This window comes from Arthrobacter sp. KNU40, assembly GCF_051515115.1.
Taxonomy (GTDB): domain Bacteria; phylum Actinomycetota; class Actinomycetes; order Actinomycetales; family Micrococcaceae; genus Arthrobacter.
In genome coordinates, this window is sequence record NZ_CP195850.1 from 5067174 (window position 1) to 5122454 (window position 55281).

Below are 55281 nucleotides of genomic sequence, written 5' to 3' on the forward strand. Positions count from 1 at the left end.
ATCGAGAGTGCGACAGCAACGGTGAGCGCAATGGCCGGGTTGCCGAAGAACACCAGCGCATCGCGGAATCCACCAGCGGAGAGGAAGATGTTGCCGAAGGTGGCGCCTAGGATCAGGAGCATCGGCAGGCCGATGGCAAGGGCAACGACGCTCATGCGCGGTTCGTGGCCCACAGCTTCCTCTGCCTCCGGGATCACGCGGTCCTCCGGAACGGCAACTTGCACGCGCTTGCCGATCCACTGGCCCCAGAGAATGCCGGAAGCGAACCAGGCAGGGATGCCGCAGGCCAGACCCATGATGATGATCCAGCCCAGTTCAACGTGGAACAGTCCGGCCGCGGCTACGGGACCTGGGTGCGGCGGCAGGAAGGCGTGGGTCACGGAGAGGCCGGCGAGAAGCGGCAAGGCGTACAAAATGAGGGATTTCCCGCCGCGCACCGCCGCCACATAGACGAGGGGTGCGAGCACGAAAATGCCGATGTCGAAGAAGACCGGAATGCCGAGGACAAACCCGGTGACGCCCATGGCCAGCGGCGTTCCCTTTTCGCCGAAGATCTTCACGAGCCTGCCCAGCAGGACCTCCGCGCCGCCGGATCGCTCCAGGATGGCGCCCAGGACAGTGCCCAGGCCGATGATCAGGGTGATGTGTCCGAGGATCCCGGCGAAGCCCTTCTCGATGAGGGCGTCGCCGCTCTTGATGGGCGAGCCGACAAGGGCATCGATGCTCACGCCGCCCGCCAGCGCGACGAGCACGCTGGTCCCCACCAAGGCAATGAACGGTTCTACCTTGACTTTGATGATCAGAAACAACAGGAGGGCAATGCCGGCGCCTGCCAGGATAAGCAGGCCGGCCGTATCGTGCCGCAGCCAGTTCAGGAATTCATTCATGGGGGTTACTTTCTGGGGATTCCTACGCGAGGGTGGCGGTGAAGGCAGCGGCCCTGGCCGAAATGTCTGCCCAGTCGCCTGCAGCCACGGCGGCGGGAGGGACCACGCTGGTTCCACAGCAGACCGCTGCGGCGCCGGCGTCGAGATAGCTCTTGGCGTTTGACGCGTCGATCCCGCCGGAGGGCAGTAGGCGGATACCGGGGTAGGGACCCTGGAGATCCTTGAGGTACGCGGGACCGAGCTGCCTGGCCGGGAAGATCTTGACTGCGGCGGAACCCAGGTCAAGCGCCTGCGCCACCTCGGTAGGTGTCATGGCCCCCAGACTGAAGGGGATACCGGCGGCCGCAGCCACCGCCGCAACCTCAGGGCGGAGGCCGGGCGTCACCAGGAACCGGGCACCGGAGTCGATGGCTGCCTTTGCCTGCTCGGCCGTCATCACGGTACCGATTCCGACGGAGGCGCCGTGCTGCGCTGCGGTTTCCGCAGCTCGCCGCACGTGCTTCAGCACGTCCGGTGTGGTGAACGTCAGTTCGACGCTGCGGATGCCGCCGTCGGCCAGTGCGCGGCAGAGCTCGGCGGCGTCGGGGATCAACGGCGCCCGGACGACGGCGAGGGTGCGGTCGGCTTCAAGCTGTTCGACAAATTCTTCAGGAGTCATGCGATTTCGGTACTTCCTGCTCGGGTGCGTCCGTCCGGGCCGCGGCGCAGTGCGCGGCCGGCACGGGCGCCGGTGGGCTTCCCGCCGTCGATCGCTGCCGTCCCGTTGACGAACACGTAATGGATGCCAGTGGCTGGCTTGCGGGGGTTTTCAAAGGTGGCTTCGTCACGGACGGTGCGCGGGTCGAAGAGGACGACGTCGGCCGCGTAGCCTTCGCGGACCAGCCCGCGGAGGTCGAGCTTGAGCCGCTCGGCCGGGCGGCCGCTCAAGTGGTGGACCATTTCCTCCAGGGTCAGTAAGCCCAGATCGCGGCTGTAGTGGCCTAGGTATCGGGGGAACGTTCCCCAGGCACGCGGGTGCGGTTTCGCTCCGACCAAGAGGCCGTCGCTGCCGCCGGTGTGGGTGCGGTGGACCATGATGGCCTGCACGTTTTCCTCGTGGCCGACGTGCTGCAGGATCCCGGTGCCCAGGCGGTCCTCCTGGAGGATCTGAGCGAACACGGCGAACGGCTCAGCGTTGGTTTCAGCGGCGATTGTGGCGATGGTCTTGCCCACGTAACCGGCGAGTGCCGGGTTCTGGACGCCGCTGATCTCCAGTGTGTGCCACTCGGCAACCACTCCGTGGCAGCCGTCGGAGCCGTAGATCTCCACATTTTCGCGGATTCTCGCCAGAGTTGCCGGGTCGGCCAGCCGCGCGAGCGTGGCCTCGGTACCGCCGGAGGACGACCAGCTGGGCAGGATCGCCGCGAGCGTGGTGGCGCCGGGGAGGTAAGGGTAGGTGTCGAGCGTAATGTCGGCGCCGTCGTCGAGCGCTGCATCGATGAGCTCAAGGAGCTCGCCCGCCCGGCCCTTGTTCTCGGCGAAGTTCATGGTGGCGTGGGAAAGGTGCAGCGCGCAGCCAGTGTCCCGGCTCAGCCCGATCATCTCCGCGTAGGCTCCGAGCGCGCCCTTCCCGTAGGAGCGGTGGTGCGGAGCGTAAAAACCACCCAGTTCCCCCACGGTCCGGCAAAGTCCAGCAAGTTCCTCGGTCCGGGCGTACATGCCTGGGGTGTAGGTCAGCCCGGAGGACATGCCCACGGCGCCCTCCTCCATGGCGGTGCGCACGATGTCCTGCATCCGCTCCTGCTGCTCAGGTGTCGGGTCCCCTTCGGCGAAGCCCATCACGAAGGCCCGGACGGTTCCCTGCGGGACGAGGTACGCGGCGTTGGTGGCGATCCTCTTGCCGTTTTCGGACGCGTCGAGGCGGTCCAGGTACTGGCCCACGGTTCGCCAATTCCAGTCGAAATCCTGCGGGTTTTCGTTCCAGCCGGCGATCTTCTCGCGGACCCCGCTAAGGGTGGCATCGTCCACCGGAGCGTAGGACAGCCCGTCCTGGCCCAGAAGTTCGGTGGTGACGCCTTGGCTGAGCTTGGCGTAGTGGCCCTTGTTGACCAGCAGCTGCAAGTCCGAATGGGCGTGCATGTCGATGAATCCGGGGCTCAGGACGAATCCCGTCGCGTCGATAGTCCGCTCGGCGCCGGTTCCGCTCGCGGTGAGGGATCCGGCGTCGGCGACGACGGCGATCACCTCACCGTCCAGCAGGACGTCGGCGGGACGGCGGTCCGCCCCGGTTCCGTCCACCAAGACGGCGTTGCTGATGAGGGTCTTCATGGCGTGCGTCCTAGAAGAAGGTATGGATGAGGTCGACGACGGTGTGGTCACCGTCGGTATCCGCGAGCACAGGGATGAGCGTCCACTTGTCGAAGGCTGTGCACGGATGCGAAAGTCCCAGGCGCACGACGGCGCCGGGCCGCACAGCGGTGGTGCCGGCGTCGAACGTCATGAAGCAGTGCTGGTCGTTGACGGCAGTGATCTCGGCACCGACGAGGGGCACCATGGGACCGCCGAGTCCGGGCCCGATCAGCTGCGGACGTGGCAGGCCTTCGTCAACGGGCAAGTCGCGTTTGCCGGCGTCGAGGATGGCAAGGCCTGGTTCGGGCTGGGACACGACGCGCGCCCAGCCGTGCATGCCTGCCTTGAATGGCTGGCCGCCGTCGCGGGAAAACGGCGAGATGCCGCGGTAGAATCCGTCGTCGTGGATGATGTACGCACCGCTGCGGATCATGAGTTCGACGCGCGGACCGTCTTGCGTGCCGGCGTCGATGCACGGCGAAAGGACGTCGACGACATCGTCGAAGTAGGCGCTGCCGCCTGCCGTAAGGATGACGGCGTCGGATCCGTAGAGACCTTCCCCGAGGAGCCGCTGATGCAGCTCACCCATCTGGCCCAAGAAGCCGCGGACGGCGGCGAGACTGTCGGCGTCGGCAGTGTGGGCCAACGATCCTTCGTAGCCGCTGACGCCGACCAGCCTCAGGTGAGGTGAAGCGGCCACGAACCGGGCGACGCCGAGTGCAGCCTCCACGCCTCGCGCTCCGGTGCGGCCACCGGTTCCGCCAAGCTCAACAAGGACATCAAGGACGGCGCTGCTTCCAATGGTCTCCAAGGTGCGGCCAATGACATCCACGGTGACAGTGGAGTCGACCCAGGAAAGGATCGGCTGAACCGGACTCGCGGTCGCGGCGACCCACTCGATCGCGTGCGGATCGGTCAGGCTGTTGGCCAGTTGCAGGCGCCGCACACCGAATTCGCGGGCCACGCGGAGCTGGGCGAAGTTCGCCACAGTGATCCCCCAAGCGCCGCGGTTCAGCTGTTCCGCCCAGAGCTGTGGCGCCATGGTGGTCTTTCCGTGCGGGGCAAGCAAAACGCCGTGCTCCGCACACCATGAGGCCAAGCGATCGGCGTTGCCGCGGAGTGCCCCGGCATCAAGGGTCAGCAACGGCGTCTGGAGGTCGGCGAGCTTCGGGGCTGTTGAGAGGAACTTACGGTGGCTGGTGCCGCTGGCCGTGGCGGGCACGGCCTTGTGCCGCCAGTCGAGCCAGACATCGGCCAGGCGTGCCAAGGTGTCCGCTGCAATTGCCCCGGCTTCGGCTCCGGCGCCGGACGTGGAAGTGTTCACCAGTTCGATCCCTTCCCTGTGCGCGATTCACTGTGCGCATTCTGCCCGCAAATTCCGTTGCGTTGCGTATTTTGCAACGCAGGTTGCAAAGCTGTTGGTGATATGTCTAACATGGTGCAGGATTGGGAGTCAAGGCCGCGGCATGGCCCGGCAACCCATGATCAGGCCACGGAAATCCCTTCTTCATGGGGGTGTCGAGTGCCGCTGGAAGCGGCAGAGGGAGCGCGGGAGTTTCATGCTTTCAGCTGTATGTGTGGGTGAGACGATGGCCATGCTCACCCCGGTGAAGCCCGTCCCGCTGCACCAAGCCACGGAGCTGCATTGTGGAATCGGCGGCGCGGAATCGAACGTAGCCATGGGCCTGGCTGCCATGGGCCTGGACTCCCACTGGGTAGGCCGGGTGGGCCGGGATGGATTCGGCACCCGGATCCTGGAGGAGCTGAGCAGCCACGGCGTGGGGATTTCCGGCGTCGAGGTCGATCCCGGACGGCCCACAGGGCTTTACGTCAAGGTCCCCGCCCAGGAAACAGATCCCGACGGCGGCAGTTCAGTTTTGTACTACCGGCAGGGTTCCGCCGCATCAGCGATGAGCCTGGGCACCCTGGCGAATCCCGCCGTCGCGCACTTATTGGAGGAAGCCTCGCTCATCCACCTGAGCGGCATCACAGCGGCACTCTCACCGGAATGCCTTGAGCTGACGGAAGCCATCCTCGCCGCACCGAGGCACGGCCGCATCATCAGCTTCGACGTCAATTGGCGCGCCGCGCTCTGGGCCGGCCAGGACCGTTCCGCGCTGCGCCGCCTGGCCAATCTCGCCGACATCGTGCTGGTGGGCAAGGACGAAGCCGAGCACGCCTTCGGCACCACGGACGAAACTGAACTCCGGCGCCTCATGCCGGATCCCGCCGTCGTCGTCATCAAGAACGAAGCCATCAGCGCCATCGCCCTGGAACGGGACGGCACGCGGGCCGAAGTGTCCGCCTTGTCCGTGGAGGTGCTTGAGCCGGTGGGCGCGGGCGATTCGTTCGCGGCCGGGTACCTGAGCGGGGTGCTGTTCGGCCTCGAACAGAAGGCCAGCCTCCGTCGCGGTCACGTCGCTGCAGCCTGCACCCTTACCGTCCATGGCGATCGCGGCCCCCTTCCCGACTCCGCACTGCTTTCGGCCATCCTCGATTCCACCGACGCCCAATGGGCTGCGATCCACGTCGCCGGGGGGCACTTCAACAGCCGGAACCGGAGCGTTCAAGATCGGAGCACAGCACCATGAGCCAGAGCCTGATGCGGGCCATCGACCTGCTTGCCGAGCTTGCGGCCAAACCGGCCACCCTGGATGAGCTTGCCTCCAAGGCTTCAGTGCACAAGACCACCGTCATGCGCCTCCTGCACGCCATGGAGGAAAAACGCTTCGTTGTCCGCGATGAGGACCAACGATTCATGCTTGGCTCCAAGCTGTTCGAGCTGTCCTCGCTCGCGCTGGAACAGCGGGACATCCGCAAAGTGGCGCACCCGTACTTGGCCGAACTGAACGGAAAGACCGGGCACACCGTGCACCTCGCCGCGTTCGAGGGAAATGACGTGGTGTACATCGACAAATTCGAGTCGCACCATCCCGTGCGGATGTACTCCCGGATCGGCCTGACAGCGTCACTGCATTCGGCCGCCGTCGCAAAGGTCCTGCTTGCCGACATGCCGCGCAGCCGGCAGGAAAAGATCGCGGCGGGACTCGACTACACAAGAATTACCGACACCACCCTGACCTCGCCGGAGGCCCTTTTGGCCGAACTGGAGCAGGTCAGGGTCCAGGGCTGGGCCCACGACAACGCGGAGCACGAATCGTTCGTGCACTGCATCGCGACCCCCATTCGCGACGCGAGCGGCGCCGTCGTGGCCGCAGCCTCTTGTTCGGTACCGGTGGTGATGCTCAGCTATGAAGGACTGCTTGAGCTGCTGCCCGACCTCAAAGCCAGCACCGAGGCCATCTCCTGCGACCTCGGCTGGATCAGCCACGAAAGGAACTCGGCATGAGTGAAAAGACTGTAGTACTGACCGAAAATGCTCCGGCCCCGGCGCACGTATTCTCCCAAGGCATCCGGAAGGGCGGCATGTTCCAGGTGTCCGGCCAGGGCCCCATGGATCCCGCCACCAACCAGTACATCGGCGAAGGCGACGTCCGCGTCCAGACCCGCCGCACATTGGAGAACGTGAAGGCGATCCTCGAAGCCGGCGGTTCCTCGGTGGAAGACGTCATCATGTTCCGCGTCTACCTCACTACGCGCGACGACTTCGCCGCCATGAACGAGGTCTACGGCGAATTCATCACCGAGAACGTCCCCAGCGGCCAACTGCCCAGCCGCACCACCGTGTTCGTCAACCTCCCGCACGAAGTCATGCTCGTGGAAATCGACGCGCTGGCGGTTACGGCGTAATCCCCGGAGTCCGGCTTGGTGGCACTATTGGGTGATGCCCTTCATGCGCGTTCCCAGGCTTAAAAGGGCGTCTTCCCGAGAGCGACGCCAAGCGAACCGGCTGGCGTCGGCTTCTACCGGATGGTGGCTGCTGGTTGTCATATTCATCGAGGCTGCGGTTGCCTTGTCCATCCGCCTGCCGCTGGCCTTCGGGCTTCCGCCGTGGGTCGGCATCGATGGACCAACCGGATTCCCTGCTCTCCTGGCGCTGCTGATCGTGCCCCTAGTGGTGCTGGCGGCGTGGCGCCTCATGCGGCAGCAGCAGCGGGAACGAAGCCAAGCGTTCCGGACATCCCGCTTGATGGACACCGTGCTGCATACAAGCCTGGACTGGCTGTGGGCCACGGGGCCCGATGGGCGATTTACGTTCTGCAGCCCGGCCTGCAAGGACATCACGGGGTACGAACCTTCCGAACTGCTGGGAAGGCACATCACCCGCGTCATCGACCCCGGGGACCTGGCAGACGCACGCGTGGACTGGAAAGCCCGGGAAAGCGGTGACTCCTCGTGGTCACGCGTGGTCACCGTGTGCCGCCACCGGGACGGCAGCCGCGTCTTGATAGACGTTGCCGGAAGGCCAATTCGCGACAGGGATGGCAGGGACCGCGGTTTCGAAGGCACCTGCCGTGTCTTGAATCCCGAGACAGCACGTTCGCATGCCGAAGTCACCGCACGCATCCAGGAACTGCTCAATGACGGTTCGCTCATTACGGCATTCCAACCGATCCTGTGCCTGGAAACGGGCAACTTCGTTGGAGTGGAATCCTTGACAAGGTTCAGCGGATCCCAGGAATTGTCCCCGGAGGTGCGTTTCATGGAGGCTGCCTCGGTCGGGCTGGATATCGAGCTTGAAATCCTTGCGCTCCGGACCGCGCTGACCACTGCCGCCGGACTTCCAGCGGGACTGTACATCGCGGCAAACCTCTCACCCCGCGCGTGCCTTGACCCCCGCTTGGCAGCCGCGATTGTGCAGTCGGCCATCCCTCCACGACGCATCGTGCTTGAGGTCACCGAACGCCATGAGGTCGCCAACTATGAACCGCTCGCCGAAGTTCTGGCACCGTTGCGGCGCGCCGGACTCAGAATAGCTGTCGATGACGCCGGTGCCGGCTTTGCTTCCATGCGCCACATCCTGCAACTCAAGCCGGACCTCATCAAACTCGATCGCGAGATCATCGCCGGCATCGACACGGATCCGGCACAGCGGGCCCTGGGAGCTGCGATGGTCGGTTTTTCCTCTGAAATCGGAGCGGCCCTGGTAGCCGAAGGGATCGAGACCGAGGCCGAGTTGGCTGCGGTCACCAAGCTCGGCATGACCGCAGCCCAGGGCTACCTGCTCGGCCGCCCCTCACTCAGGCCTGAGGACTGGGCGGGATGGGGTTAGCGATGGCCGATACCCCTCGGGCTGATGCGCCGTGACCAGACCGTCGAAGTCCCGCGCGACAACACCCTCAGTTGTCTCCACCGGGAGCCCGTTCCGCGCCCAATACTCGATGCCGCCGATCATTTCGCGCACCGGGTACCCGAGCTCGGCGAATGCCAGGGCCGCGAAGGTGCTTCCGTTGCAGCCCGGTCCCCACGAATAGACCACTACTGAGCTCCCAGCAGGGATCAGTGCGGCCGCCCGCTCGGGTATCTCCGCGGTCGGAAGGTGCATGGCGCCGGGGATATGTCCGTGGTCCCACGACGACTGCCTGCGAGTATCCACGAGCACGAAACTGCCGGCAGCGGCATCCGCAACGTCCATGACGTCGATCTCGAACTGCAACTTCGCGCGGAAGTAGGCGCCTGCCGCACCGTCCGCCCCGACTCCAGCGCCGGCGTCGTTCATTGGCTTTTCCATCTGCCCTCCTAGGCCAGCTTCGCGAGTTTGGCGTTGGCACGCCGGGATCCCAGCTTTGCCGAGATGCGCAGGCTGGTTTCGGCGGCCATGGGACCTACTTCGCGGACGCGCTTGGCGGTCATGCGGGACGACAAGGAGGAGACGCTGAGGGCGGCAACCACGTGATCGTCGTGGCCGAAGATCGGGGCGGCGACGCACCGGACCTCGGGTTCGTTTTCGCGGTCGTCGATCGCATAGCCCCGGCGACGGATTGCGGCGAATTCAGCCCGCAGCTGCTCGGGGTCCGTGATCGTCCTATCGGTGATCGGCGCCAGCTCACCGGCCAGGATCGGCGCAACCACTTCTTCCGGGCTGAATGCCAACATGGCTTTGCCGACCGCGGTGCAGTACGCCGGCATGGTCGCCCCGACGCGCGATGCCATACGAACTGTTGCCTCGTCCTCCACTTTGTCGAGGTAGACCACATCATGGCCGGACAGGACAACGAGGTGGCACGTACTTTCCGTGGCCCTCATCAGCAGTCTGAGCTCGGCGTTGGCGACGCTGCGCAAATCGAGCCGGTCCAGGTATGACTGTCCCAAACGCAGGCAACCATGGCCCAGCCGGAAGCGGCCGCTCCCGGCGTCGCGCTCCAGCAGGTTTTCGTCCAACAAGGGCGCGGCCAGCCTTAGGACCGTGCTCTTGTTGAGCCCGGAGAGCTTGGTCAGCTCCACCAAGGCGAGTCCGTCCGCGCTCACCGGATGCTCCGCCACCACTGCCAGCAAAGCCAGCGCCTTACGCAACGAAGCCGAGGAGTTCCGGGCCTCCGTGCCTTCAGTACCCACGTGTGTCCTATCCAGCGGCGATGCGCTGCTCGGCGTCGTAATCGCGTTTCCAGCCAACCACGCCAGGCCTCAACTGCCAGGGATGTGGTCCGGACAGCGGCCGGTATTCCACCCCCATGGCCTCCAGGCGTTCCAGATGCGCGCCTTCGAGCCTGGCCAGGAAACCATCGTAGTCCCGGTTCTCCGGCTGCGACCAGAGCACCTCCGCGACGGCACTCAGCCGTGGAAACGCGGCGAAGTGGACCCGTCGCGGGGAATCGAGGTGTTCCGTCCAGATGTTGGCCTGGGCCCCGAGGAGCCTGCCCGGGAACGCCTCATCCGCACCCGCGGGCAGCGGTTCGAAGCCGTAGACATCCCGCAGGCTGGTGACAAAGCCCACGGGCACAGGTTCGTCGTCGCCGTCGGCCTGGCGGTGGTCCAGGTACAGCTTGTGCTCGGGGCACATGACCACGTCATAACCGCTTCTGAGCGCGCTTAGTCCGCCTTCATAGCCCCGCCAGGAAGCCACCAACGCACCATCCGGCAGCTCGCCGTCGCCGATTTCGTCCCACACGGAAGTCGCTCGCCCGTGCCCGTCAAGGTGCTTCGCCAACTGCCCCACAAACCAGCTGTGCAATCCCGAAACGTCCGGCAATCCGAGTTCGGCGGCTTTGGCCTGTGCCTGGGCGCTGGATTGCCACTGGGTGAGCGGAACTTCGTCACCGCCCAAGCTGATCCAGCGGGCGGGGAAGATCTCCACGACTTCATCGAGGACCTTGCGGTAGAACTCCAATGAGGTTTCCGAGACTTCCAGAACGGTCTCGTTGATTCCCCAGCGGGTCCAGACCTCTGTATCCGCGCCCGCACCCAGTTCCGGGTAGGCGGCGATGGCGGCCTGGCTGTGTCCCGGAACATCGATCTCCGGGATGACGGTGATGTGCCGCGCTGCAGCGAACGCGACCACTTCGCGGAGATCGTCCTGGCTGTAGAAACCGCCGTGCGGAAGCCCGTCGAAAACCCCTGCCCGCCAGGAACCAAGCGACGACTCCCGCCGCCACGCCCCGGTCTGGGTGAGTTTCGGGTATCGGTTGATCTGGATCCGCCAGCCTTGGTCGTCCGTGAGGTGCAGGTGGAGGACGTTGAGCTTGTGCATGGCCATCACCTCGATGAACCGCAGCAGGTTGTCCTTGGGCATGAAGTGCCGGGCCACGTCAAGCATGGCCCCGCGGTACCCGAAACGCGGCTGGTCCTGGATCGATACCTTGGGAACCGGCCATGTGCCATCCGTTTCCGGAACAGGCGCTTGCCTCAGCGCGGCAGGTCCCATCAGCTGTAGGAGGGTCTGGGCAGCATAGAAGGCTCCGGCCGGACCGCCCGCATGAATCACGACGGCGGTGCCCACCTGCAGGCGGTACGCCTCGGCGTCGAGCTCCTGGTCAAGCCGCAGGCTGATGCCCGCATCGGCTACCGTGTCCAGGGACAGGTCCCAGCCGGTGGCCGCGCCGAGGGTCCGGGCGAGCCAGCGGCGCGCGCTGTTCAGCTCCGGATCGGCGGCCAAGGTGGTGGCTGGGTCCAGTTCCAGGAAACCTCCGTGCGATTCCACCGAGCACGGCACGGGAACCAGCAAATGCGCGGCGCTCATCCCTTCACCGCCCCGGCCAGCCCGGATACGAGTTTTCGCTGCACTGCTATGAAGAAGATCAGCACCGGAATGGTCATGATCACGGAACCGGCCATGATGGCACCCCAATCGTTCTGGTCGGGCTTGAAGAAGGTCAACAATGCCATGGGCAGGGTCTGGTTCTCCTGGGCGGAAATGATGAATGTCTTGGCGAAGAGGAAGTCGTTCCACGTGGCGATGAACGAAAACACGGAGCACGCCACCACTCCGGGCGCCACAAGCGGGAAGAGGATCGAGCGGACAAACCGGAAACCACTGGCCCCGTCTATGCGCGCTGCCTCTTCGATCTCCACCGGGACCGCTGCGACGAAGCCACGAAGCATCCAGATCGCGAACGGGATACTGAAGCCTACATGGACCAGCACCAGGGAGCCGAGCTGATTCAGGCCCACGAGCGGTACGGCCTCCCCGGCGTTGCGGAGCAGGAAGAACAGCGGAATCGTGAGCGCTTCGACGGGCACCATCTGGGACACAAGCACCACGATCAGCAACTTGGTGCGCATCTTGAATTGGTAGCGGGTCAGTGCCACGGAGGCCAGAAACGCCAGCACGGTGGAGACGATAACGACGACGAGCGCCACGATCACGCTGTTGAGGAAGTACCTGCCGAAGTTGTTCACTGACAGGACCCGCATGAAGGAATCGAAGGACGGTTCCAGCGTGAACGGCGCCGCATCGCCGGCGTCGAGCGCTGTCTTCGGCTTGAGGGCCGAAAGCACCATCCAGAACAGCGGGAACGCGACGAGAAGCGCGATGGCGAGTCCCGCTGCATCGGCGCCGAACCGGCGTCGTCCGCCCTTGCGGAATTTTTGCGGCGACTCCGGCGCGGGCCGGTTCTTGCGGAGTGGAACGTCGACGGCGGTCACAAGACTTCTCCCGTTCTCTTGAGGATGCGGAGGTAGATCAGGGTGACGATCATCAGCAACGCGGTCATGATGACACCGAGGGCCGAGCCGAGGCCGTACAGGCTGGCCGCGAAGGCCTGCTGGTAGCCGTAGACATTCAGCACGAGGTTCTGCCCGGCAATACCGCCGCCGTTGGTCATGATGTAGATCTGCGAGAAGATCTTGAAGTTCCAGATGATGGACTGGATGGTCACCACCATCACGATGGGCCGCAGCATCGGAAGCATGATGCTGCGCGCGATCCGGGGCATGGAAGCACCGTCGAGCCGCGCCGCCTCAATCACTTCGGTGGAGATCGCCTGGATGCCAGCGTAGACCGTCACGAGCACGAACGGGAACGAACACCACACCACTTCGCTGGCTACGAGGCCGAAGGCGGACCATTTGTCGTAGGTCCAGGAGTAGCCGTTGAACTGCGTCAGGCCCACGGAGACAAGAGCCTTGTTGACCAGCCCCAGGGTGGGGTCGAAGAGGAACAACCAGACGGCGCTGCCGGTGACGGCCGGTGTGGCCCAAGCGCCCAGCGAGACTACGAACAATGCGGTGCGGACCCAGGGCCGGAGCCGCGTGGCCAGCACCGCCAACGACGTTCCCACGAGCAGCGTCAGTACAACGCAGGCCCCTGCGAACAGAACAGTGTTGCCCAGGACGGACCAGAACTCCGGATCGGCGAACAGTTTCTGGTAGTTCTCCAGGCCCGTGAACTGCAGTGGCGCCTTGCCGCTGACTTGGGCCTGGCGGTAGTCATACAAAGAGACGTTGATGAGCTGGAAGATCGGGTATCCCAGCAGCGCGATCAGGACAATGAAAGCTGGAGCCAGGTAGAGCCAAGGTTCCAGGCCGCGCTTGCCTAGGGCACGACGGCGGGACGTCCCCGCCGTCGTCGGCTTGCGGTCCTGCTTGCGGTTCCGCGTTCCGCTTGCGTCCGCCTTCGCGGACGCAAGCGCCGTCATGCCGCACCGCCTGGCACGGATCCAAGGTGCGTCACGAACCCTGTCATTTGGATCCGAACACCTTGTTCATGGCTGCTGCCGCGTCCGCAGTAGCCGTATTGACGTCAGCCTTGCCTGTGACGATCTTCTGGTACATGCCGGTGACGATGCCCTGGGCGTCGATCGTGGACCAGGTTTCCGTCACGGGGACAAAGTTGGTGCCGGCGGCAAGGGTCTTGATGAAGGGGTCGAGCTGCGGATTGGACGCCGCAACAGACTTCTGGACGTCGCTGAATGTCGGCAAGTTGCCCATGGCGTCGAACATTTTCTGCTGGTACTTCTTGCCCGCGAGCTGCTCGACGAACTCAGCTGCCAGGGTGTGGTGCTTGCTGCTGTTGAAGACGCCCAGGTTGTTGCCGCCGGCAAATGCGGGCGCGATCGAACCGGCCGTATTGCCCGGAACCGGAACCACAGCGAACTTGTCCTTGATGGCGCTGGCCGCGACGGCCTTGTAGTTGAAGTCGCCACCGATGGTCATGGCCGACTTTCCGGCGATGAATTGCTGGACGCTGGCGTTTCCGCCGAATTCGGCGCAGGTCTGGGGCGGGCAGATGTCGTTCTTGAGCAGCCGGGCATAAGCGGAGACACCGGCCCGGGATTCGGTCGAATCCAAACTGGAGACAAAGGTGTCACCCTTCTTCGTGGCAATGTTGCCGCCGTTGGCCCAGAGATAGGGCATAGCCGAGAACTGCGCGGCTCCACCAATCGAAATACCGAGCATGTCCGGGTTGGCTGCGCGGACGGCGCGGGCCACGGTTTCGACGTCGGCGAGGGTCTTGGGAGCCCCCAGTCCGAGCTTTTGCAGCAGATCGGTGCGGTAGTAGAGGGCCCGGACGCCGACGTACCACGGCACGCCGTAGTTCTTGCCTCCGACGTCCGTGGTGGCCAGGATCTTGCTGTCCAGGTCCTTGAACTCGCCCCAGGCCTTGATGTCTGCAGTCATGTCGGACAATCCGCCGGATGCAACGTAGCTGGCAAGGTCTGTGTTGCCGAACTCGGCGACGTCGGGAGCACTCGAGGGGTCGTTGAACGCGGCCTTGAACCGTTCCGCCCGGCTGTCGACTGGAATGTACTGGACATCGACCTTGACGCCGCTATGACTGGCTTCGAAATCGGAAACCGCGGCCTTGACTACCGCAGATTTGGGGTCTTGGTTGACTTCCGAGAAGAGCCACACGCGGATAGTGCCTGACTTCTCATCCGACGATGACGCGGCGTTGTTCGACGTGGGCGGGGCGCAGGCCGTCAACGCGAGGGCGGCGAGGGCAAAGGCAGCCGCAGTGCGTGCGATTTTCAATGGATCCTCCATGGAGAAAAGGGTTCGGTGCCCGGCGGTCCTCCGCTTCGGGTATGGAAGGAAACTTTACAAACATACTTCTGTGAGCGGAAGCACAAGTGGCAAAAGGTTTGCATTGCAAAACCAGAATTTGTAAACAGACGATCTCTCGCAAGATTGCCGATACCCCCTGGGGGTACTTGATTTTATACCCCCAGGGGGTATATCTTTACGGCATGAGCACGATCGACGTGGACCCCACAGATTTGAACCCGGTTGACTTGAACATTGGCCAACACGGCTACTCTTCCAACAAGGACGCGTACTTGCGGCGCCTCAAGCGGATCGAGGGCCAAGTACGCGGTATTGCGCGCATGGTGGAAGAGGACAAATACTGCATCGACATCCTCACTCAAGTCTCTGCAGTCACTAAAGCCCTGCATGCCGTGAGCCTCGGTCTCGTGGAGGAACACATCGGGCACTGCGTCGTCGGAGCCGCCTCCGAGTCCGATCCCGTCGTGCGCGCAGAGCAAATCGACATCAAGGTCAAAGAGGCAGCCGATGCCATCGGGCGCCTGCTGCGGTAACGCCTCAAACATTCACCACACCATTCAACTCACCACCAAGGAGCACGCCATGGGCCACACCGCCACCATCCAGACGAACGTCAGCGTTTCCGGCATGACCTGCGGGCACTGCGTTTCAGCCGTCAGCGAGGAAATCGAGTCCTTGGCAGGTGTCGAAAATGTCGAAATCGCTCTGAATGCCGGCGGAATCTCCACCGTCACCATCACCTCCACCCAGGAACTGTCTCCGTCCGAAATCGGCGAAGCCGTCGCCGAAGCCGGCTACCTGGTAGTCGCCAACGAGGCCTAGGGGTCAATGTGAGCAATCACGACATCCTCCATCAAACAGGCACCCGCATCATCGAACTCGACATCGAGGGTATGACGTGCGCATCATGCGTGGCGCGCGTGGAGCGGAAACTGGGCAAGCTCGACGGCGTGGAGGCTTCAGTCAACCTCCCCCTCGAATCGGCCCACGTAACAGTCCCGGATAACGTCACGGACCAACAAATCGTGGACACCGTGAACGCAACGGGCTACAAAGCCTGGATCCGCGAATCCCGCCCCAGCCCGTCCACCGTCCAAGCCCACTCCGCCGCCCAGACCCACGATCGCGAAACCGATATGCTCGGCGCGCTCGCTCCTCCGTCGCTTAGACGCGCGCTGCCGCATACCGGCCCCGCGATCGAGTCCAGCACCGAAGGCATCACCGGTGACGACGGCACAACTGAACATAACCACAGCGACGGTGACGACAGCGCACCGGAACATGACCACAGCGACGACGCGGGTGGCATGCGGCAGCATGCGTCTAAGCGAGGCACGAGCGAGCATGCAGAGCATGGCGCCGGTGGCGGCGCGCAAGGCGACCGCGATGCACGCGCCCACGAAGACCACATGCACCACGGCCCTGCGTCCCGCCAGCTAAAGCCGAGACTGATCGCCGCGGCCATACTGACTGTCCCGGTGTTCGCCATCTCGATGATTCCGGCTCTGCAGTTCCCGCAATGGGGTTGGGTCGCCGCATTGCTGGCCCTTCCCGTGGTGACGTGGGCTGCCTGGCCCTTCCACCGGGCCGCCGCCATCAACGCGCGCCACTTCGCCTCGACCATGGACACGCTCGTGTCCATCGGCGTCCTGGCCGCATACCTCTACTCGGCGTGGCAGCTCTTTGCCAACCCCATGATGACTGAACACCCCGGCATGGAGTCCACGGGAGGCATGGGCGGCGGGCTGTACTTCGAAGTTGCGGCGGTAGTCACCACGTTCCTGCTTCTGGGCCGCTATCTCGAGGCCAACGCCAAAGCGAAGGCCGGCGATGCCCTTAAGGCCCTGCTGAACCTGGGGGCCAAGGACGCAACGGTGCTGCGCGACGGCGTCGAGCACAAGATCCCGGCCGAGCAACTCGTAGCCGGGGACATTTTCGTGGTCCGCCCGGGAGAGAAGATCGCCACTGACGGCCTGGTGACGAGCGGTTCGTCCGCCGTGGATGCCTCGTTGGTCACCGGTGAATCCGTGCCCGTGGAGGTCGGACCGGGGAGCCAGGTCACGGGCGCCACCATCAACACTTCGGGCCGTTTGCTGGTCCGCGCGACGCGCGTCGGTTCCGAGACGACGCTGGCGCAAATGGGGCGGTTGGTCAGCCAGGCGCAGACGGGCAAAGCCCCGATCGCACGGCTCGCCGATCGTATCAGCGCCGTCTTCGTGCCGGTCGTACTGGTCATCGCCGTGGTTACTTTCGTCGTCTGGCTCGCCCTGAGCGGGGACCTCAATGCCTCGTTCACGGCTGCCGTGGCGGTGCTCGTGATTGCCTGCCCGTGTGCGCTTGGGCTCGCGACTCCCGTTGGCCTCCTGACCGGGACCGGCCGGGGCGCGCAACTCGGCATCCTCATCAAGGGTCCACAGGTGCTGGAAGATACGCGTACGGTGGACGCCATCCTTTTGGACAAGACGGGTACCGTCACGAGCGGCAAGCTGGCCGTTGGACACACGCTGGCCTTGAACGGCCACTCCCCCGCCGACGTCCTGTCTCTCGCCGGCGCCGTCGAGGCAGCGTCGGAGCACCCCATCGCCCACGCCATCGCCGCTGCCGCCAAGTCCGCAATGCCCGACGCCGGCCCGCTCCCCGCTGTGAAGGACTTCAGTTCCGCCCCGGGCGGCGGAGTCCGGGGGATGGTTGCGCTGAACGGAGCCGGAAACAGAGCCGAGCGAACGGTCGTTGCCGGCAGGACCGGCTGGCTGGAAGACAACGGCATTTTCCCTGACGACGCACAGCGCGAGGCACTGGCCGCTGAGGAAGCCGGCGGCGCTACCGCCATCTGGGTTGCTGTGGACGGGAAGCCCGCTGGAATAGTCACGCTAAGGGACACCGTCAAACCCGGTTCGGCTGCAGCCATCTCGAAGCTCAAGGAACTCGGGATTCGCCCTCTGCTGCTGACAGGAGACAACGCCGCCGTCGCCGCCCAAGTGGCCACCGCCGTCGGGATCGCCCCGGAAGATGTATTCGCGGGGGTCCTGCCGGAAGGCAAAGTGGACGCGGTGCGGAAGCTTCAGTCCCAGGGGTCCACTGTGGCCATGGCCGGGGACGGAGTCAACGACGCCGCAGCGCTGGCGCAAGCCGACCTTGGCATAGCCATGGGATCGGGTACGGATGTCGCCATCGAGGCCTCGGATCTGACCGTTATGGGCAGCGACCTCGGGCAGCTGGTGCAAGCCATCGAGCTGTCCCGGAAGACGCTCTCCACCATTAAGACAAACCTGTTCTGGGCATTCTTCTATAACGCCATCGGTATCCCGGTGGCAGCCCTTGGTTTGCTCAACCCGATGATCGCCGGCGCGGCCATGGCTGCGAGCTCGGTCCTGGTGGTCGCAAATTCGCTACGGTTGCGCTCGTTCGCAAAGTAGTCCCGCCCCACCCAACCGCCGCCCCACCCAACCGCCGTCCCACCCAACTAACTCGCAGTTGTTGTCGTTATGCGGCGTCAAAACGACAACAACTTCGAGTTAGTTTGCGGAGGCTAGGCCGTTCCGAAACGAACGGCCGCCCGGGCCCTGGCTTTCGCCGCCTCCTCGTCGCGGTTGCGCGCCGGCGCATGGGTGACGAGGGAATCGAGCAAATGCTGTGTGATATGCGCGATCTCATGGACAGCCTCGGAGAAGGCTTCCTCGTTTACCTTGGACGGCTTGGTGGTGCCACTGATCTTGCGCACGTATTGCAGGGCTGCGGCTTCCACCTCCGCGGAGGTGGCTCGTGGCTCAAAATTGTGGAGGGTGTGGATGTTCCGGCACATATCAACATGCTAGGCCCCGGTCCCCTGTCAGGGGTCGTTTTTAGAGGACTCTCTCGGAAGGAACCGGCTCGACGTCGTTCGCGTGGTCAAGCTCCAGCGAGGCGTGGTCTTCGCCGTGCTCCACGGCGTCACGCTTGTCCGCGCGCAGCTCGTCGATCCGCACCAAGACCACTCCGCACACGATGAGTGCCCCGCCCACCAGCTGGACGGCTCCGGGCAATTCGGCCAGCAACAGCCAGGCCCACACCACGGCGAACAACACTTCGGTAAGGGAGACAAAGGATGCCACCTTGGACCCAAGGCTTCGTGCTGCCATGATCCCCGTGACGTAGGACAGCACGGTGGAGAGGATGACGAGGCCGGCGATCGAGACCCACCACGGCGTGGTCCACGGCCCGAGGTGCGTATCCGCGGTGGCGAAAGTCATGGATACCAAACCGGTCCCGCCGGCAATCCAGATAAGGATTGAGCCTGCCATGAGACCGCCGGAAGCCAGCACGATGGGCGGCAGCGTGTCGTTCTGCTTGGCTGTGATGAAGAAGTAGATGACCAGGCAGACGGCCGCGGCCATCCCCCACAGCACGCCGACGAAGTCCACCTTGACGGCGCCGGTGAGATCGAGCACCAGGACGAGTCCGCCGAGGGATAGCAGCGTACCGATGGCTGTGAGGGCCCGGGGTCGGCGTCGGCTCGCGGCCCACAGCCACAGGACGATCATGGTTGGTGCGAGGTATTCGAGCAGGAGGGCGACCCCCACGGACAGCCTCGACACCGCGTTGAAGTAGAAAAGCTGGCACCCCGCAACACCAATCACGCCGAACAACAGGATGGTGAGCCAGTTGTCCTTGAGCTGGTGCCAACGGCCGCGGAGAGCGACGACGGCCGGGATCACCAAGATGAGTGCAGCACCGCTCAATCGGATGGCAACTGCGGCGCCGGGGGTCCACCCGGTTTCCAGGAGGGACTTGGCAAACGAGCCGGACAAGCCGAAGACAGCTGAGGAAAAGAGCGCGAGCCCCAGGCCCGACGCCATGAAGCCCGCAGCACCAGCCCGGTTTGTTGCAGCTGACACAGCAGCCTCCTGTCAGGAGTAAAATGGGTTACGCTGCTGACACTACTACCGAGAGATGTAAGGAGTCAAAGTGCTTTTTGCACCTGACACTGAAGTGGCGCTTCGAAGCGTGGTCAATTTGATCAATTCGGCCGCCAACGGCACCGAATCCCTCACGAGTGTCGCCGAACTCCGCGCCTTCCTCGATACGGAAGAATTCACGGGGAGCAGGGACGGAACCGAGGCCGAGTTAGTCAGCGTAAAGCGACTGCGGAGCCAGCTGGCTTCCCTGTGGACGGCCGATGAAGATGCGGCCGCAAAGGCCGTCAACCAGCTCCTCACCGACGCACGCGCACTCCCCCAATTGGTCAAGCACGATCATTGGGATTGGCACTTGCACGCCACCACCCCCGAGGCGCCCCTCGCGGAACGCATGGGCACGGAAGCCGCCATGGCACTCGTGGACGTCATCCGCAGCAAGGAAATGGATCGCCTGCGGGTATGCGCGGCGGACGATTGCGACGCTGTCGTGTTGGACCTGAGCCGAAACCGATCCAAGCTCTATTGCGATACAGGCAACTGCGCCAACCGAACGCACGTGGCCGCTTACCGGGCCCGGAAGGCCTCGGGGGCCGAATAGGGAAGGCGTCACGCCGTGCATCTTTTGAGGGCGCACGACGGCGGCCTGCCGCGAGTTTCCGGGTTTGCTGCACTGACCAGCCGGCAAAAAGTTGCGTGGCGTGACACGAAAAAGGACTAGGACGGCCTAGTCGGCGTCGGGCGTTTCCGTTTCGCTGCCCGCATGGGGGGCCGCTGAACCGTGACTCTGGCCCGGCTTCCTGGAACTTAGGTTGACGCCCGAGCCCTTGCCGAGGTGCTCGGCGTTTTCCTTGTGGCTCATGGAAAGCATGGCAGCGATAACGAGGCTCACGATGAAGGCGATGCCGGCACCGGTAAAGGCGAGGTCAAAGCGCGGAGTGCGGGCGCTGCCGCCGGAGGCGAAGATCAGCACAGCGAAGAAGATCACGACGCCCCAGAACGCGGAGAACATCAGCGGTCCCTTAACCGAGGTCCGCATCTTGCGCGGCTCTCCTGGTTTCTGGTCAGCCAAGGTCATTCCTCCAATGTGGGTGCTGGCGCCGTCCGCGCCTCGAGAGTTCTACGCAGGGTAGAACGTACGACTACTAGTTTACGGCCTCAGCAGAGGGGGTTCGCCCATCGTGCCGCAGGCTCAGCCCGGACAGCACCCACAAGACTCCCGAGATGATGGCGCCGCCGCCGGCAACACCGAGGAGCGCGTGCGCTCCAAGGCTGATGAAGAACGGCAAAGCAACGGCGGTGCCGATGCCCACCACACCGGAAATGATCCAGTCGCGGGCAAGCACGTGGCGTCCGCGCTGCCGGAATCCCCGGACCAGTTCAAACGCCCCGAGCACCAGCAATCCTACGAGCGCGGAAACGCCGACGCCCGTATCGGACTGCGTAATCAAGGCACCCACCCCTGCCAGGCCGACGACGACCGCCGCGGCCGCCGGAACACTCGCAGCAAGGAACGCGGCGCCTGCGGTTGCGAGCATGTAGAGCCCGGTAGCCCAGGCCAGAACGTGAACGGATGGCGAGCCCCAGAAGACGGTCACGGCTCCAAACACCAGCGCAGCACCGGCGCGGAGAAGTACGGGCTTCCAGAGCGCGGCTGCTGTGGGCGTGGATGAAGTCGCTGAAGAGGTGGGGAGAGTCACCAGTCCAGTTTAGTGCGAACCGAGGACCATCCATTTGTCAGAGCGGGCCCGCAGCCCCAGAGTGACTGCGCGGGCCAGCATGTAGCCCAGCGCGAACGTGACCCAGAGCCACACGAGCCCCGCCGCGCCGTCGGGCCTGGTCACGTGGACTGCCGCCAAAAGCGGCAGATATACCGCGAGGTTCACGACGCCGGCAATCGCCAGGTAGCGGGCATCGCCAGCGCCGATCAGGACGCCGTCCAGGACGAAGACGTAACCCGCGAGGGGCTGCCCGACGGCGAGTACCCAGAGTGCCGCTGTGAGCGCGGACTGAACGCCGGCGTCGGAGGTAAAGAGGAAGCCTGCCCAGGGCGCCGCTACCGCGAGGAGCACGCCGGTCACCACACCGAAACCCACACCCCAGCGGATCATGGTGCGGGTGAGCTCGCGCGCCCTCGCCGCATGTGAGGCTCCGAGTTCCTTGCCGATGAGGGCCTGCGCGGCAATCGCCAAGGCGTCCAGGGCGAAGGCGAGGAAGGAGAAGATGGTCATCGCGAGCTGGTGGGCGGCGAGGTTCACAGACCCTTGGGCAGTGACTATCAGGACGGTTGCCAGGATAGCCAGGCGCAGGCTGAGGGTGCGGAGCATGAGCCATGAACCCACGGTGGTCATCGTGCGGATTCCACGCCAGTGCGGGCGCAGCGAAACGCCGTGGCGCCGGGCATTCCGTCCCACCATGACCAAATAGACGGCGGCCATGGCCCATTGAGCAATGCTGGTGCCGATGGCTGAACCCGCCACGGACAAATGCAGGCCGTAGACAAGGAACCAGTTCAGGGCGATGTTGATAGCGAACCCCGCCGTTGCGACCACCAACGGCGTGCGGGTGTCCTGCAGTCCGCGCAAGACGCCGGTGCCAGCGAAGATCAAAAGCATGGCGACGAGTCCCGGCATGGACCAGCGCAGATAGTCGACGGCGTATGCCCGCACCTCGCCGCTGGCTCCAAGCAACCCGACCAGCGGCTCAGCCGCGAAGAAGCCGGCCACGGCGAGGACGGTGCCCAGCAGCAAGGCCAGCCAGACGCCGTCGCGCCCTGCGGCCAGCGCCTTGGCGAGCTTTCCGTGCCCGATGGCCCGCGCCACAGCGGGAGTTGTCGAATATGCCAGAAACACCATAAGTCCGACGGCGGTGTACAGCAGGGTGGAGGCCAGCCCCACCCCCGCCAGTTGAGGGACGCCAAGGTGCCCCACAATGGCGGAGTCAGCCAAGAGGAAGAGGGGCTCGGCAATGAGCGCCCCAAAGGCTGGGACAGCCAAGCGCAGGATCTCGCGGGCAGTGGAGGGCGTGGTGGGACGGGTCACTGTTTGGGGCACTTTCCCAGCCTAGCGGGGCACCGGCATGTAGCTTGGTGAGGTGTCGCTCGAGCATCCCATCACCGTTTCCGTCGCCCGCACCATCACTCCCGGTTACACCCGCCAAGCCAACGCATGGGCCCACGCTGGCCAGGAACTCGCCCGGGAATGGCCCGGCTACCTGGGTTCAGGGTGGGTGCGCACGGCGGCCGATTCCGATGAATGGCACATGCTTTACCGCTTCGCGGACGCTGAAACCCTGCAGGCTTGGGAGGAATCCGAAGAGCGCCGATGGTGGATTGAAAGCGCCACCGAGCTCATGGAGGTCACCCGGGTGGAGCGCCGTTCCGGGATCGAGGGATGGTTTTCCCAACCCGGCGACGTGAACCTCGTTGTCCCGGAGACCGCAGTGCCGCCACGGTGGAAGCAGGCCGTCAGCATCTTCCTGCCGTTCTTTCCTTTGAGCCTGCTGGCCAATTTCCTGCTGCACCCCTTGGTCCTGGGCTGGCCGCTGGTCCTACAGGTTCTGTTGAACATCTGTATCCTGACGCCACTCATGGTCTACATTTTCCTGCCGGTCACCACGCGGCTCCTGAAGCCCTGGTTGGAAGCAAAGCGGAAGGGCCAGTCGTGAACCGCTACCTGCTCTCCACAGACAAAGCCCGGATCGACCGTGACTGGCTGTGGGCCGAACTTTCAACCAAGGTCTATTGGAGCCGGTGGCGGACCCGCGCAGACGTGGAGGCCCAACTGGACAATGCTTGGCGCATAGTGGGCGCCTTCGACGCTCAAACCGGCGCCATGGTGGGTTTTGCGCGGGCGTTTTCCGCGCGAGGTCAAGCGTTGGGCAAGGCGATGGTAGCGGAAATGGTCGACGGCGGTCCGGGAGCCAACTTCCGCTGGATGCTGCACACCACGGATGCCCATGGACTGTACCGCCAGTTCGGTTTTGAGGAACCTGATGCGAGGTATCTGGAAAGGCGCGAGCAAAGGTAGCACCGGGCCACGGTTGTTTGACACTTTCAGCAAAGTTCGAAAGGCTTGAGTTGAAGCTTCAACAAATTGAGCCTTATCCTTGGGAGCTTCACGACAGCCACCCGCTACCCGAAAAACGGTGCAAAAACATGAACCAGTCCACCCTGACCAACACAGCCCTTACCGTCCTGCGCGTCATCGTCGGCTTCATCTTCGCCGCGCATGGCTGGCAGAAATTCACCGAGTTCACTATCGCCGGCACACAGGCCGCCTTTGGCAAGATGGGCGTACCCGCCGCCGACGTCGTGGCCCCGATCGTGGCAACCATCGAACTTGTCGGGGGCATCGCCCTCATCGCGGGCGTGCTGACCCGAGTCTTCGGCGCCCTCCTTGCACTGGACATGCTCGGCGCCCTGTTCCTGGTCCACGCTCCGGCTGGCCTGTTTGCCGACAAGGGTGGGTACGAACTTGTCCTGGCCCTCGCCGCTGCAGCGGCAGCCGTGGCCCTAACCGGCGCCGGACGGATCTCCATCGACGCCGCCGTCTTCGGCCGGCAGGGTTCCAAGCTGGGCATCCTCGCCTAGGATCACGTGCGCGGCAGCACTGGCGACACCCAGTGCGCTGCCGACATCCGAACGGGCTGGCGACACCGGAATTCCGAATTACGGCGTCGCTGGTTCGTTTGCGCGTCGCTGGTCCGATTCGGCGTCGCCAGCCCGTCATACAGCGCATCAGTATCCGCGCCGTCGATACACTCACGTCATGAGCGAGCTCCCCTCACACTCCGTCACGCTGCGGTTCCTGGCCTCCCCCACCGACGTCGGGCACAGCGGGTCCGTCGACGCCGGCACTGTCCTTGAGTGGGTGGACAAGGCCGCTTACGCGGCTGCTGTTGGCTGGTCAAAGTCCTATTGCGTCACGGCATATGTCGGCAACATCCATTTCGCCGACCCCGTGAACAGCGGAGACATGGTCGAGGTCGAAGCGACCATCGTCTACACGGGCCGCTCTTCCATGCACATCCGGACCATCGTGTCCTCCGGCGATCCCAAGGGCGGGCCGGCCACGATGCGCAGCCAGTGCCTGGTGATCTTCGTTGCGGTCGGTCCCGACGGCCGCCCGGTTCCAGTCCCCCAGTTCGAGCCTTCGACGCCTGAGGAAATCGAGCAGCGAGACAACGCCCTCGCGCGGATCGCCGTGCGGGAAAAGATCGTCGAAGCCATGAACGCACAGGAATATACCGACGCCGGCACGGCCGAGCGCGTTGTCCTCCGCTTCATGGCGGCGCCTACTGATGTGAACTGGGGCGGGAAGGTCCACGGCGGCATAGTCATGAAGTGGATCGACGAGGCCGCCTACGTCTGCGCTTCCCGGTACTGCGGCAAGGACACCGTGGCGGTGTTCTCCGGCGGCGTGCGATTCTATCGCCCGCTCTTGATCGGCGACGTAGTGGAAGTAGAAGCCCGGCTCGTCTATACAGGCCACAAGGGCATGCATATTGCAGTCCATGTGCGCTCCGGAAACCCCCGGAGCCGTCAGATGAACCTGACCACCTACTGCCTCACGGTCATGGTGGCCAGGGACGAGACCGGCACGTCCGTTCCGATCCCGCCCTGGGTGCCGGAAACCGACGAGGATCGCCGCCTTCAGGCCCACGCCCGCGAACTACTGGAGATCCGAGGGAGGGCTCCCGGAAACCGGATGCCGGATCATCTGCTCAATGGCGGTTAGGCGTTCCGTCGGGGTCTGGCGCCGCGAAGTCCGGGGCGGGAAGATGTCCTCATGTTGGCTGACGAACGGTTCGTCGCACTAATCGACGAATTCAGGGCTCTCCCGGGCGTGAGCGTGCCTGGTGAACCGGGGCAGCATGGTTTCGGTTCCTCGGCGTTGAGGGTTCACGGCTCGATTTTCGCGATGGTTTCGGGAGGCAGGCTTGTTGTGAAGCTGCCACGGGATCGTGTCAGCGCCCTGATCGGGGCCCGAACCGGGGCGCCGTTCGACGCCGGAAAGGGGCGTGCCATGAAGGAGTGGCTCACGGTTATGGCCGACGATCAGGAGTCATGGCTCGCCCTCGCCCGTGAGGCCCTGGACTTCGTAGGGTCTGCGCACCACTAGGCAGCCAGGCATGAAAGTCATCCAGCCGGAGGCTAGAACCCGCCACCGCCGCCAGTCTCGCCGGCCATGTTGGCGAAGCGGGAGTAATGCCCCTGGAAGGCAACCACGATGTCCTTGGTGGGACCGTTACGGTGCTTGGCGATGAGGATGTCAGCCTCGCCGGCACGGGGGGATTCCTTGTCGTAGACGTCCTCGCGGTGAAGCAGGATGACCATGTCGGCGTCCTGCTCGATGGAACCGGATTCACGGAGGTCCGAGACCATCGGCCGCTTGTCCTGGCGCTGTTCGGATCCACGGTTGAGCTGCGAGAGCGCGATGACCGGAACCTGCAGCTCCTTGGCCAACAGCTTGAGGGCACGCGAGAATTCGGAGACTTCCTGCTGGCGGGATTCCACCTTCTTGCCGGAGCTCATGAGTTGGAGGTAGTCGAGGATCACCAGTTTGAGGTCGTGCTGCTGCTTCAGGCGGCGGCACTTGGCCCTGATTTCCATGAGGGACATATTGGGGCTGTCATCGATGAACAATGGCGCATCGTTCATGCGGCCCATCGTGGTGGCGATCTTGGACCACTGCTCGTCCTTGATGGTGCCCTTGCGCAGGTCCTGGAGGCCAATGGTGGCTTCCGCGGACAGCAGGCGCATGGCGATTTCGTTCCGCCCCATTTCGAGGGAGAACATCACGGTGGCGAGGTTGTGCTTGATGGCAGCGGAACGGGCGAAGTCCAGCGCGAACGTGGACTTACCGACGGCGGGGCGCGCGGCGATGACGATCATCTGACCCGGGTGCAGGCCGTGGGTGAGCTCATCGAGTTCATAGAACCCGGTGGGGACACCCGTCATGCCTTCTCCGCGGTGGCCGGATGCCTCGATCTCGTCAACGGTGGATTCCATGACGTCCTTGAGCGCCACGTAGTCTTCCGCCGTGCGGCGTTCGGCCACGGCATAGATCTCGGCCTGGGCCTGGTTGACGAGGTCTTCGACCTCTCCGTCCTGGCCGTAGCCCATCTGGACGATCTTGGTGCCGGCGCTGACGAGTCGGCGCAGGACGGCTCGCTCAGCCACGATTTCGGCGTAGTAGCCGGCGTTGGCCGCCGTGGGCACGGTCTGGATGAGCTCGTGCAGGTAGGCAGGGCCGCCGATCCTGTTGATCTCGCCGCGTTTGGTCAGCTCATCGGACACTGTGACGGCATCGGCAGGTTCGCCGCGGCCGTAGAGATCGATGATGGACTCGTAGATCGTCTCGTGGGCCGGGCGGTAGAAGTCATGGCCGCGGACAATTTCCACGACATCGGCAATGGCATCCTTGGACAGCATCATGCCGCCGAGAACTGATTGCTCAGCGGGAATGTCCTGGGGAGGTTTGCGGCTGGCGTCCGATGTCCGGCCGCCCTCGATCGAATCCAAGTGCGTAACTGACAAGCCGTCCTCCATTGTGTACCGCGCAGATAACTGTTCCCGGCGGTGCGGTAGGCCAATGCCCAGGTGTGGGTTGCTCCGACCGCGCCGTTTATGCCGGCTGGTCCAAACTGTTCCGTAGGGCACCGACAATTTTGGTTCCCCGAGATTTCCACAACTTATCCACAGACAGGTCCGCGGGCGCGCTGCTTTTCGACGGCACCGAGGTGTCGTCCACAAGAAACAGGGGTTTTCCAAGTACCTAAAGCAGGTACTCAGCCACGTTAGCCCTGCTTTTCCGAGGCACCAAGCCGGGCCTGTGGATAAAGTGTGGAATACACACCCCTACTTGTGCACAGTCTGTGCATGACCCTGTGGAAAGAGAAATTCTTTTTCCGGCAAATAGCCCCTGAGCTGGGGAAACGTTCTTCAAGCCATGTGGATCAAAAGTATTTTCTCCAGGGGATCATCCACAGGCCGATTCGCTCAATGCGCGCCTCTCCCCTCACTCAAGCGCCCCAGGAGGGATAAATATGTCGAAAATGTGATACTCCCCACAATCTCTCCCGGAATTTGACAGCCGGCTCTCAGAAGCTATGCCGTAGCAGGAATGTGCTGTGGATAACCGCGTTCTGACATAAGCTCTAGGTATGGGTTTCACCATTGGGGATGTACTGCTGGTCGCAATGCCCGTTGTCATCCTTGTGGCTGTGATTTGGGCCCTGACGGCGGCATTCAAGCCACGCAACTCCGGGTTGTCCGACGCCGAGCGCTATCAACGTGAGCTGGCCGCCCGCTCGGCAGCCCACCAGGCCGCCCAAGTGCAGGCGGCGACGGCGGCAAGGGCCCGTATCGATGCGTCCACCAGGCCGAGCCAAAACGCGCAGCAGCAGTCGCAGCAGGACAGCCAGTCGCGGGCCGCGCTCAGGGCGCAAGCCGGGGCCAGCCCGGGGGTCGGCCAGGCCGGCTACAACGGCCCCATTCTGCCCAACGGGCAGTTGAATCCACCGTTCGCCCTGCAATTGCAGGGAATGGTCCGCAGTGGGCAGAAGATCCAGGCGATCAAGCTCCTGCGCCAGCAAACCCACTCGGACTTGTTGACCGCCAAGAACTACATAGATCGGCTTTAGCGCATGTCATCCCTACTCGTTCCGGTCTTGATCCTGGCGGCCGTCGTCGTCGGCGTGCTGCTGATCAGCCGGCTGCTCTCCCGCCGCTCCGCGGAACTTCGCGACAATGCCGCCACCGGCAAGGCTGCCGTGGACCCTGTGGAGCTGGCCCGCGAGGCCGCCGCGAAGCTCAGTGAGGACCAACACCGGCAGCTGTATTCCCTGATCGCCCAGGGTCAGGCCATGGCGGCCATCAAGCTGTACCTCAGCGCCACCGGGGAGGGGCTGCGTGCCTCACGGGACGCCGTCGGCGCCCTTGCAGCGCACCCGCAGCCCTTCCGCAAGCCCGAACCCGCCCCGCAGGACCTCATGCCCGACGACGACGAGCCGGAACACTTCCCGTACCGTTACCGGGCAATCGTCAGCAAGGGCGACGTCACACGTGAAGTGAGCAGCAATATGCTCAATGACGAGATCTACGGACGGATCCGGACCCTGGCCAAGAGCGGCGACATCGAAGCAGCAGCGTTGGCCCTGACCAAGCATTCCGATATCAGCATGAAGCAGGCCCGGGAGTTCATCGAGCTGCTCGACGACTAGTGCCCGGAGCGGCGCAGCCCGGCTCGCCTAGCGTCCCGCGGTGATCCCCGCGAGGAGTTGCTCAAATGGCAGGGATTCCATGGCATCCGCCTTGCGGTGCGGCTGCTCGCCGCTCAGGAGCCGGGTCAGCTCGCTGGCCGCGCGGTCCACGCGGACCGATAGCGGCGACGCTCCGTCGTCGGTGTTTCCCCAGTCCTGGGGCCCGGCGAAAACGGACGTCTGGGTTATCCGGGTGCGAAGGTAGGTGAAGAGCGGACGCATCGCGTAGTCGAGCACCATTTGGTGCCGGTCGGTGCCGCCCGTGGCGCCGAGAAGAACTGCCTTGCCGTCCAGGGACTTCGGGTCCAGAACGTCGATGAAGGACTTGAACAGCCCGCTGTAGGAGGCGCTGAAGACGGGCGTCACGGCGATGATGCCATCAGAATCCTCGACGCCGGCGATCACCTCCGTGAGGCGGGGTGCGGCATACCCGGTGACGAAGTTGTTGGCGATATCCACAGCCAGGTCCCGGAGTTCGATAACGTCCACCCGCACCTCGTACCCTGCATCGCCCAGCTGACGCTTGGCCGACGCAGCGAGCTGGTCTGCAAGAAGCCTGCTCGACGACGGTACGCCAAGTCCGGCGGAAAGGACGGTTATGCGGCGGGTCTCCATGGCGATCTCCTGTTACTGGGCGGTTCGATGGCTTCAAACCAGAGTACATGCGTTTGCATCTATACTCCCAAACTGTGCCTCCGCACTTTTTATTCCCCTGCTAGAGACGCACGGTTCCCTGGATGCACATCACCGAGCTCCCGCCTACCCAGATGTCGCCGTCTTCCGCTTTGACGTGGATGCGTCCCGCCCGGCCCAGCACCGTACCCTGCGCGGCGACGTATTGCTCCGGAGCCCGGCCGCTGCCGATCAGCCACTGGGCGGCCCCCGCATTAAAGCTTCCCGTGACGGGGTCCTCCACCATGGCGTCTCCCGGAATGAACGTCCGGACTTCGAAATCGACGCCGGCACCCGGTTCATGGGGACCGATCACACCAACCTTGAGATCCCCTAAAGCCGCAAGGTCCGGCTCAAGGCCAAGGACCTGCTCGGACGATTCGAGCAGCACGCCGATCCATTGCGGGCCGTTGACCAGCCACGAAGCATCCGAAAGTGCGGTTCGGGGCAGGCGGAGTCCGGCGGCCAACTGTTCCATGATGGGCTCGCCCACGGGCCCGAAGCGGGTCAGTGGCGGCGCAGCGAAGGCGAGGCGGCCGCCGTCGAGTTTTACCTTGACCAAGCCTGCGCCGCATTCCTGGACCAGCATCCCTTCCTGCTTAGGCACTCCCCCGGACGCCAGCCAAGCATGCGCCGAGCCGAGCGTCGGATGTCCCGCGAAAGGAAATTCCTCGCTGCCGGTAAAGATCCGGACCCGGTAATCGGCCGCAGGATCACCCGGCGGCAGCAGGAAAGTGGTTTCAGACAGGTTGGTCCAGTTTGCAAAGTGCTGCATCTGCTCCGCGCTGAGCCCTTCAGCGTCAACGACGACGGCAAGCGGATTGCCGAGGTATGGCACGTCAGTGAAGACATCCACTTGCGAGAAGGGCCGGGTGCGCATCGTTTCAAGGTTCACCCCGGCAGGCTATCAAGTTCCCCCGTCTTCCTTGGCGCGAACTGGCAGCTAATGCCCCTCACGAGGCCGCCAGAGGGCATCTACTGCCAGTTCGCGTCCCCCGAAACCGCGCAAAACAAAGGACCCCCACCTCCGGAAACCGGAGACGGGGGTCCTTCGAGCTACGTCAGAACTTACTTTGCCGCAACGACCTCGAGGTCGATGACAGCGGAAACGTCCTCGTGCAGACGGACGTTGGCCTGGTACGAACCAAGTGACTTGATGTGGTTCGGCAGTTCAACGTTGCGCTTGTCGATGGAGCCGAGGCCAGCGGCCTCAACTGCAGCAGCGACATCAGCCGGCTTGACGGTGCCGAAGAGACGACCGGACTCGCCGGCCTTCACTACGAGCTTGACCTTCTTGGAGGAAAGCGCAGAAGCCTGGGCCTGTGCAGCTTCAACCGAAGCGTGGGCACGAGCAGCGCGGGCAGCCTTGATGGACTCAACCTGCTTCTCGCCACCCTTGGTCCAGGTCAGAGCGAAGCCGCGGGGCAGCAGGAAGTTACGTGCGTAACCGTCCTTGACCTCGACAACATCGCCAGCAGCACCGAGACCGGTTACTTCGTGGGTCAGAATGAGCTTTGCCATGTTAGTTAATCCCTTCCTTAGCCGCGGCCAGCGCCGGAGTAAGGCAGCAGAGCAACTTCGCGGGCGTTTTTGATTGCCTGGGCGATTTTGCGCTGTTCCTGCACCGTAACGCCAGTGACGCGACGGGCGCGGATCTTTCCGCGGTCGGAGATGAACTTGCGCAGCAATGCTACGTCCTTGTAGTCGATGACGGTGATGTCAGCGGCCTTCAAGGGGTTGGACTTTGGTTTGGGCTTACGGAGTTCAGCCTTAGCCATCGTGGAGCTCCTTTTCTATGGAGCCCGTGGATATGGATCCACGGGATGGTGGTGCTCGACGGCGGGTGCCACCCGGGTGCCTCGCGGCACTTCCGGCGCGTTCCGGCGTCGAACTTGTGAGTATTTAGAAGGGAGGTTCGGAATCCGGGCCGTTGCCCCATCCACCCGCATTGCTGACGCCCGGGGTAGCCCAGGGGTCTTCCTGCGGTGCGGATTGGCCGCCGCCCCATGTTCCGCCGGAGTTGCCGCCCTGGCTTGCACCAGCGCCGCCACCTCCGAAGCCGCCGCTGTTGTTGCCGCCGCCGAAGCCGCCCTGACCACCCTGACCGCCGGAGCGCTGGGTGCGGTTGACCTTGGCGTTGGCGTAACGCAGGCTCGGGCCGATTTCATCGACTTCGAGCTCGATAACGGTGCGCTTCTCGCCTTCTTTGGTTTCGTAGGAACGGCTCTTCAGTCGGCCGGAAACGATCACGCGCATGCCCTTGGTCAGGGATTCGGCGACGTTTTCAGCTGCTTCACGCCATACCGATGCGCGGAGGAACAGGGTTTCCCCGTCCTTCCACTCATTGGACTGGCGATCGAAGGTCCGGGGAGTAGAAGCGATGGTGAAGTTCGCTACCGCCGAGCCTGACGGTGTGAACCGCAGTTCGGGGTCATTGGTGAGATTACCGATGACCGTAATAGTGGTTTCGCCTGCCATCTACTGCCTCCTTGTTCGTTCCTGCGGGGTAAAGATTGAAAGCCGGGAGCTGAAATTACTCAGCAACGACCTTCTGCTCTTCGGGGCGGGTGATCTTGGTGCGCATGATGGTCTCGTTGAGACTCAGCTGGCGGTCAAGTTCCTTGGCGGTTTCCGGCTTGGCGGTGAAGTTCACCACGGCGTAGATACCTTCGGACTTCTTCTTGATGTCGTAAGCAAGGCGACGGCGGCCCCAGATGTCAACCTTTTCGATGGTTCCACCATCGGTGGTGATGACACTGAGGAACTTCTGAAGCGTCGGCTCTACCGTACGCTCTTCGACCTCGGGGTCGATGATTACCATCAATTCGTAAGGACGCATATGTGAACCCACCTCCTTTGGGCTAAGCGGTTACGGCATTTCCGTAACAGGAGGTTCATTTGCGATGAACAATGCTGCTGACCGCTTCCAGAAGCGGAAGCAGGGCGCAGCACAGACTTCAATATCTTAGTCCATTTCCCGCCTCTAAGCCTATTCGGCGTGTCGGCAAGGTGGAATGAGCGACGGCGCATATGTGGAAAACCCAGGTATGTGGATAACTCCCGCGGAACCGGCGCGCCAGCCTCAGGCACACTGAACACATGACCATCCTGAAATCCGTTGCACTCTTCATCCTTGCGGCCATCGCCGAGATCGGCGGGGCCTGGCTCGTGTGGCAATCGGTCAAGGAAGCCAAGCCCTGGTGGTGGGCCGGACTCGGGATCGTGGCCCTGGGCATCTACGGGTTCGTGGCGGCGTTCCAGCCGGACGCACACTTCGGCCGCGTGCTTGCCGCATATGGAGGGGTGTTCATCGCCGGATCATTGGCTTGGGGAATGCTCATGGACGGTTTCCGCCCGGACCGTTGGGACGTCATCGGCGCCATGATCTGCATCCTGGGCGTCGCCGTCATCATGTTCGCGCCCCGATCGGCGAATTGACGACAGTCCGGCCAACACCCGTGCCATGATCTGACTATGAACGCCGCAGCAAAGAACCAACGTCCGAAGTCTGCCCGTGCCAAACGTTCCCGATTGCGATTCGGGCTGATGATCGTCACCGGCATCGCTGCCGCGGTGGCGACCGGGATCTGGGGTCAGTGGATTTACGCACCCGCCGCGGGCTGGGCGGTTGCAGCGGTGGTCTACAACATTTTCGTGTGGACAGTCATCACCCCGATGAAGGCCGATCAGACGAGAAGCCATGCTACGGAAGAGGATCCGCGGCGCTCCACCGCCGACCTCCTCATCCTGTGTGCTGCCGTCGGTTCGCTCGCTGCCGTCGTGCTGGTGATGATCGGCGCCAAGGACGCGCACGGATTCGATAAATTCATGCTCGCCCTGCTGGCCCTCGTTGGTGCGGCGGCCTCGTGGCTCCTGGTCCACACCCTCTTCACCCTGCGCTACGCCGAGGTGTACTACACGTCCGATCCACCCCAAGGCATCGAGTTCAACCAAAAAGAACCGCCACAGTACACGGATTTCGCCTACATGGCGTTCAGCCTCGGGATGACCTACCAGGTCTCGGACACGTCGATCACCACCAGGGCAATGCGCTCCGCCGCATTGCGGCACAGCCTGCTCGCCTACGTTTTCGGCGTCGGGATCCTGGCTACGACCATCAACCTCGTGGTGAGCCTCGCGTCCTGAGCTAGATCGCCGTCCGGAAGAACAACTCCGCCACCGTGGCCAAATGGCGCGGGTCGTCAACGCCGCATAGCTCGCGTGCCGAGTGCATCGACAATAGCGGCACGCCGACGTCGACCGTGCGGATCCCCAGGCGGGTAGCCGTCAGCGGACCGATGGTCGAGCCGCACGGGACATCATTGTTGGAGACGAACTCCTGGTAAGGGATGCCCGCCTCGCCGCAGAGCCGGGCCCAGAAGGCCGCGCCGGTGGCGTCCGTCGCGTAACGCTGGTTGGCGTTGATCTTGAGAAGCGGTCCGCCATTGAGGATCGGCCGGTTGGCCGGATCGTGCCGCTCAGGGTAGTTGGGATGGACGGCATGGCCGGCATCCGCGGAAACACAGAACGACGCCGACAACGCCTGCCGCCGTTCACTCACTGTGGCGCCCAATCCGTCGGAGATCCGGGTGAGGATGTCTTCGAGAATGGGTCCGCAGGCGCCGGAGCGCGAGGCCGAGCCGATTTCTTCGTGGTCGAAGGCGGCCAGCACGGCGATGGGTCCCCCGGCCGGCGCACCAGCAGCTGCGTGCGCAATGAGTGCGGCAAGCCCGGCGTGGGTCGAAGAGAGGTTGTCGAGCCGCCCTGAAGCGAAGAACTCGCCCTTGGCACCGAACTGCTCAGGCGCCTGGGTGTCCGCGACGACGATGTCGTAGCCGCCGATCTGCGCGGGATCCACGGAAGCCCCGGCCACGTAGTCCGCCAGGATTGCGAGGACGTCCGCGGAACCGGGATCGCCGAGCCCGAAAACCGGGTTCATGTGCTGTTGCTTGTCGAGCGTGAGGCCGTCATTGACAGCCCGGTCCAGGTGGATGGCCAACTGCGGGAAGCGCAGGAGCGGTCCGGTAGCTGTGAGGTGCTGGGTGCCGTCCAGCATCACGAGCCGGCCCGCGAGCCGAAGCTCACGGTCCAGCCAGGAGTTCAACAAGGGGCCTCCGTAGACCTCCACGCCGGCCTGGAGCCAGCCGAACTTTCCTGTCGTCGGCTTGGGCTTGAGCTTGAACGACGGAGAATCCGTGTGGGCGCCGAGGATATTGAACGCCGTGGTCGGAGTCGCGCCTTCCGGAATCACCCAGGCAATGAGGGCGCCATCCCGGATCACGTAGAAGCTGCCAGCCCCGCCCTCCCATGGCTGAAGTTCATCAAGAGCCGTGAAACCTGCCGCATCGAGGCGGCGCGCGGCCTCGTGGACGGCGTGAAAGCTCGACGGCGATGCGCTCACATACGCGCCAAGGTCCTGGATGTGTTCTGCAGCGGAGTTCGAAGGCATGGCTCCGAGTCTAGTTCGCTGGTCCTCTTGCGCGTCACCAGTAAGCCGCGTCGTTAGTAATCCGGGTTGCTCGGGATCACGAGTCCTGTTTCGTAGGCGTAGACCACCACTTGGACCCGGTCGCGCAAGTGCAGCTTGGTGAGGATCCGCCGGACGTGGGTCTTGACTGTCGCTTCGGACAGGAAGAACTTGTGCGCGATTTCCGCGTTGGACAGCCCTCCGGCTATAGCCTCCAGCATCTCGGTTTCGCGAGGCGTCAATCCTTCGAGCAGCGGATCGCGGGGTTGGGCCGTAGCCTGGCCGGGTACGCGGCCTCCGCGGACGTAGGTCTCCAGGAGCCTCTGGGTGACCCTCGGAGCCACCACGGCGTCGCCGCTGGCCACAAGCCGGACGCCCTGGACCAACTCCGCAGGCGCAACATCCTTCAGCAGGAACGCGGAGGCCCCTGCCTGAAGGCCTGAGAAGGCATATTCATCGAGGTCGAAAGTAGTCAGGATGATGATCCTGGCGTTGGATGCCGAGGCCGTGATCCGCCGTGTGGCTTCAATTCCATCCACGGCAGGCATCCGGACGTCCATGAGCACCACGTCCGGTTCCAGTTCCTCGACCTTCCGGACTGCTTCGGCGCCGTCGGAGGCTTCGCCCACCACCTCGAGATCGTCTTCGCCTTCCAGGATCAGCCGAAATCCCATGCGCAGCAAGGGCTGGTCGTCCACCAGCAGAACCCTGATGGGAGCATTGTCAGTCATGATTTCCCCTTGTCCCCATTCCAGTTCAGCTCCGCATGAACGCGCCACCCGCCGTGTATTCCAGGACCGGCATCCACCGTTCCAGCATAGATTCCTGCACGTTCACGCATCCCCGCGATGCCTTGGCCCGTTCCCAGGACCGCCTCTTCGGTGCCCGGATCCCGGGAGCCCCGGCCGTCGTCGAGCACTTCAATGGTGACCGAGTCGCCCTCCCGCACGATCCTCACATCCACTTGGCTCAAGGAACGGCCGTACCTGAGCACGTTTGTCAGGGATTCTTGCACGATCCGGTAGACGGTGAGCTGGAACGCCGGGTCCTCAGGAAGGGCAGGTCCCGTGTGCGAATAGTGCAACGGCAGCCCCGCCGTCCGGAATCCATCCAGCAGTTTGCTCAAGTCGTGCCCGGAAACCAAAGGCTCCAAAGGCGCCGGACGCGCGGAGTCTTCCCGCAGCACGCCGAGGACGCGGCGCATGTCCGCCAGCGCAGTCCTGCCAGTGCGGGACAACTCACCGAGCACCTCACCCGCGCGCTCGGGATCCTTCTTGACCACGACGGCGGCGCCGTCCGAGAGGCTGATCATGACGGTGAGGGAGTGGGCCACGACGTCGTGCATCTCCCGGGCGATCCGGTTGCGTTCGGTCACGGAACCCAAGCGGGCCGTGCGGGCTGCCCAGGCCCTGATTTCGCTCTCGTGCTCACGCCGCTGCCGCACCGAAATGCCGATGCCGGTGGCGATCAGGTTGGACAGCAAAATGCTGACCGCGGCGGCGATGTTGCTGATGAGGTGGAAATTCTCCGGAATCGCCTCTCCGTTGGCTGGGGCCGCCGGGCTGGTCCACATGAACAGATACACGAGGGTCAGCGGCAGGCTCGCGGCGCCAAACACCGTCAATGCGAAGGTCCGGGCCCTCGCCACGGCCACCGCGTACAGCGCAAACCACAGTCCTGCCGAGACGTTCGACCCCCAGGGATTCAGCAGCGTCACGGCCACTTCGAGGACCGCAACGGCCGCAGTGACACTAAGCGGGTTGCGGCGTCGAAGGAACAGGATGGCGGCAATGGCAAGGAGCAGCAGGGCGGCGAACCATTTGCCTTCCACCATGGAGCTGATGAAGGTAGGCAGTGCCAGGAGCGAATAGCAAAGCACCACCACTGCGTCCATGACCCGCGGGTGCTCAAAGAGATAGCGGCGGATCCTGCCGCGGCGGCGCAGCGTGATTTCAGCAAAGGACGCATCGGCCACGTGGGCCGACGCGTCCTGTGCTGGCAACTCTTCACTCATGGCTCGAGCCTAGTGGCCTTGGCCGGAGCGGGTGTCCCTGGATTGCGAATCAGGTGATCGCGAATCAGACGTCGCGCTTCTTGAGCACAATGAGGGCAGGAATCATGAACAAGATCACGTAGCCAAGGAACACGAGGCCGCCCGCCCACGGATCCAGGGTGCCGTCTACGTGGCCGATCGACAAGAAGCGACCACCGGCCTCACTGGGCAGGTACTGCGGGACGTACTTCCAGAAGTCTCCAGGTGCGAGGCCGAGGAACTGGCCAGCGAACGGGAGGACGAACATGATGCCCACCAGGACAGTGATGCCGCCGGCCGGGTTCTTCAGCAGTGTTCCGAGCGAGAGGCCGATCAGCGCTACCCCGGAGACGTAAAGGCCACCGGTGAAAACGCTGTAGAGGACGCCGTCTGTGTTCCAGCCAAGGTCAAGGCCGAAGTTGGCGAACATGGGTGACGCCAACAGGAAGGTCACGACGCCGGCCACTAGCGAAAGCACGTAGGACACCACAACCAGGACCACGGCTTTGGCACCGAAAGTGGAGAGCCGGCCCGGTGCCGCGTTCATGGTTGACCGGATCATGCCGGTGGCGTACTCGGAAGCAATGAAGAGTACGGCCAGGGAACCCATGACGAGGATGCCGATATTGAGTCCGGCGTTCGGCAGGTTGTAAAGGTTGAATCCCGAACCTGGCGGGAAGGAGTCAACGGCTTGCTGCACCGTTTCCTTGTGACCCTGCCGGCCGACTTCGACCATCTGGTTGATGAAGTTCCAGCGGACCAGGGCGGACAGGAGGCCGATGCCGACAATTGCCACGAAGGTCAGGACCAACAGAAGCTTGGTGCTCATGAGGGTGCGGAACTTGATGGATTCGGAGTTCAATACCCGGAGGAAAGTGACGCCACCGGTCCCGGCTGACGGGACCGCATGTTTCTTGCTGATGGTGGTGGTGCTCATGACTGGATCCCTTCCAAATTGGCAGCGGAGGTGGCGCCGACGCCGGCAGGGCTTCCGTCCAGAGGCCCGCCTGGTGCTGCCGGTCCGCCGGTGATGTGCGAGTGGTATTCCACTTCGTCCTTGGTCAGCTGGAAGTAGGCCTCTTCCAGCGACGACGTGAGCGGAGTGAGCTCGTAGACCAGTACCCGGTTGTCGAGGGCGAGCTCGGCAATGCGGACCGGCTCCACTCCGTACACTTCCAAGGTTTCACGTTCGTTCTGCTCCACGCGGACACCGTCGCGGGCCAGCAACTCGGACAAGCGAGTGGTCTCGGAGGTTCGGACCAAAGTGCGCTTGCGGCTCTGGCTCTCGATCAGCGCATCCACCGTAGTGTCGGCAATGATCCTGCCGCGACCGATCACAATGAGGTGGTCCGCGGTCTGGGCCATCTCGGACATGAGGTGGCTGGAAATGAAGATGGTCTTGCCCTGGCTTGCCAGGTAGCGTGCAAGGTTCCTGACCCACTGGACGCCCTCGGGGTCCAGTCCGTTGACCGGTTCGTCGAGGATGAGCGTCTGGGGATCACCCAGCAGTGCGTTGGCGATGCCAAGCCGCTGGCCCATGCCGAGGGAGAACCCTCCGGCCTTCTTCTTGGCAACTGCGGTGAGGCCTGTCATCTCGATGACTTCCTCGACGCGCGAGTTCGGAATCCCGTGGGTTGCGGCCATGGCGCGCAGGTGGTTGTACGCGCTGCGGCTGGTGTGCACCGCCTTGGCATCGAGCAGCGCTCCGACTTGGTGGAGCGGGGCTTTGTGCTGGGAGTAGTGCCGGCCGTTGACGATGACGTCGCCCGACGTCGGACGGTCGAGACCCATGATCATGCGCATGGTGGTGGACTTGCCGGCGCCGTTCGGGCCAAGGAAGCCCGTGACTTTCCCGGGCTGTACGGTGAAGCTGATTCCGTCCACGGCTGTCTTTGCGCCGTAGACCTTCCTCAAGCCTGTTGCTTCAATCATGGAAGCGTTCCCTCCGCTTGCTGCAGCTATGTGGTGACTGTAAGTACAACGCTAACCACCGGTGCGACGGAATTCGCCGGTCTCAGGGATGATTCAGGGGCCGCTCAGGGTAGTCCCTATGGATGATTCCGGTCGCGGTCAGGTCTTCCCGGGCACCGGGAAAGCGCTAGCAAACTCTAGTAAAGCGGCGAATACACCCGCAGCGCCCGGCGCTTGACAGTGAACTCCGCGGTCCGCACACCAGCCAACGGCTCGCCGTCGACCGCAATCACCAGCGGTTCTCCGATCGCTTCGATGCTGAGCTCCGCAGCCTCGCTAAGGTGGGTCACCTTGGAGGTACCCACGGTTCCGGTGAGGACCGCCCACAGCAGACGCAGCCGCGCGAAAGGCTCATCGGCCGTGACCATACGGATGTCCAACACGCCGTCGTCAAGCACAGGACGCGTCAGCGGCGCCAGGTCCCGCGGGTAGTAGCGGCCACGGCCCAGGTAGAGGATCCACAACGTGTGAGGGACGCCGTTGATCCGGAGGGTGGTCGGCGTCGCCGCGCCGAAGGTGCGCAGGCCTGCGACGAGTCCCGCGAGGGGCTTCCCCAGGGCGGGCTGCAGCCGTTCGCGTCGCCGCACCAGGTTGGGATAGACACCGATGCTTGCCGTATTGAGCATGATGAGCTCGGTGGTCTCGTCCTTGCCATCGACGCCGCGGCCCGCGCTCACATGGCCCAGGTCTGTCCATGCTGCTGCTCCCGTTTTGGCGGCCTGTAGGGCCCCTTCCAGCGATCGGGCGTCTACGTCACGTGCGAAATGGTTCAGCGTTCCGCCGGGCAGCACCAGCAAGGGCAGTGAGTGCTCGACGGCGGCCGCCGCGGCAGTGCCGACCGTTCCGTCGCCGCCCCACACGCCCAAGGCCTTCGTCCCGGGGCGCCCTGCTGCGGCCCGGATTTCTTCAACCACGTCATCACCATCGGAAATCAGACTTATATGCGACTTGGGGAATATTTCTCGAAGCTGCGTCTCGGTGTCCGGCGAGTAGGAACCGCCGAGGGCGTTGACCGCAATGCTTAGCCCCTCGCCGTCGCCGACTGCGGGGGCATCGGCCGGTGAACGGTCTGTATCCGGAACGGGAGGTCTGGCCGGCCACCACTTTCGGGTCAGGAGTGCCGCTCCGGCCCCTATCGCCGAGCCGAGCACGACGTCGGAGGGCCAGTGGGCGCCTGTATGAACCCGGGAATACGCCACACCTGCCGCAACAGGAGCAAGAGCTCCACCAAGACGGGGATATACCAGCGCGACGCCAAGAGTGAATGCAACGGCAGACGCCGAATGGCCCGAAGGCATCGAGGAACTGGTGGGCTGCGGGTTGACAAAGCGAAAAGCCGGAAGGAGTTCGGGCAACGGCCGCGCCCGCGGAAGCAGCGTCTTGAAACCCAGATTGGTGACGGCCGACGCAACGCCAAGGGCCAGGAGTCCGTGGATCGCCGCGTTGCGGGGTTTACCGGGAAATCCCGCGCAAACTCCAGCTACGGCAAACCATAGCTTGCCCTTTGTTGCGGCCTCCGAAAGGTTTTTCAGAACGGCGTCATGCGAGCCCTCCGGCCACCGCGAGACTGCTCGGACCGCCGCCCGATCGAGTCGCGCTATCCGCCCTGATCCCCATCGCAGCATGCTTCGCATTCCACCAGACTATCGGCGGACTGTTAAAGAAGTGGGATAGTGGGGGTCGTTCTTCCCCCACAAACAAACTCGAGGGAAACGGCACGCCCCGCAGGGCGTCACATAGGGTAAACCATCAGGTAGCACTCGGTCTTCTCCAAGAGAGCGATCATAGTCTTCGGGCATGCTCTCAAAGCCTCAACTCATCAACAGCGGCATCGGGGTGGCCGTTATCGGCATTGCCGCCGGCGCCTTCTTCGTGCTGAACGGCGTGCCGCAAACCGCCGCCGACACCACCGCCCGCACCGTCGCGGTCAGCGCAGCGGACCTCGCCGCCGTCTCTACGGCGAGCGGAAACGTCTCGCCCGCAAGCACCACGGTCATCAACGCGCAGAACTGCACCGGGCCCATCGCCACTGTTTCCGCTGTGACCGGTCAGCAAGTCACGGCCGGGCAGGTGCTGGTGACCATTGATCCGACGAACGCCCAGAATGCCCTGGCCGTCGCCCAGGCCCAACTGGATTCCGCCGCCGCGCAGGCAAACCAACAGCAGGCCTCGGCAAGCAACCAGGTAGCTTCGGCGAATCAGAGCCTGGCCAACGCCCAACAAACGGCCAACCTGGACGCGAGCCAGCAGGCCAGTGCCGTCGCCGCCGCGCAGACAGCCGTGAACAATGACAATGCGACTGTCGCTGCGGCTCAGACCGCTGCCAGCGCCCAGCCCAGCAGCCAGCCGGCCCAGAACGCGCTCAATACGGCACAGGCCCAGCTGGCGAAGGACAACCAGGCACTGACCCAAGCCGTCAACCAGCAAGCCAGCTCGGCCCTCAAGGACAAAGAGCAGATTGCCTCGGCTGCGACGGCCCTCAATTCCGCCCAAAGCGGTGGCGGCGCCACATCCAATACGACGTCGGCCCAGATTGCCGTCGACACCGCAACCAAGAACCTGGCGTCCTGCTCACTCGCGGCCCCGGTTTCAGGAACGGTCACCGCTGTGAACGCCGTCGTCGGAGGCAATGCCGGCAGCAGCTCCGGCTCATCCCCTTCCGGGTCGTCCGGTTCCGGCTCCTCCGGAGCTTCCGGTTCCGCTGGCACTTCCGCAAGCTCCGCGAGCACATCGTCTTCCGGACTGATCACCATCAGCGACACCGCGCACCTGCAGGTCATCGCCAACTTCGCCGAATCGGACATTGCCGCCATGAAGACCGGCGACTCAGCCACCTTCACTTTCCCGGCGCTCAAGACCGACCCCTCCGCGCCACCCGTCACCGGGACCATAACCGCGATCGCCCAGAACGCCACAACCACGAACAACGTGGTCAGCTACCCCGTGACGATCTCCATCAAGAACCCCCCGGCCGCCCTCCGGCTCGGCCAGAGCGCAAACATCTCCGTGACCACGGCTACCGCCAAGAACGCTTTGACGGTGCCTTCGCTGGCCATCACCACCACGGGAACACGGCAGACCGTCAACGTCATGAAGAACGGGACCACGACGGCGGTGACCATCACCACCGGGATCACTGACAACGGGCGCACCCAGGTGCTCACGGGACTCAGTGCGGGCGATCAGATTGAACTCCCGGCCATCTCCTCCACCCTGGACACCACCGGCACTACCGGACGGACCGGGACGGGCGGACTTGGCGGAACGGGAGGGTTCGGTGGTACAGGCGGCGCCGGAGTTACGGGCGGCACCGGTGGCACCCGCGGAAATGGCGGGTAAGCAGCCGTGAACGACGCCGTCATCCAACTGGACTCCGTGAGCAAGATCTATGGCAAAGGGGAGGCCGAAGTACGGGCACTCGATTCCGTCAGCATCTCCATTGACCGGGGCGACTTCGTGGCCATCATCGGCGCCTCGGGCTCGGGAAAGTCCACGATGATGAACATCATCGGCTGCCTCGACGGCGCCACCCAGGGGACTTATCACCTGGACGGCATCGATACCGGGACCCTGGACGAATTCCAGCTCGCCCAGATCCGCAACCGGAAAATCGGCTTCGTCTTCCAGAACTTCAACCTGATTCCGCGCACGCGTGCAGTGGACAACGTGTCCATGCCCCTCGCGTACGCAAAAGTGCACCGCAAGGAACGGCGCGAGCGGGCCGTGGAAGTGCTCGGTTCGGTGGGTTTGGCGGAGCGGGCCGACCACAAGCCTTCGCAGCTCTCCGGCGGACAGCAACAGCGTGTTGCCATCGCCCGGGCGCTCGTGACCAACCCGGTGCTGCTGCTGGCCGACGAGCCGACGGGAGCCTTGGACACCAAGTCCTCGCACGAGATCCTGGATCTCTTCGAGTCCTTGCACGCCAATGGCCGGACCATCGTGATGATCACCCACGAAGCCGACGTCGCGGCGCGGGCCAACCGCGTCGTACGCTTCCAGGACGGGCACATCATTGAGGACCACCGGGTCCGTGCAGTTAATGCGCACCCTGTAGCGACGGCGGTGCCGGCATGATGATCGCCGAATCAGTCCGCTTCGCCCTGACCGGGGTGATGGCCAACAAGATGCGCTCCATCCTCACCACCCTGGGCATCCTGATCGGCATCGCATCCGTCATCATCCTGCTGGCCGTGGGCGCCGGAACCTCCAACGCCATCAAGGCCCAGATCGGCAAGCTGGGAACCAACGTGCTCACTGTGAGCCGCCAGACGACGGCGGGCGGCCGCGCCGCGGGCGGCGGGCAAGCCGTCACCGGTCCGCGGTCCCGTGGCACCAACCTCACGCTGCAGGACATGGCCGCGCTGACGGATCCCGTCATGGCCCCCGACGTCGCCGCAACGGCTCCGGTGGTCACGGCACAGAACGTCACGGGTACTTACCAGGACGCAACCCACGCGATCGCAACGTTCGTGGGGACCACGCCGTCGTACTTTTCCATTTCGAACGACACCCTCGCGGCGGGGTCCTACTTCAGCGACGGTGACGCAAGCAGCGGCACCGCAGTGGCCGTGATCGGCAATACCGTGGCGCAGGACCTGGTGGGCAGCTCGGTGACCTCGGCCGTGGGGCAGACGATCGCCCTCAACGGCCAGAACTTCGTGGTCTCCGGCGTGCTGGCCCAAAAAGGGTCCTCGGGGCTCAACGATCCAGACGACATTGTGGTGATCCCCTACAGTGCGGCCCAGGACAAGTTCACCGGATACTCGCCGTCCCTCGCCTCCATCACGGTCCAGGCGAAGTCGGCGGACGTGATGAACCAGGCCCAGAACGAGGTCCAGATGATCCTCGATGCCCGGCACAACGTCACCTCCGCCAACCGCGACTATCAAGTGCGGAACCAGGCGCAGATCCTCACGACGGCTACCACCACCACGGCCACGCTGACCATCCTTTTGGGCGCTGTGGCCGGCATTTCGCTCCTGGTGGGAGGAATCGGCGTCATGAACATCATGCTCGTCACGGTCACCGAACGTACCCGCGAAATCGGCATCCGCAAGGCGATCGGAGCCTCGCGGGGCAGCATCGTGAGCCAGTTCCTCATCGAATCGCTCATCATTTCGCTGATCGGCGGGGTCCTCGGAATCGCCGCGGGCTACATCGGGAGCGCCTTCCCCCTGCTGGGAACTCAACCCGAAGTCCAGTGGTGGACGGTGTGGCTGTCGTTCCTGGTATCCGCGGCGATCGGCCTGATTTTCGGAATCTACCCGGCCAACAAGGCAGCGAAACTGCGGCCGATCGACGCCCTGCGGTACGAATAACCGCCCACAGTTCCAGCTCCAGCAACTCCCCAGCAACTCAAAAAGAAACAGCCAACAGGAGATCCACAAATGTCCTATTCAGCACCGGAGCCCGGCCCCACGAACCAGCCGGAGCCCCAGCAGCCCTACACCCAACAGCCCCACGCCGGACAGCCGACCGCCGTCCTGCAAGCCACCGGCCAGGAACCTACCGGACAGGGTTGGGGCCAACCCCAAGCGACGGAGCCGTTCGTGCCCAAGAAGCGCTTCAAGATGGGTCGCCTGACGCAGATCCTCCTTGCGGTGCTGCTGGTTGCAGTCGGCTTCTTCGGAGGCGTCGGTGTCACCAAGCTCATGGATGCCGGCCAGGCCCGTCCCGGCCGCGGCCAGTTCCAGAACTTCAACGGCCAGGGCGGCCAAGGCCGGAACCGGCAAAGCGGCGCACCGACCAACGGGGCATCGCCGAGCGCAGTTCCTTCGGCTCCCGCCACCTCAGCACCGTAACCACCCCTCGTTGTAACCACCCAACTAACTCGCAGTTGTTGTCGTTCTGGGCCTTCAAAACGACAACAACTGCGAGCTAGTTGCTTTTAACCAGGGGCTTCGCGGCGCCGGCCAGCCATAGTGCGATCAGGATCGGCACGCCGATGGCAAGGAGAGCCATGTGGATGCCGGTGTGGTCACCCAGGTATCCCAGAAGCGGCGGGCCGGCCAGAAACGCCACATAACCGATTGTCGAAACCACCGAGACGCGTGCGGCTGCGTGTTTCGGATCGTCGGCAGCAGCGGACATGCCCATCGGGAAGGCCAAGGCCGCGCCGATACCCCAAAGGGCCGCACCCACCCCGGCAAGGATGAGGTTGCCCGCGAAGACGAAGAGAGCCAGGCCCACTGCCGCGGCGGCCATGCTGACCCGCAACACGGCTACACGTCCGAACCTGTCGATCGCGCGGCCGCCAAGGAAACGCATCAGGGTCATCGCGGCCACGAAGAGCGCAAACAAAAGAGCGCCCGTTGATTCGGAAGTATTCAGGCCATCCACCGAGGCCTTGGCGATCCAGTCGTTTCCGGCGCCTTCCGTGAGGGTCGCTCCCAGGACCACGACGCCGATCAACAAGGTGCGGGCGTCGCGCCACGCCGACGGACCCTTCACGGCGGGCGCGCCGTCGTCGGGCGTCGTTCCCGTGGTTTCGTGGGGCATGAAGTAACGCGGCGCCGTCAAGGTGAGAAGAACCACGACGGCGGCGATGACCAGCAGGTGCTCCGGAAGTCCGACGCCGATCTCGGAAAGCCACGCACCAATCAGCGCACCCACAAAGGCGCCCCCGCTGAAAGCGGCGTGGAACTTCGGCATGATGGTACGCCCGAGGCGGTGTTCGACGTCGGCCCCTTCGATATTCTGCGACACATCCCACAGACCGACCCCCACACCGAAGAAAAAGAGCGCCAGCGCGGTGGCGGCCACGGATCCGGCCATCAAGGAGAAGGCGATCGCCGCTCCGGCGGAGGCGGCAAGGAGCCCCGCGGCGCGGACGGTACCGGCCGTACCGATCCTGCCCACAACCCATCCCGCGGAGGGGAGCGCCACAAGGGACCCGACGGCGGTGCACAACAGGAGGGTGCCCATCTGTCCGGATGTCAGGTGCAGCGTCTGGGTGACGGCGGGTATGCGTGCCGCCCAGCTGGCAAAAACCAGCCCGTTCATGCCGAAGACCAGGAAAGTGGCAATTGCCGCGGCTTTGACGTTCGGAGCGGTTCGGGTGCTGGTGGTCATACGATCACAACTTCCACGGAGAGATTTTCAAGTAGGGTGCGTTCTTCAGTGCTTGGCTTCCGGTCCGTCACAATGACGTCTACCGCGTCCATGGCTGCGACCAAGGCCACGGCCTGTGCATTCCATTTACTTCCTGTGCAGGCCACGATCACCCGCCCCGCCGATTCCAGGCCTGCCCGCTTGATCGCGGCGTCCTCGAGATCGTGCGCCAGCAGGCCGTCTTTGAGGTTGATGGCGCACGGCGTGACGACGGCGGCGTCAAAGCGCAAGGAGCGGATGTTGGCCTCTGCCATCGGTCCCCGGAATGACTGCTCGCCGGGAACCAGGCTGCCACCGGGCAATAGGAGACCCGGACGCCGCCCAGAGGGAAGGTCCGTCGCCAGGAATTCCACCGCGCGAAGGGACATCGGCATAATGGTCAATTCCCGCGGCGCGAGCCGGCGCGCGATCTCCGTTGCCGTGGAACCGCTGTCCAGCCACACGTGATCGCGGTCGCGGAGCAACCGTTCGACGGCGACGGCGATTCTCTCCTTGGCATCCTGGTCCTCCAGTTCGCGCTGCCCATAGCCGGGGTTGTCGCCGCGGTCCACTAGGCTGCGGGCGCCCCCATGCACCCGGCGGAGGACACCGTGGGAAGCGAGGATTTCCAGGTCGCGACGAATAGTGGCCCCCGATGCTCCGCATTCGGCAACGAGTTCGTCAACGGTGATCTCTTCGCGTTTGCGCAGCAGCTCGCCAATGAGCCGGTGGCGGTCAGCAGTCCTCATGCTCATATGCTATCCGGAAATGATCATCTAATCATAACTGGTGATCATATGTCCGCGTGGGCGCGGAAGGCGCGGGAACTGGGCGCGGAAGGCGCCCTGCGTGCCGAACGGCTCAAACGCTCGCTCACCTATGAGGCGTTTCAAGCCGACGCCCGCTCACCTATGGGCCACTTTCGGCCGACGCTCGCTCACTAGAGGAGAGCTAGCGTCTCGTGGCGACCCGTCAAAGGTGAGCGAGGGTTCAGAAGAAACGCGCCATAGGTGAGCGAGCGTTCCGAAGAAACGCGCCATAGGTGAGCGAGGGTTCCAAGACGCGGGACAGCGTCGTGCGTTCCCGGGCCCGCATCGGGACCCGGGCTCGGCGCCCGGGGGAGCGGGTGGAAGCTAGCGCGCCCGTTCCACCCGGGACTCGTCCCAGACGGGCTCGGCGGATTCGTAGACCTTGCCGTCGGATCCGAAGACGAGGAAACGGTCGAAGGACTTCGCGAACCAGCGATCGTGCGTGACGGCGAGGACAGTGCCCTCGAACGCGTCGATCGCGCGTTCCAATGCTTCGCCGGAGTGCAGGTCCAGGTTGTCCGTGGGTTCGTCCAGAAGCAGGAGGGTGGCGCCGGACAGCTGGAGGAGCAGGATCTGGAAACGCGCCTGCTGCCCGCCGGAGAGCGACTCGTACTTCTGCTCGGCCGAGCCCACCAGCCCGTAGGAGTCGAGCGCGCCGGAAGCGGCTTCGCGGCCCAGACCGGAACGGTGTTCGTCGCCCCGGTGCAGGATGTCCAGGAGCGTCCGGCCGAGAAGATCCGGACGGGAATGGGTCTGCGCAAAGAATCCGGGACGGATCCTGGCACCTAGTTTAACGGTGCCTTCGTGCGGGACCTCAGCGATTTCGACGTCGGAAACGGGCAAGTGCTCGCGCTCCGGGTCGGTGCCGCCTGCCGCGAGGAGCCGCAGGAAGTGGCTCTTGCCCGAACCATTGGAACCGAGCACGCCCACGCGGTCGCCGAACCAGATCTCGGTGGAGAACGGCTTCATCAAGCCCGTGAGTTCAAGCTTTTCAGCCACCACGGCGCGCTTGGCCGTCCGGCCTCCCTTGAGGCGCATGTGCACGTTCTGCTCCAGCGGCAGGGCTTCGGGCGGTCCGGCCTCCAGGAACTTGGCGAGCCGCGTCTGTGCGGCCTGGTACTTGTTGGCCATGTCGGAGCGGAATGCAGCCTTGGTCTTATACATGATGACGAGTTCCTTGAGCTTCAGGTGCTCCTCGTCCCAGCGCTTGCGCAGTTCCTCGAAGCGCGCGTTGCGGTCGATACGCGCTTCCACATACGTGCCGAAACCCCCGCCGTGCACCCAGGCACCGGCCCCGTTGATGCCGGGCTCAAGGGTCACGATGCGGCCCGCCGCGTTGTTGAGCAGCTCGCGGTCGTGGCTGATGAAGAAGACCGTCTTCTTGGATTCGTTGAGCTTGCCTTCGAGCCAACGCTTGCCTGGAACGTCGAGGTAGTTGTCCGGTTCGTCGAGGAGGAGAAGCTGATCCGGTCCGGAGAACAGTGCCTCAAGCACCAGCCGCTTCTGCTCGCCGCCCGAAAGGCTCGACGCCGGTCGGTGCTGTGCGCGGTCAAAGGGGATGCCGAGTGCGGCCATGCAGACCTCGTCCCATACGGTCTCGACGTCGTACCCTCCGGCGTCTCCCCAGTCCACGATCGCTTGGGCGTACCGCATCTGGGTGGGCTCGTCGTCGTGCTCCATCATGGCAAGCTCGGCGTCTTCGACCGCCTTGGCGGCCGCGGCGAGGGCCGGCGGCGCGGCTGAAACGAGCAGGTCACGCACGGTGGATTCATCGCGGACCTGCCCGACAAACTGGCGCATGATGCCCATGGTGCCGGAACGGCCCACCACTCCTTCGTCGGGCGTGAGGTCGCCGGCGATGATCTTGAACAGGGTGGTCTTTCCCGTTCCGTTGGGCCCGATGAGGGCCGTTTTGCTGCCGTCCGGGACCTTGAAGGTCACACCGTTGAGCAGCTGGGTGCCGTCGGAGAGGAAGTAGTCGATGCCTGAAACGTCAATATGGGCCACTGCCCAATCTTCCCACGGACCGCGGGGACTCCTCAGCCGCTCGCTCAGGCCGACAGTTCGCCGATTACCGCACCGGTGAGATAGCGCTGGATTGTCGGCCCCAGCGCTTGGACGACGACGGCGTGCGGGGCCGAAGCGATCGGCTCCAGTTTGATCAGGTAACGGGTCAGGATGAGTCCGGAAAGCTGCGATGCCACCAGGCTTCCGCGCCACGAAGCCTCTTCCGCCGGGACACCAAGGCCAGCGAGCAACGGTTTGATAGCCCGGTTGAGGATGAACTCGCGGACCAGTGCCGCACTCCATTCGTGTTGCATGGCCGTGCGGAGAACGGCGACTCCGGCCGCCCCCGCGGAAGAGTCCCAAACTGTCAGGAAGCGCGATACCAACCGCTCCCCGACGCCGTCCCGCGGCCCGTCAAGGACAGCCGTCAGGTGTTCCTTGGGATCCACGGGTGACTCGAGTGCAGCCATGAACAGCTGCTCCTTGGTGCCGAAATGATGGTTGATCATGGATGGATCCACCCCGGCCTCGGCCGCGATGGCCCGGACTGTTGCGGCGTCATAACCTTTGCGGCTGAACTGTTCGCGGGCCGCACGGAGAACCGCGTCCCGGCTGCTCACCTGTCCCGGGCGGCGACCCCTGTTCACACCGGTTTCCGGTTCACGGCGGGCTTCCGGCGCGCAAAGTCCGGAGCGTGCTCGGGCCGCGGCCCGAAGGCGATCATGAGCGCCGGAAGTTTCCCGAATCCGGGTACGTGTCGGGCGGCAAACACCACCAGACCCGGCGGGCCGACCAACTGGCCTTTTACTGCGGGGCCGAAGACCGCTTTCTGGATGAGGAGCTGCATATTCTGGATCACCACGGTGGGGAACCAGCGGCGCTTCTGCACTGAAGCGAGATCTGCCTCGACAAGGGTGCCCTGAAGCAATGGGCGGGCGATGCGCCGGGCTGCCGCAACGGCGTCCTGGATAGCCAGGTTGATCCCCACACCGCCTGCGGGAGACATCGCGTGGGCGGCGTCTCCGATGAGGAGGAGGCCTGGTTTGTGCCAGGGCTTGATCCGGTTGAGCTTCACATCGAGCAAATGGAGATCGTCCATGGACCTGATTTCATCCACGCGGTCCGCCAGATCCGGGCGGATTCGGGCCACGCGGGAACGGAAGCTCTCCACCCCTTCGGCACGCATTTGCGGGTCCTTGCCCTTCTCCGCGATGTAGCCGATCTGGTAGAAGTCCTTGCGCGTCAGGCTGAGGAGCACATCGGTGCCGGAGAAGCGGGGCATGATCGAGGCCAACTGTCCCTGTTCGTCCGCGCGCCGGGAGAGCCTGAACCACCAGGTGTCGAACGGCACGGGGAACTCGCGGGGGACCAGCCCTGCCTTCTGCCGGAGCACCGAGCTGCGGCCGTCGCATGCCACCGTCAACGTCGCGCGAAGCTCCCCCGTCCCGGTTTCCACTCCGGACGCCGCGTCCCGGATGCGGTACGCCACCCCGGCGACCTTCCCGCCGTCGTCGTACAGCAGATCTGTGGCCTCGGTGTTCATCCGGAGCGTGAACTGCGGCTCTTGCTGTGCGGCGTCCACCAGGAAATTCAGGAGGTCCCATTGCGGAACCATGGCTACGTAATCGTAGGGCGGCTTGAGGCGATCGAAGTCGACCAGGGTCACTTCCTTGCCGCCCGCGGGGAGTTTGAAATTGCCGAGCTTGCTTTGGGGCAAAGCCCGGAATCCCTCGCCCAGCCCAAGCTCATCCAAGAGACGGATGATGGAGGGGTGGACGGTGTCACCGCGGAAGTCGCGCAGGAAGTCGGCGTGCTTTTCGAAGACGGTGACGTCGACGCCGGCCCGGGCCAGCAAGAGTCCGAGCATCACCCCCGCCGGGCCCCCGCCCGCGATGACGCATGTGGTGCTTTCAGGCTGGTCCATGGCCACTCCCACCGTTGCAACTAATTCAACAAGCGTTGAATTAAGTGTGCACCCGCCGGGGAGGCCTGTCCACAGGGCGCCCATCCCCCCGGCGACCCTCGCTCACATATATCCCTCTTTCCGGCGACGCTCGCTCACTTATCGTGCCGAAATACTGTGCAGCTCAGCCTGCCGCGGTCAGGAATGTCCAGTTACGAGCTGGTGCGGCCCGGGTACGGGGTGTGTGGCAAGTTCGCGATGATCGCGGCGTGACAGCCTGAGAATACGTCCATCCAGAGAACAAACACCAGTGGTCTGCGGACGGCTCAGCCAGCCGCGGTGAGGAACGATTTGAGCAGCGGGCCGCTGGTTGTCGCACCGAGCCCACCGTCTTCCACGAACACTGCCACCGCCAGATCTCCGTGCACTGCGACAATCCAGGCGTGCGTCTTGGGCGGATTGTCGTTTCCGAACTCGGCCGTCCCGGTCTTCGCGCCAACGGGTGCCCCCGGCACCGACGCGAGGAAACCCGCGTGGCCGGAGGTCACCACAGCCCTCATCATGTCGCTAAGCGCGGCTGCCTCCGCCGGCGTAACCGGCTTGTCGGACGCCGGCGCGGCGGGAGACGCCGTCACGGCGGGAGAGGCCGACGACGACGGCGCGCCGGAAGCCGTCGGCGTGGCACCCGCAGAGGGTGAGGCTGAGCCGGGGTTCAGCACGAGTTGCGGCGACACCGGCGCGCCGTGGGCCACTGAAGCTGCCATGATCGCCGCAGCCAGCGGGGAAAGCAGCACTTTGCCCTGGCCGATCATCGAAGCCGCGTGCTCGGTGCCGTCGGCGTTTCCCGGCACGGATCCCAGGAAGGCATCGGCCCCCAGTTTCGGGGCTTGGACTGCCACTCCCAATGAAGTTGCCGCGGATTGGAGCTGGGCTTGGCTGACCTTGTCCCGGGAACTGATGAAGGCCGTGTTGCACGAATGGGCAAAAGCGTCCCGCAAAGCAACCGAGCCGAGCGACGACTCCGGATAGCCTTCGGCGTTTTTGAAGGTCCGGCCGTCCACTGTAATTGTTGGCGTACATTCAACCTTGGAATCCGGCGTCATTCCGTTGCGGATCAAAGCGAGGGAATCAACGATCTTGAACGTCGAACCAGGCGCGTACTGCCCCAGCATTGCCGTGTTGTAGCCGTTGCTTCCAGGGCCGGACGCCGCTGCGAGAACGGCGCCGGTGGAGGGGCGGAGCGCCACTATGGCCGAGGCCGGGCCGACGCCGCCCAAGGTGTCTTCAGCGAGTTGCTGCAAACGCGGATCCAGGGTGGTCTTCAACGGATCGCCGGGCTTCACATTGACGGCAAAAAGCAATCGGCGGGGGTCGGGCCTCGCGGCCTTGATCTGGTCGTCGGTCATGCCCTGCGGCCGGGTCTTGATGGAGACTCCATCCTGACCTCGGAGTTGCGCGTCATACTGCTCCTGCAGGCCGCCTGTTCCCACAGTGTCTCCTACCTTGAGGGCACCCCCGGCCTTTTGGATCTGTTCGGCGCTTGCCTCAGCCGCGGTACCCAACACAGCCCGGGCGAAGGTGCGCGTCGGTGCCAAAGGCAGGAAATCTGGAATGCCACGAGCGCCCGGAATCGACGCAATCTGCTGGTCCGTGACTGTCCGGTTTCCGTCCTCGCGCAGGGTGATGGCGCTGACGAATGCCTGTGGACCGGACGCCTGGACTTGCTTCACATACGCGGCTTCGTCCACGCCGACCAGTTGTGCGAGCTTCGCCGCCGAAGCTGCAGGATCAACCGATCCAATCGTTGTCTTGTCGATGCCCACGTGAACCACTGGACGGTAGCTGACCAATTTCGCGTCCCCTGCGCCGAGGATATCGGCCCTGGACGGGGAAGTGACGGTCTTGTCCAGTACCTCTCCGTCCTTAAGGTCCGGCTCCAAGAGTGTTGTAGTCCATTGGACGGCCCACTTGTCGCCCGCCTTCTTCAGCGCGGCCTGGGAGGTGTACTTCCACTCCGCTGTTCCGATCTTCCACGTGAAGTTGAGCGGGACCGACGCTTTGTCGCCGTCGAGCTTCACAGCACCGCTTTCAACGGACGGCTTGGCCGGAGCGAGGGCCGCAAACACCGCCTTGAGCTGTTCATTCGCCGCTGCGGCATCCTTGCCGTCGACGGCGAGCGATCCGACGTCGAGCGCCGCGAGGGACGACGCGAGCTGCTTGGCCGCGCCCTCCGCCCCGGAGCGGCCGTCATCGCAAGCGGTCAGCGAGCCGGCGATCATCAGGGCGGCAAGCCCCAGGACAAGATTCTTGATTTTCCCCATTTGCGCCATTATGCCTTCTTGGGCCGACCGGAATGGTCCAAATCACAGCACGTTGCGCTTTTGTGATGCTTCAGGCACCTCGACTTCCCGCAGACCCTACTGACTCCGGATGATCCTGCGCTGGGTTGCTGCCGCGATGGCGGCGGTCCGGTTGTCGACGCCCAGCTTGCCGTAAATGTGCACCAAATGGGTCTTGACTGTGGCCTCGGAAATGAAGAGTTGCTTCGCCATCGCGCGGTTGCTCATCCCGGTGGCGAGGAGCTCCACGAGTTGCACTTCACGTGCACTCAGAGCGTGCACCGGATTGCGGATCCGCCCCACGAGCCGCGCAGCGACCTCCGGCGCAAGGGCCGTTTGACCCGCTGCCGCAGACACCACGGCCTGCCGGATTTGCTCGGGTGGCGCGTCTTTGAGCATGTATCCGCTGGCACCGGCTTCCACTGCGGCGAGAATGTCGGCGTCGTTGTCGTAGGTGGTCAGGATCAGGACCGGCGGTGGGGGAGTTCCGGCTTCACCGGCTTTGATCCTGCCGGTAGCGGTGACGCCGTCCATCCCCGAGCCCATTTGCAAGTCCATGAGGACCACGTCCACGGGTTCTCCGAGGGTGTGGAGCTTTGCCAGTTCAGCCAACGCGGCGCCCCCGTCGGTCGCTTCCGCCACCACTTGGACGCCTTCAAAATCGGCAAGCATGGCCCGGAGCCCTGCGCGGACCACGGGATGATCGTCAACCAGCAAAACCCTGATGTTGTTGCTCATGGGGATGCCTCCAAAGCCGGGTTGCCAGTACCCAAGGGCAGCCGGATTGCCACCACAGTCCCCTCGCCGGGAGCCGACTCGACATCGAGGGTTCCGTCCAGGGCCGCGAGCCGCTCGCGCAGGCTTGTGAGCCCGACGCCGGTTCCGTCACCGCGGATTGCCGCGGCAGCGGCCGCTGCGGGGTCGAAGCCCGTGCCGTCGTCGAACACGTCCATGGTCACTTCTGCGTCCAGGAAGGACAGGGTGACGACGGCGGTGCTCGCCTGGGCATGCGCCCACACGTTCGCAAGGGAAGACTGTGCCGCGCGCAACAAAGTGGTCTGGTAAGGGTTGGGAAGCGCCACCGGCTTGCCCTGGAGCTCGAAGCGGCAGCGCAACGTCGCTCCGCGTGCGGCGGCCTCGGCCTCGGTCTTGGCGCAGAGGCGACGCAGGGTGTCTGCAAGGGTGGAATCGTCCAGTTCCGGGGGCCCGAGTCCCCGGACAAAATTCCGGGCCTCCGCAAGGTTGCTGGCTGCTGTCTCCCGGACGGTCCTGAGCCGGTCACGGGCCGCGGCGTTGTCACCGGCGTCGAGGGCCTTCTCGGCCGAGCGCCCCATCAGGACGATGCTCGAGAATCCCTGCGCCAGGGTGTCGTGGATTTCACGGGCGAGTCGTTCGCGCTCAGCCAGCACACCAGCGTCGTGCTGGCTGCGTGCCAACTCGGCCCGGGTGCGGCGCAATTCCTCAGCGGCGAGGCGCTCATTCTCTGCCTCGACGTAGAGCGCCCGATACGCCAGGCCTGTGACAACCGCGAAGGCGGCCCCGAAAACAGGCCCGAGGACCATGGCAGATTGCAAGGCATCCGCCCCGGCACCACGGTTATGGAACCACATGGCTGCGATCAGCAGTGCGGTGCTGGCAGCTATGGCCGGGAGGGCGAAGCGCCGCGGCAAGATATGCAGTTGCAGGAAGAACAACGGGAAAGCCATCCAAGCGAAGTCCGGACTGATGAGCATGAGCACCAGCCACAGGAAACCCACGACGGCGAGCCACCAGCGCGCGTAAGGCTTCGGATCGAAGCGCCCAGGATTGCCGGCGTGCCTCTTTTCGAGAACCGTCCCCACGAGGTAGACGGCAGCCAGTAGAAGCGCAAGGCCGAGGCCGGAACCCGTGGCGAAAGGGGAAAGTCCCGCCACCGCAAGCCTAAGGACGGCGACCAGCAGAAGCACCGCGAAACCGACGTGCAGGCTCACGCGCAGGACACGCAAAATCATGGCCGAGCCACCGGGCTGCGCCGTCTCTTTGGGCTGCGCTGTGACGCTGGGCTGCGGGGTGGCTTGCGGCAAATCGTCTCCCTGCATGCCCTCCAGCGTAGTCTCGCGCGCCGACACTCTTGCCCCGATTCCGTGGCATTCGGGCCCAATCAACCAAAAGGTTGATCCGCGGGTCAACCAAGGCGATCGGATGAGTCCATCCACTTCCTGATGTTTCATGCGCCAACTGGCCGGAGAGTTGAAACAGGACCAGAAGATCGCCTCCGAACCAAAGGAATTCCATGTTT

At 64.2% G+C, this 55281-nt stretch carries 58 protein-coding genes (2 of these 58 running past the window's edge); 22 read left to right on the top strand and 36 right to left on the bottom strand.

The window, feature by feature from the left end; genetic code table 11:
• The 4 genes in view from ACSKT0_RS23630 to ACSKT0_RS23645 are tightly spaced (at most 22 nt apart) and all read right to left on the bottom strand, a layout consistent with a single transcriptional unit that may run on beyond the window.
• Positions 1-887, bottom strand: partial view of a GntP family permease gene (locus ACSKT0_RS23630; RefSeq protein WP_437771897.1) — the 5' portion only. Its footprint begins 505 nt before the window's first position; 887 of the gene's 1392 nt are visible here — the first part of the coding sequence; the start codon lies at positions 885-887; its stop codon lies beyond the left edge, outside the window.
• Positions 888-909: 22 nt separating this feature from the next.
• Positions 910-1545, bottom strand: a complete 636-nt coding sequence (locus ACSKT0_RS23635; protein ID WP_437771898.1) for a bifunctional 4-hydroxy-2-oxoglutarate aldolase/2-dehydro-3-deoxy-phosphogluconate aldolase — start codon at positions 1543-1545, stop codon at positions 910-912.
• Positions 1542-3194, bottom strand: coding sequence for an N-acyl-D-amino-acid deacylase family protein (locus ACSKT0_RS23640; protein ID WP_437771899.1), 1653 nt, complete (start codon positions 3192-3194; stop codon positions 1542-1544). The genes ACSKT0_RS23635 and ACSKT0_RS23640 overlap by 4 nt, the downstream gene beginning before the upstream one ends.
• A gap of 10 nt (positions 3195-3204) precedes the next feature.
• On the bottom strand, positions 3205-4539 hold the full coding sequence (locus ACSKT0_RS23645; RefSeq protein WP_437771900.1) for an amino acid deaminase: 1335 nt from the start codon (positions 4537-4539) through the stop codon (positions 3205-3207).
• 235 nt (positions 4540-4774) lie between these two features.
• Here ACSKT0_RS23645 and ACSKT0_RS23650 point away from each other — a divergent pair, with 235 nt between their 5' ends.
• The 4 genes from ACSKT0_RS23650 to ACSKT0_RS23665 are packed head-to-tail and all read left to right on the top strand — an operon-like array spanning position 4775 to position 8388.
• Positions 4775-5806 (top strand): sugar kinase, encoded by a 1032-nt coding sequence (locus ACSKT0_RS23650; RefSeq protein WP_437771901.1) that lies wholly within the window; start codon positions 4775-4777, stop codon positions 5804-5806.
• Complete coding sequence (locus ACSKT0_RS23655) at positions 5803-6564, top strand: IclR family transcriptional regulator (RefSeq protein ID WP_437771902.1); 762 nt, start codon at positions 5803-5805, stop codon at positions 6562-6564. The genes ACSKT0_RS23650 and ACSKT0_RS23655 overlap by 4 nt, the downstream gene beginning before the upstream one ends.
• Positions 6561-6965, top strand: a complete 405-nt coding sequence (locus ACSKT0_RS23660) for a RidA family protein (RefSeq protein WP_437771903.1) — start codon at positions 6561-6563, stop codon at positions 6963-6965. Before ACSKT0_RS23655 ends, ACSKT0_RS23660 begins: the two co-directional genes overlap by 4 nt.
• Positions 6966-6999: 34 nt before the next feature.
• Positions 7000-8388, top strand: a complete 1389-nt coding sequence (locus ACSKT0_RS23665; RefSeq protein ID WP_437771904.1) for a sensor domain-containing phosphodiesterase — start codon at positions 7000-7002, stop codon at positions 8386-8388.
• On the opposite strand, the gene ACSKT0_RS23670 is transcribed toward ACSKT0_RS23665, so the two are convergent.
• Genes ACSKT0_RS23670 through ACSKT0_RS23695 form a run of 6 tightly spaced genes read right to left on the bottom strand, consistent with a single transcriptional unit; the run spans position 8353 to position 14525 of the window.
• Complete coding sequence (locus tag ACSKT0_RS23670; protein WP_437771905.1) at positions 8353-8847, bottom strand: rhodanese-like domain-containing protein; 495 nt, start codon at positions 8845-8847, stop codon at positions 8353-8355. The genes ACSKT0_RS23665 and ACSKT0_RS23670 overlap by 36 nt on opposite strands.
• Before the next feature lie 8 nt (positions 8848-8855).
• On the bottom strand, positions 8856-9671 hold the full coding sequence (locus tag ACSKT0_RS23675) for an IclR family transcriptional regulator (protein ID WP_437771906.1): 816 nt from the start codon (positions 9669-9671) through the stop codon (positions 8856-8858).
• A 7-nt stretch (positions 9672-9678) separates the two neighbouring features.
• Positions 9679-11292, bottom strand: a complete 1614-nt coding sequence (locus ACSKT0_RS23680) for a beta-N-acetylhexosaminidase (protein WP_437771907.1) — start codon at positions 11290-11292, stop codon at positions 9679-9681.
• The gene (locus ACSKT0_RS23685) at positions 11289-12197 is read right to left on the bottom strand and encodes a carbohydrate ABC transporter permease (protein WP_437771908.1); all 909 of its coding nucleotides are present in this window, start codon (positions 12195-12197) and stop codon (positions 11289-11291) included. Before ACSKT0_RS23685 ends, ACSKT0_RS23680 begins: the two co-directional genes overlap by 4 nt.
• Entirely contained in the window at positions 12194-13189 is a 996-nt protein-coding gene (locus ACSKT0_RS23690; RefSeq protein WP_437771909.1) for a carbohydrate ABC transporter permease, read from the bottom strand. The genes ACSKT0_RS23685 and ACSKT0_RS23690 overlap by 4 nt, the downstream gene beginning before the upstream one ends.
• 43 nt (positions 13190-13232) lie before the next feature.
• Positions 13233-14525 carry an extracellular solute-binding protein gene (locus tag ACSKT0_RS23695; RefSeq protein ID WP_437771910.1) on the bottom strand — a complete coding sequence of 431 codons (1293 nt, stop codon included), beginning with the start codon at positions 14523-14525 and terminating at the stop codon, positions 13233-13235.
• Between the two features lie 215 nt (positions 14526-14740).
• Here ACSKT0_RS23695 and ACSKT0_RS23700 point away from each other — a divergent pair, with 215 nt between their 5' ends.
• The 3 genes from ACSKT0_RS23700 to ACSKT0_RS23710 all read left to right on the top strand — a co-directional run bounded on the left by ACSKT0_RS23700 (position 14741) and on the right by ACSKT0_RS23710 (position 17974).
• The gene (locus ACSKT0_RS23700) at positions 14741-15091 is read left to right on the top strand and encodes a metal-sensitive transcriptional regulator (protein ID WP_437771911.1); all 351 of its coding nucleotides are present in this window, start codon (positions 14741-14743) and stop codon (positions 15089-15091) included.
• Between the two features lie 49 nt (positions 15092-15140).
• The gene (locus ACSKT0_RS23705) at positions 15141-15380 is read left to right on the top strand and encodes a heavy-metal-associated domain-containing protein (protein WP_437771912.1); all 240 of its coding nucleotides are present in this window, start codon (positions 15141-15143) and stop codon (positions 15378-15380) included.
• Between the two features lie 71 nt (positions 15381-15451).
• Positions 15452-17974 (top strand): heavy metal translocating P-type ATPase, encoded by a 2523-nt coding sequence (locus ACSKT0_RS23710; RefSeq protein ID WP_437774104.1) that lies wholly within the window; start codon positions 15452-15454, stop codon positions 17972-17974.
• Positions 17975-18087: 113 nt separating this feature from the next.
• Here the strand turns inward: ACSKT0_RS23710 and ACSKT0_RS23715 are convergent, their stop codons facing one another.
• Both ACSKT0_RS23715 and ACSKT0_RS23720 read right to left on the bottom strand, forming a co-directional pair.
• Entirely contained in the window at positions 18088-18360 is a 273-nt protein-coding gene (locus tag ACSKT0_RS23715) for a DUF2277 domain-containing protein (protein WP_437771913.1), read from the bottom strand.
• A 40-nt stretch (positions 18361-18400) separates the two neighbouring features.
• Entirely contained in the window at positions 18401-19432 is a 1032-nt protein-coding gene (locus tag ACSKT0_RS23720) for an EamA family transporter (RefSeq protein ID WP_437771914.1), read from the bottom strand.
• Between the two features lie 70 nt (positions 19433-19502).
• On the opposite strand from ACSKT0_RS23720, the gene ACSKT0_RS23725 reads away from it, so the two are divergent.
• Positions 19503-20051: a CGNR zinc finger domain-containing protein gene (locus ACSKT0_RS23725; protein WP_437771915.1), complete on the top strand. Its 549-nt coding sequence runs from the start codon at positions 19503-19505 to the stop codon at positions 20049-20051.
• 126 nt (positions 20052-20177) lie between these two features.
• Here the strand turns inward: ACSKT0_RS23725 and ACSKT0_RS23730 are convergent, their stop codons facing one another.
• The 3 genes from ACSKT0_RS23730 to ACSKT0_RS23740 all read right to left on the bottom strand — a co-directional run bounded on the left by ACSKT0_RS23730 (position 20178) and on the right by ACSKT0_RS23740 (position 22503).
• Positions 20178-20528, bottom strand: coding sequence for a hypothetical protein (locus ACSKT0_RS23730; protein WP_437771916.1), 351 nt, complete (start codon positions 20526-20528; stop codon positions 20178-20180).
• 67 nt (positions 20529-20595) lie between these two features.
• The gene (locus ACSKT0_RS23735) at positions 20596-21150 is read right to left on the bottom strand and encodes a hypothetical protein (RefSeq protein WP_437771917.1); all 555 of its coding nucleotides are present in this window, start codon (positions 21148-21150) and stop codon (positions 20596-20598) included.
• Between the two features lie 9 nt (positions 21151-21159).
• Positions 21160-22503 carry an MATE family efflux transporter gene (locus tag ACSKT0_RS23740; protein ID WP_437771918.1) on the bottom strand — a complete coding sequence of 448 codons (1344 nt, stop codon included), beginning with the start codon at positions 22501-22503 and terminating at the stop codon, positions 21160-21162.
• Positions 22504-22543: 40 nt separating this feature from the next.
• Between ACSKT0_RS23740 and ACSKT0_RS23745 the strand changes: the two genes are divergently transcribed.
• The 5 genes from ACSKT0_RS23745 (at position 22544) to ACSKT0_RS23765 (ending at position 25572) form a co-directional block, all read left to right on the top strand.
• Positions 22544-23116, top strand: a complete 573-nt coding sequence (locus tag ACSKT0_RS23745) for an antibiotic biosynthesis monooxygenase (protein ID WP_437771919.1) — start codon at positions 22544-22546, stop codon at positions 23114-23116.
• Positions 23113-23478, top strand: a complete 366-nt coding sequence (locus tag ACSKT0_RS23750; RefSeq protein WP_437771920.1) for a GNAT family N-acetyltransferase — start codon at positions 23113-23115, stop codon at positions 23476-23478. Before ACSKT0_RS23745 ends, ACSKT0_RS23750 begins: the two co-directional genes overlap by 4 nt.
• A gap of 128 nt (positions 23479-23606) precedes the next feature.
• Positions 23607-24041 carry a DoxX family protein gene (locus ACSKT0_RS23755; RefSeq protein WP_437771921.1) on the top strand — a complete coding sequence of 145 codons (435 nt, stop codon included), beginning with the start codon at positions 23607-23609 and terminating at the stop codon, positions 24039-24041.
• Between the two features lie 178 nt (positions 24042-24219).
• Positions 24220-25188, top strand: coding sequence for an acyl-CoA thioesterase (locus tag ACSKT0_RS23760; RefSeq protein WP_437771922.1), 969 nt, complete (start codon positions 24220-24222; stop codon positions 25186-25188).
• A 51-nt stretch (positions 25189-25239) separates the two neighbouring features.
• On the top strand, positions 25240-25572 hold the full coding sequence (locus ACSKT0_RS23765) for a hypothetical protein (RefSeq protein ID WP_437771923.1): 333 nt from the start codon (positions 25240-25242) through the stop codon (positions 25570-25572).
• Between the two features lie 32 nt (positions 25573-25604).
• On the opposite strand, the gene dnaB is transcribed toward ACSKT0_RS23765, so the two are convergent.
• Entirely contained in the window at positions 25605-26990 is a 1386-nt protein-coding gene (dnaB, locus tag ACSKT0_RS23770) for a replicative DNA helicase (RefSeq protein ID WP_437771924.1), read from the bottom strand.
• 626 nt (positions 26991-27616) lie between these two features.
• On the opposite strand from dnaB, the gene ACSKT0_RS23775 reads away from it, so the two are divergent.
• Positions 27617-28096, top strand: a complete 480-nt coding sequence (locus tag ACSKT0_RS23775; RefSeq protein WP_437771925.1) for a hypothetical protein — start codon at positions 27617-27619, stop codon at positions 28094-28096.
• Positions 28097-28099: 3 nt separating this feature from the next.
• On the top strand, positions 28100-28675 hold the full coding sequence (locus ACSKT0_RS23780) for a hypothetical protein (protein WP_437771926.1): 576 nt from the start codon (positions 28100-28102) through the stop codon (positions 28673-28675).
• Between the two features lie 27 nt (positions 28676-28702).
• Here ACSKT0_RS23780 and ACSKT0_RS23785 read toward each other — a convergent pair whose 3' ends face one another.
• The 6 genes from ACSKT0_RS23785 to rpsF form a co-directional block, all read right to left on the bottom strand.
• Entirely contained in the window at positions 28703-29329 is a 627-nt protein-coding gene (locus ACSKT0_RS23785) for an FMN reductase (RefSeq protein WP_437771927.1), read from the bottom strand.
• Between the two features lie 100 nt (positions 29330-29429).
• Positions 29430-30266, bottom strand: a complete 837-nt coding sequence (locus ACSKT0_RS23790; protein WP_437774105.1) for a PhzF family phenazine biosynthesis protein — start codon at positions 30264-30266, stop codon at positions 29430-29432.
• 188 nt (positions 30267-30454) lie between these two features.
• Entirely contained in the window at positions 30455-30907 is a 453-nt protein-coding gene (gene rplI, locus ACSKT0_RS23795; protein ID WP_236813849.1) for a 50S ribosomal protein L9, read from the bottom strand.
• A 17-nt stretch (positions 30908-30924) separates the two neighbouring features.
• Positions 30925-31164 carry a 30S ribosomal protein S18 gene (gene rpsR, locus ACSKT0_RS23800; RefSeq protein WP_003800144.1) on the bottom strand — a complete coding sequence of 80 codons (240 nt, stop codon included), beginning with the start codon at positions 31162-31164 and terminating at the stop codon, positions 30925-30927.
• A 124-nt stretch (positions 31165-31288) separates the two neighbouring features.
• Positions 31289-31864, bottom strand: a complete 576-nt coding sequence (locus tag ACSKT0_RS23805; RefSeq protein WP_265978099.1) for a single-stranded DNA-binding protein — start codon at positions 31862-31864, stop codon at positions 31289-31291.
• Positions 31865-31919: 55 nt separating this feature from the next.
• Positions 31920-32225: a 30S ribosomal protein S6 gene (gene rpsF / locus ACSKT0_RS23810; protein WP_265978101.1), complete on the bottom strand. Its 306-nt coding sequence runs from the start codon at positions 32223-32225 to the stop codon at positions 31920-31922.
• A 260-nt stretch (positions 32226-32485) separates the two neighbouring features.
• Between rpsF and ACSKT0_RS23815 the strand changes: the two genes are divergently transcribed.
• Complete coding sequence (locus ACSKT0_RS23815; RefSeq protein WP_437771928.1) at positions 32486-32824, top strand: YnfA family protein; 339 nt, start codon at positions 32486-32488, stop codon at positions 32822-32824.
• Positions 32825-32860: 36 nt separating this feature from the next.
• Positions 32861-33532, top strand: a complete 672-nt coding sequence (locus tag ACSKT0_RS23820) for a DUF1345 domain-containing protein (RefSeq protein ID WP_437771929.1) — start codon at positions 32861-32863, stop codon at positions 33530-33532.
• A 1-nt stretch (position 33533) separates the two neighbouring features.
• Here ACSKT0_RS23820 and ACSKT0_RS23825 read toward each other — a convergent pair whose 3' ends face one another.
• From ACSKT0_RS23825 to ACSKT0_RS23850, 6 genes are all read right to left on the bottom strand, one after another.
• On the bottom strand, positions 33534-34835 hold the full coding sequence (locus ACSKT0_RS23825) for a M18 family aminopeptidase (protein WP_437771930.1): 1302 nt from the start codon (positions 34833-34835) through the stop codon (positions 33534-33536).
• Between the two features lie 53 nt (positions 34836-34888).
• The gene (locus tag ACSKT0_RS23830) at positions 34889-35584 is read right to left on the bottom strand and encodes a response regulator (RefSeq protein WP_437771931.1); all 696 of its coding nucleotides are present in this window, start codon (positions 35582-35584) and stop codon (positions 34889-34891) included.
• Positions 35581-36867: a sensor histidine kinase gene (locus ACSKT0_RS23835; RefSeq protein ID WP_437771932.1), complete on the bottom strand. Its 1287-nt coding sequence runs from the start codon at positions 36865-36867 to the stop codon at positions 35581-35583. Before ACSKT0_RS23835 ends, ACSKT0_RS23830 begins: the two co-directional genes overlap by 4 nt.
• Before the next feature lie 64 nt (positions 36868-36931).
• Entirely contained in the window at positions 36932-37822 is an 891-nt protein-coding gene (locus ACSKT0_RS23840) for an ABC transporter permease (RefSeq protein WP_437771933.1), read from the bottom strand.
• Entirely contained in the window at positions 37819-38817 is a 999-nt protein-coding gene (locus tag ACSKT0_RS23845) for an ATP-binding cassette domain-containing protein (RefSeq protein ID WP_437771934.1), read from the bottom strand. The genes ACSKT0_RS23840 and ACSKT0_RS23845 overlap by 4 nt, the downstream gene beginning before the upstream one ends.
• Positions 38818-38993: 176 nt before the next feature.
• Positions 38994-40490 (bottom strand): bifunctional phosphatase PAP2/diacylglycerol kinase family protein, encoded by a 1497-nt coding sequence (locus ACSKT0_RS23850; protein ID WP_437771935.1) that lies wholly within the window; start codon positions 40488-40490, stop codon positions 38994-38996.
• Between the two features lie 163 nt (positions 40491-40653).
• On the opposite strand from ACSKT0_RS23850, the gene ACSKT0_RS23855 reads away from it, so the two are divergent.
• From ACSKT0_RS23855 to ACSKT0_RS23870, 4 genes are all read left to right on the top strand, one after another.
• Entirely contained in the window at positions 40654-42195 is a 1542-nt protein-coding gene (locus tag ACSKT0_RS23855; RefSeq protein WP_437771936.1) for an efflux RND transporter periplasmic adaptor subunit, read from the top strand.
• Positions 42196-42201: 6 nt separating this feature from the next.
• The gene (locus ACSKT0_RS23860; RefSeq protein ID WP_437771937.1) at positions 42202-42930 is read left to right on the top strand and encodes an ABC transporter ATP-binding protein; all 729 of its coding nucleotides are present in this window, start codon (positions 42202-42204) and stop codon (positions 42928-42930) included.
• Positions 42927-44174, top strand: a complete 1248-nt coding sequence (locus ACSKT0_RS23865) for an ABC transporter permease (RefSeq protein ID WP_437771938.1) — start codon at positions 42927-42929, stop codon at positions 44172-44174. Before ACSKT0_RS23860 ends, ACSKT0_RS23865 begins: the two co-directional genes overlap by 4 nt.
• 69 nt (positions 44175-44243) lie before the next feature.
• A complete protein-coding gene (locus ACSKT0_RS23870; RefSeq protein ID WP_437771939.1) occupies positions 44244-44657 on the top strand; it encodes a hypothetical protein in 414 nt (137 codons plus the stop codon).
• A 76-nt stretch (positions 44658-44733) separates the two neighbouring features.
• Here ACSKT0_RS23870 and ACSKT0_RS23875 read toward each other — a convergent pair whose 3' ends face one another.
• The 8 genes from ACSKT0_RS23875 to ACSKT0_RS23910 form a co-directional block, all read right to left on the bottom strand.
• Entirely contained in the window at positions 44734-45927 is a 1194-nt protein-coding gene (locus tag ACSKT0_RS23875) for an MFS transporter (RefSeq protein ID WP_437771940.1), read from the bottom strand.
• The gene (locus ACSKT0_RS23880; RefSeq protein WP_437771941.1) at positions 45924-46694 is read right to left on the bottom strand and encodes a DeoR/GlpR family DNA-binding transcription regulator; all 771 of its coding nucleotides are present in this window, start codon (positions 46692-46694) and stop codon (positions 45924-45926) included. Before ACSKT0_RS23880 ends, ACSKT0_RS23875 begins: the two co-directional genes overlap by 4 nt.
• Positions 46695-47078: 384 nt before the next feature.
• Entirely contained in the window at positions 47079-48761 is a 1683-nt protein-coding gene (locus ACSKT0_RS23885; protein ID WP_437771942.1) for an ABC-F family ATP-binding cassette domain-containing protein, read from the bottom strand.
• A gap of 44 nt (positions 48762-48805) precedes the next feature.
• The gene (locus ACSKT0_RS23890) at positions 48806-49381 is read right to left on the bottom strand and encodes a TetR/AcrR family transcriptional regulator (protein ID WP_437771943.1); all 576 of its coding nucleotides are present in this window, start codon (positions 49379-49381) and stop codon (positions 48806-48808) included.
• Positions 49382-49404: 23 nt separating this feature from the next.
• Positions 49405-50685: an FAD-dependent oxidoreductase gene (locus ACSKT0_RS23895; protein WP_437771944.1), complete on the bottom strand. Its 1281-nt coding sequence runs from the start codon at positions 50683-50685 to the stop codon at positions 49405-49407.
• A gap of 305 nt (positions 50686-50990) precedes the next feature.
• Positions 50991-52985 carry a penicillin-binding transpeptidase domain-containing protein gene (locus ACSKT0_RS23900; protein ID WP_437771945.1) on the bottom strand — a complete coding sequence of 665 codons (1995 nt, stop codon included), beginning with the start codon at positions 52983-52985 and terminating at the stop codon, positions 50991-50993.
• A 96-nt stretch (positions 52986-53081) separates the two neighbouring features.
• Positions 53082-53741: a response regulator gene (locus ACSKT0_RS23905; RefSeq protein WP_437771946.1), complete on the bottom strand. Its 660-nt coding sequence runs from the start codon at positions 53739-53741 to the stop codon at positions 53082-53084.
• Positions 53738-54994: a sensor histidine kinase gene (locus ACSKT0_RS23910; protein WP_437774106.1), complete on the bottom strand. Its 1257-nt coding sequence runs from the start codon at positions 54992-54994 to the stop codon at positions 53738-53740. The genes ACSKT0_RS23905 and ACSKT0_RS23910 overlap by 4 nt, the downstream gene beginning before the upstream one ends.
• Positions 54995-55275: 281 nt before the next feature.
• On the opposite strand from ACSKT0_RS23910, the gene ACSKT0_RS23915 reads away from it, so the two are divergent.
• Positions 55276-55281, top strand: the 5' portion of a protein-coding gene (locus ACSKT0_RS23915) for an ABC transporter permease (protein WP_437771947.1). Its footprint extends 1086 nt past the window's final position; the window shows 6 of its 1092 coding nt (coding positions 1-6); it begins with the start codon at positions 55276-55278; the stop codon falls past the right edge of the window.

Bases quoted from the DNA above. Each gene is read 5' to 3' on its own strand.
- ACSKT0_RS23635 (WP_437771898.1), bottom strand. From the start codon at position 1,545: ATGACTCCTGAAGAATTTGTCGAACAGCTTGAAGCCGACCGCACCCTC.
- ACSKT0_RS23640 (WP_437771899.1), bottom strand. From the start codon at position 3,194: ATGAAGACCCTCATCAGCAACGCCGTCTTGGTGGACGGAACCGGGGCG.
- ACSKT0_RS23650 (WP_437771901.1), top strand. From the start codon at position 4,775: ATGCTTTCAGCTGTATGTGTGGGTGAGACGATGGCCATGCTCACCCCG.
- ACSKT0_RS23655 (WP_437771902.1), top strand. From the start codon at position 5,803: ATGAGCCAGAGCCTGATGCGGGCCATCGACCTGCTTGCCGAGCTTGCG.
- ACSKT0_RS23660 (WP_437771903.1), top strand. From the start codon at position 6,561: ATGAGTGAAAAGACTGTAGTACTGACCGAAAATGCTCCGGCCCCGGCG.
- ACSKT0_RS23665 (WP_437771904.1), top strand. From the start codon at position 7,000: ATGCCCTTCATGCGCGTTCCCAGGCTTAAAAGGGCGTCTTCCCGAGAG.
- ACSKT0_RS23670 (WP_437771905.1), bottom strand. From the start codon at position 8,847: ATGGAAAAGCCAATGAACGACGCCGGCGCTGGAGTCGGGGCGGACGGT.
- ACSKT0_RS23680 (WP_437771907.1), bottom strand. From the start codon at position 11,292: ATGAGCGCCGCGCATTTGCTGGTTCCCGTGCCGTGCTCGGTGGAATCG.
- ACSKT0_RS23690 (WP_437771909.1), bottom strand. From the start codon at position 13,189: ATGACGGCGCTTGCGTCCGCGAAGGCGGACGCAAGCGGAACGCGGAAC.
- ACSKT0_RS23700 (WP_437771911.1), top strand. From the start codon at position 14,741: ATGAGCACGATCGACGTGGACCCCACAGATTTGAACCCGGTTGACTTG.
- ACSKT0_RS23705 (WP_437771912.1), top strand. From the start codon at position 15,141: ATGGGCCACACCGCCACCATCCAGACGAACGTCAGCGTTTCCGGCATG.
- ACSKT0_RS23710 (WP_437774104.1), top strand. From the start codon at position 15,452: ATGACGTGCGCATCATGCGTGGCGCGCGTGGAGCGGAAACTGGGCAAG.
- ACSKT0_RS23715 (WP_437771913.1), bottom strand. From the start codon at position 18,360: ATGTGCCGGAACATCCACACCCTCCACAATTTTGAGCCACGAGCCACC.
- ACSKT0_RS23730 (WP_437771916.1), bottom strand. From the start codon at position 20,528: ATGACCTTGGCTGACCAGAAACCAGGAGAGCCGCGCAAGATGCGGACC.
- ACSKT0_RS23755 (WP_437771921.1), top strand. From the start codon at position 23,607: ATGAACCAGTCCACCCTGACCAACACAGCCCTTACCGTCCTGCGCGTC.
- ACSKT0_RS23760 (WP_437771922.1), top strand. From the start codon at position 24,220: ATGAGCGAGCTCCCCTCACACTCCGTCACGCTGCGGTTCCTGGCCTCC.
- ACSKT0_RS23765 (WP_437771923.1), top strand. From the start codon at position 25,240: ATGTTGGCTGACGAACGGTTCGTCGCACTAATCGACGAATTCAGGGCT.
- ACSKT0_RS23775 (WP_437771925.1), top strand. From the start codon at position 27,617: ATGGGTTTCACCATTGGGGATGTACTGCTGGTCGCAATGCCCGTTGTC.
- ACSKT0_RS23780 (WP_437771926.1), top strand. From the start codon at position 28,100: ATGTCATCCCTACTCGTTCCGGTCTTGATCCTGGCGGCCGTCGTCGTC.
- ACSKT0_RS23785 (WP_437771927.1), bottom strand. From the start codon at position 29,329: ATGGAGACCCGCCGCATAACCGTCCTTTCCGCCGGACTTGGCGTACCG.
- ACSKT0_RS23790 (WP_437774105.1), bottom strand. From the start codon at position 30,266: ATGCGCACCCGGCCCTTCTCGCAAGTGGATGTCTTCACTGACGTGCCA.
- rplI (WP_236813849.1), bottom strand. From the start codon at position 30,907: ATGGCAAAGCTCATTCTGACCCACGAAGTAACCGGTCTCGGTGCTGCT.
- rpsR (WP_003800144.1), bottom strand. From the start codon at position 31,164: ATGGCTAAGGCTGAACTCCGTAAGCCCAAACCAAAGTCCAACCCCTTG.
- ACSKT0_RS23805 (WP_265978099.1), bottom strand. From the start codon at position 31,864: ATGGCAGGCGAAACCACTATTACGGTCATCGGTAATCTCACCAATGAC.
- rpsF (WP_265978101.1), bottom strand. From the start codon at position 32,225: ATGCGTCCTTACGAATTGATGGTAATCATCGACCCCGAGGTCGAAGAG.
- ACSKT0_RS23815 (WP_437771928.1), top strand. From the start codon at position 32,486: ATGACCATCCTGAAATCCGTTGCACTCTTCATCCTTGCGGCCATCGCC.
- ACSKT0_RS23820 (WP_437771929.1), top strand. From the start codon at position 32,861: ATGAACGCCGCAGCAAAGAACCAACGTCCGAAGTCTGCCCGTGCCAAA.
- ACSKT0_RS23825 (WP_437771930.1), bottom strand. From the start codon at position 34,835: ATGCCTTCGAACTCCGCTGCAGAACACATCCAGGACCTTGGCGCGTAT.
- ACSKT0_RS23830 (WP_437771931.1), bottom strand. From the start codon at position 35,584: ATGACTGACAATGCTCCCATCAGGGTTCTGCTGGTGGACGACCAGCCC.
- ACSKT0_RS23835 (WP_437771932.1), bottom strand. From the start codon at position 36,867: ATGAGTGAAGAGTTGCCAGCACAGGACGCGTCGGCCCACGTGGCCGAT.
- ACSKT0_RS23840 (WP_437771933.1), bottom strand. From the start codon at position 37,822: ATGAGCACCACCACCATCAGCAAGAAACATGCGGTCCCGTCAGCCGGG.
- ACSKT0_RS23845 (WP_437771934.1), bottom strand. From the start codon at position 38,817: ATGATTGAAGCAACAGGCTTGAGGAAGGTCTACGGCGCAAAGACAGCC.
- ACSKT0_RS23850 (WP_437771935.1), bottom strand. From the start codon at position 40,490: ATGCGAAGCATGCTGCGATGGGGATCAGGGCGGATAGCGCGACTCGAT.
- ACSKT0_RS23855 (WP_437771936.1), top strand. From the start codon at position 40,654: ATGCTCTCAAAGCCTCAACTCATCAACAGCGGCATCGGGGTGGCCGTT.
- ACSKT0_RS23865 (WP_437771938.1), top strand. From the start codon at position 42,927: ATGATGATCGCCGAATCAGTCCGCTTCGCCCTGACCGGGGTGATGGCC.
- ACSKT0_RS23870 (WP_437771939.1), top strand. From the start codon at position 44,244: ATGTCCTATTCAGCACCGGAGCCCGGCCCCACGAACCAGCCGGAGCCC.
- ACSKT0_RS23875 (WP_437771940.1), bottom strand. From the start codon at position 45,927: ATGACCACCAGCACCCGAACCGCTCCGAACGTCAAAGCCGCGGCAATT.
- ACSKT0_RS23880 (WP_437771941.1), bottom strand. From the start codon at position 46,694: ATGAGGACTGCTGACCGCCACCGGCTCATTGGCGAGCTGCTGCGCAAA.
- ACSKT0_RS23895 (WP_437771944.1), bottom strand. From the start codon at position 50,685: ATGGACCAGCCTGAAAGCACCACATGCGTCATCGCGGGCGGGGGCCCG.
- ACSKT0_RS23900 (WP_437771945.1), bottom strand. From the start codon at position 52,985: ATGGGGAAAATCAAGAATCTTGTCCTGGGGCTTGCCGCCCTGATGATC.
- ACSKT0_RS23905 (WP_437771946.1), bottom strand. From the start codon at position 53,741: ATGAGCAACAACATCAGGGTTTTGCTGGTTGACGATCATCCCGTGGTC.
- ACSKT0_RS23910 (WP_437774106.1), bottom strand. From the start codon at position 54,994: ATGATTTTGCGTGTCCTGCGCGTGAGCCTGCACGTCGGTTTCGCGGTG.